General features: G+C 39.2%; 45 protein-coding genes (2 of these 45 cut by a window edge). 17 read left to right on the top strand and 28 right to left on the bottom strand.

Annotated features, from left to right (window positions below; all coding sequences use genetic code 11):
• The 6 genes in view from SKC38_RS05765 to SKC38_RS05740 are tightly spaced (at most 3 nt apart) and all read right to left on the bottom strand, a layout consistent with a single transcriptional unit that may run on beyond the window.
• A protein-coding gene (locus SKC38_RS05765; RefSeq protein ID WP_377975917.1) for an IlvD/Edd family dehydratase crosses the window boundary here: on the bottom strand, window positions 1–1,436 show its 5' portion. 277 nt of this gene lie to the left of the window's left edge; 1,436 of the gene's 1,713 nt are visible here — the first part of the coding sequence; it begins with the start codon at window positions 1,434–1,436; its stop codon lies off the left edge, out of view.
• A gap of 2 nt (window positions 1,437–1,438) precedes the next feature.
• A complete protein-coding gene (locus SKC38_RS05760; protein ID WP_377975915.1) occupies window positions 1,439–2,065 on the bottom strand; it encodes a hypothetical protein in 627 nt (208 codons plus the stop codon).
• Window positions 2,052–3,182 (bottom strand): MalY/PatB family protein, encoded by a 1,131-nt coding sequence (locus SKC38_RS05755; RefSeq protein WP_377975913.1) that lies wholly within the window; start codon window positions 3,180–3,182, stop codon window positions 2,052–2,054. The genes SKC38_RS05760 and SKC38_RS05755 overlap by 14 nt, the downstream gene beginning before the upstream one ends.
• On the bottom strand, window positions 3,179–3,922 hold the full coding sequence (locus SKC38_RS05750) for an N-acetylmuramoyl-L-alanine amidase-like domain-containing protein (RefSeq protein ID WP_377975912.1): 744 nt from the start codon (window positions 3,920–3,922) through the stop codon (window positions 3,179–3,181). The genes SKC38_RS05755 and SKC38_RS05750 overlap by 4 nt, the downstream gene beginning before the upstream one ends.
• On the bottom strand, window positions 3,904–5,226 hold the full coding sequence (locus tag SKC38_RS05745; RefSeq protein ID WP_377975910.1) for an MFS transporter: 1,323 nt from the start codon (window positions 5,224–5,226) through the stop codon (window positions 3,904–3,906). Before SKC38_RS05745 ends, SKC38_RS05750 begins: the two co-directional genes overlap by 19 nt.
• Window positions 5,227–5,229: 3 nt before the next feature.
• Window positions 5,230–7,017 (bottom strand): alpha-amylase family glycosyl hydrolase, encoded by a 1,788-nt coding sequence (locus tag SKC38_RS05740; RefSeq protein ID WP_377975908.1) that lies wholly within the window; start codon window positions 7,015–7,017, stop codon window positions 5,230–5,232.
• A gap of 107 nt (window positions 7,018–7,124) precedes the next feature.
• Between SKC38_RS05740 and pgmB the strand changes: the two genes are divergently transcribed.
• On the top strand, window positions 7,125–7,772 hold the full coding sequence (gene pgmB, locus SKC38_RS05735) for a beta-phosphoglucomutase (RefSeq protein ID WP_377975906.1): 648 nt from the start codon (window positions 7,125–7,127) through the stop codon (window positions 7,770–7,772).
• A gap of 80 nt (window positions 7,773–7,852) precedes the next feature.
• Window positions 7,853–10,153, top strand: coding sequence for a family 65 glycosyl hydrolase domain-containing protein (locus tag SKC38_RS05730; protein ID WP_377975904.1), 2,301 nt, complete (start codon window positions 7,853–7,855; stop codon window positions 10,151–10,153).
• Between the two features lie 34 nt (window positions 10,154–10,187).
• On the opposite strand, the gene SKC38_RS05725 is transcribed toward SKC38_RS05730, so the two are convergent.
• Complete coding sequence (locus SKC38_RS05725) at window positions 10,188–11,183, bottom strand: fatty acid desaturase (RefSeq protein WP_377975902.1); 996 nt, start codon at window positions 11,181–11,183, stop codon at window positions 10,188–10,190.
• A gap of 158 nt (window positions 11,184–11,341) precedes the next feature.
• On the opposite strand from SKC38_RS05725, the gene dnaK reads away from it, so the two are divergent.
• Window positions 11,342–13,228, top strand: coding sequence for a molecular chaperone DnaK (gene dnaK, locus SKC38_RS05720; RefSeq protein ID WP_377975900.1), 1,887 nt, complete (start codon window positions 11,342–11,344; stop codon window positions 13,226–13,228).
• 166 nt (window positions 13,229–13,394) lie between these two features.
• Here dnaK and SKC38_RS05715 read toward each other — a convergent pair whose 3' ends face one another.
• From SKC38_RS05715 to SKC38_RS05660, 12 genes are all read right to left on the bottom strand, one after another.
• The gene (locus tag SKC38_RS05715; protein ID WP_377975898.1) at window positions 13,395–14,156 is read right to left on the bottom strand and encodes a DUF3050 domain-containing protein; all 762 of its coding nucleotides are present in this window, start codon (window positions 14,154–14,156) and stop codon (window positions 13,395–13,397) included.
• Between the two features lies 1 nt (window position 14,157).
• Window positions 14,158–15,120 (bottom strand): XdhC family protein, encoded by a 963-nt coding sequence (locus SKC38_RS05710; protein ID WP_377975897.1) that lies wholly within the window; start codon window positions 15,118–15,120, stop codon window positions 14,158–14,160.
• Window positions 15,117–16,232, bottom strand: coding sequence for a cysteine desulfurase family protein (locus tag SKC38_RS05705; RefSeq protein ID WP_377975895.1), 1,116 nt, complete (start codon window positions 16,230–16,232; stop codon window positions 15,117–15,119). Before SKC38_RS05705 ends, SKC38_RS05710 begins: the two co-directional genes overlap by 4 nt.
• A gap of 73 nt (window positions 16,233–16,305) precedes the next feature.
• Window positions 16,306–16,650 carry a 50S ribosomal protein L20 gene (rplT, locus tag SKC38_RS05700; RefSeq protein WP_377975893.1) on the bottom strand — a complete coding sequence of 115 codons (345 nt, stop codon included), beginning with the start codon at window positions 16,648–16,650 and terminating at the stop codon, window positions 16,306–16,308.
• Window positions 16,651–16,733: 83 nt separating this feature from the next.
• Complete coding sequence (gene rpmI / locus SKC38_RS05695; protein WP_315576202.1) at window positions 16,734–16,928, bottom strand: 50S ribosomal protein L35; 195 nt, start codon at window positions 16,926–16,928, stop codon at window positions 16,734–16,736.
• A gap of 76 nt (window positions 16,929–17,004) precedes the next feature.
• Window positions 17,005–17,565 carry a translation initiation factor IF-3 gene (gene infC / locus SKC38_RS05690; protein WP_315576203.1) on the bottom strand — a complete coding sequence of 187 codons (561 nt, stop codon included), beginning with the start codon at window positions 17,563–17,565 and terminating at the stop codon, window positions 17,005–17,007.
• A gap of 99 nt (window positions 17,566–17,664) precedes the next feature.
• Window positions 17,665–19,605, bottom strand: a complete 1,941-nt coding sequence (gene thrS, locus SKC38_RS05685; protein ID WP_377975890.1) for a threonine--tRNA ligase — start codon at window positions 19,603–19,605, stop codon at window positions 17,665–17,667.
• Between the two features lie 61 nt (window positions 19,606–19,666).
• Complete coding sequence (locus SKC38_RS05680) at window positions 19,667–20,737, bottom strand: tetratricopeptide repeat protein (RefSeq protein WP_377975888.1); 1,071 nt, start codon at window positions 20,735–20,737, stop codon at window positions 19,667–19,669.
• On the bottom strand, window positions 20,734–23,511 hold the full coding sequence (locus tag SKC38_RS05675) for a hypothetical protein (RefSeq protein ID WP_377975887.1): 2,778 nt from the start codon (window positions 23,509–23,511) through the stop codon (window positions 20,734–20,736). The genes SKC38_RS05680 and SKC38_RS05675 overlap by 4 nt, the downstream gene beginning before the upstream one ends.
• Window positions 23,478–24,893: an aldehyde dehydrogenase family protein gene (locus SKC38_RS05670; protein WP_377975885.1), complete on the bottom strand. Its 1,416-nt coding sequence runs from the start codon at window positions 24,891–24,893 to the stop codon at window positions 23,478–23,480. The genes SKC38_RS05675 and SKC38_RS05670 overlap by 34 nt, the downstream gene beginning before the upstream one ends.
• Before the next feature lie 11 nt (window positions 24,894–24,904).
• On the bottom strand, window positions 24,905–25,678 hold the full coding sequence (locus SKC38_RS05665) for a hypothetical protein (protein ID WP_377975883.1): 774 nt from the start codon (window positions 25,676–25,678) through the stop codon (window positions 24,905–24,907).
• A complete protein-coding gene (locus SKC38_RS05660) occupies window positions 25,679–26,719 on the bottom strand; it encodes an AMP-binding protein (protein WP_377975881.1) in 1,041 nt (346 codons plus the stop codon).
• Window positions 26,720–26,802: 83 nt separating this feature from the next.
• Here SKC38_RS05660 and SKC38_RS05655 point away from each other — a divergent pair, with 83 nt between their 5' ends.
• From SKC38_RS05655 to SKC38_RS05635, 5 genes are read left to right on the top strand one after another with little or no spacing between them, the layout of a single operon-like run.
• Complete coding sequence (locus SKC38_RS05655; RefSeq protein ID WP_377975879.1) at window positions 26,803–27,252, top strand: DUF2452 domain-containing protein; 450 nt, start codon at window positions 26,803–26,805, stop codon at window positions 27,250–27,252.
• Between the two features lie 6 nt (window positions 27,253–27,258).
• Complete coding sequence (gene menB / locus SKC38_RS05650) at window positions 27,259–28,083, top strand: 1,4-dihydroxy-2-naphthoyl-CoA synthase (RefSeq protein ID WP_377975877.1); 825 nt, start codon at window positions 27,259–27,261, stop codon at window positions 28,081–28,083.
• A 2-nt stretch (window positions 28,084–28,085) separates the two neighbouring features.
• Window positions 28,086–28,490, top strand: a complete 405-nt coding sequence (locus SKC38_RS05645; RefSeq protein WP_377975875.1) for an EVE domain-containing protein — start codon at window positions 28,086–28,088, stop codon at window positions 28,488–28,490.
• Between the two features lies 1 nt (window position 28,491).
• Window positions 28,492–30,111 carry a hypothetical protein gene (locus SKC38_RS05640; RefSeq protein WP_377975873.1) on the top strand — a complete coding sequence of 540 codons (1,620 nt, stop codon included), beginning with the start codon at window positions 28,492–28,494 and terminating at the stop codon, window positions 30,109–30,111.
• Window positions 30,111–31,019 carry a class I SAM-dependent methyltransferase gene (locus SKC38_RS05635; RefSeq protein ID WP_377975871.1) on the top strand — a complete coding sequence of 303 codons (909 nt, stop codon included), beginning with the start codon at window positions 30,111–30,113 and terminating at the stop codon, window positions 31,017–31,019. Before SKC38_RS05640 ends, SKC38_RS05635 begins: the two co-directional genes overlap by 1 nt.
• Here SKC38_RS05635 and SKC38_RS05630 read toward each other — a convergent pair.
• The 3 genes from SKC38_RS05630 to SKC38_RS05620 form a co-directional block, all read right to left on the bottom strand.
• Window positions 31,016–31,906, bottom strand: coding sequence for a bifunctional 5,10-methylenetetrahydrofolate dehydrogenase/5,10-methenyltetrahydrofolate cyclohydrolase (locus SKC38_RS05630; protein WP_377975870.1), 891 nt, complete (start codon window positions 31,904–31,906; stop codon window positions 31,016–31,018). The two genes, SKC38_RS05635 and SKC38_RS05630, sit on opposite strands and share 4 nt — an antisense overlap.
• 3 nt (window positions 31,907–31,909) lie before the next feature.
• The gene (topA, locus tag SKC38_RS05625; protein WP_377975868.1) at window positions 31,910–34,402 is read right to left on the bottom strand and encodes a type I DNA topoisomerase; all 2,493 of its coding nucleotides are present in this window, start codon (window positions 34,400–34,402) and stop codon (window positions 31,910–31,912) included.
• Between the two features lie 109 nt (window positions 34,403–34,511).
• The gene (locus SKC38_RS05620; protein ID WP_377975866.1) at window positions 34,512–36,800 is read right to left on the bottom strand and encodes a DUF5686 family protein; all 2,289 of its coding nucleotides are present in this window, start codon (window positions 36,798–36,800) and stop codon (window positions 34,512–34,514) included.
• A 171-nt stretch (window positions 36,801–36,971) separates the two neighbouring features.
• Here SKC38_RS05620 and SKC38_RS05615 point away from each other — a divergent pair, with 171 nt between their 5' ends.
• The 3 genes from SKC38_RS05615 (at window position 36,972) to SKC38_RS05605 (ending at window position 40,875) form a co-directional block, all read left to right on the top strand.
• The gene (locus SKC38_RS05615) at window positions 36,972–39,236 is read left to right on the top strand and encodes an aconitate hydratase (RefSeq protein WP_377975864.1); all 2,265 of its coding nucleotides are present in this window, start codon (window positions 36,972–36,974) and stop codon (window positions 39,234–39,236) included.
• Window positions 39,237–39,305: 69 nt separating this feature from the next.
• Entirely contained in the window at window positions 39,306–40,247 is a 942-nt protein-coding gene (locus SKC38_RS05610) for a ribose-phosphate pyrophosphokinase (RefSeq protein ID WP_377975862.1), read from the top strand.
• Between the two features lie 61 nt (window positions 40,248–40,308).
• Window positions 40,309–40,875, top strand: a complete 567-nt coding sequence (locus SKC38_RS05605; RefSeq protein WP_377975860.1) for a 50S ribosomal protein L25/general stress protein Ctc — start codon at window positions 40,309–40,311, stop codon at window positions 40,873–40,875.
• A 103-nt stretch (window positions 40,876–40,978) separates the two neighbouring features.
• Here the strand turns inward: SKC38_RS05605 and SKC38_RS05600 are convergent, their stop codons facing one another.
• A complete protein-coding gene (locus SKC38_RS05600; RefSeq protein ID WP_377975859.1) occupies window positions 40,979–43,159 on the bottom strand; it encodes a sodium-translocating pyrophosphatase in 2,181 nt (726 codons plus the stop codon).
• Window positions 43,160–43,225: 66 nt separating this feature from the next.
• Window positions 43,226–45,805, bottom strand: coding sequence for a DUF5686 and carboxypeptidase regulatory-like domain-containing protein (locus SKC38_RS05595; protein ID WP_377975857.1), 2,580 nt, complete (start codon window positions 45,803–45,805; stop codon window positions 43,226–43,228).
• Between the two features lie 79 nt (window positions 45,806–45,884).
• On the opposite strand from SKC38_RS05595, the gene SKC38_RS05590 reads away from it, so the two are divergent.
• A complete protein-coding gene (locus SKC38_RS05590; protein ID WP_377975855.1) occupies window positions 45,885–47,084 on the top strand; it encodes an aspartate aminotransferase family protein in 1,200 nt (399 codons plus the stop codon).
• On the opposite strand, the gene trxA is transcribed toward SKC38_RS05590, so the two are convergent.
• From trxA to SKC38_RS05575, 3 genes are all read right to left on the bottom strand, one after another.
• On the bottom strand, window positions 47,085–47,408 hold the full coding sequence (trxA, locus tag SKC38_RS05585; RefSeq protein WP_315576240.1) for a thioredoxin: 324 nt from the start codon (window positions 47,406–47,408) through the stop codon (window positions 47,085–47,087).
• A gap of 68 nt (window positions 47,409–47,476) precedes the next feature.
• Complete coding sequence (gene dnaE / locus SKC38_RS05580) at window positions 47,477–51,037, bottom strand: DNA polymerase III subunit alpha (RefSeq protein WP_377975853.1); 3,561 nt, start codon at window positions 51,035–51,037, stop codon at window positions 47,477–47,479.
• Between the two features lie 13 nt (window positions 51,038–51,050).
• Complete coding sequence (locus SKC38_RS05575; protein WP_377975851.1) at window positions 51,051–51,725, bottom strand: DUF2461 domain-containing protein; 675 nt, start codon at window positions 51,723–51,725, stop codon at window positions 51,051–51,053.
• 142 nt (window positions 51,726–51,867) lie between these two features.
• Between SKC38_RS05575 and trpS the strand changes: the two genes are divergently transcribed.
• Together trpS and SKC38_RS05565 are read left to right on the top strand one after the other, a co-directional pair.
• Window positions 51,868–52,839, top strand: coding sequence for a tryptophan--tRNA ligase (gene trpS, locus SKC38_RS05570; protein ID WP_377975849.1), 972 nt, complete (start codon window positions 51,868–51,870; stop codon window positions 52,837–52,839).
• Window positions 52,840–52,842: 3 nt separating this feature from the next.
• A complete protein-coding gene (locus tag SKC38_RS05565) occupies window positions 52,843–53,391 on the top strand; it encodes a phosphatase PAP2 family protein (protein WP_377975847.1) in 549 nt (182 codons plus the stop codon).
• Here SKC38_RS05565 and SKC38_RS05560 read toward each other — a convergent pair.
• The gene (locus tag SKC38_RS05560) at window positions 53,364–54,362 is read right to left on the bottom strand and encodes an aldehyde dehydrogenase family protein (protein ID WP_377975845.1); all 999 of its coding nucleotides are present in this window, start codon (window positions 54,360–54,362) and stop codon (window positions 53,364–53,366) included. The genes SKC38_RS05565 and SKC38_RS05560 overlap by 28 nt on opposite strands.
• Window positions 54,363–54,485: 123 nt before the next feature.
• Here SKC38_RS05560 and SKC38_RS05555 point away from each other — a divergent pair, with 123 nt between their 5' ends.
• The 3 genes from SKC38_RS05555 to SKC38_RS05545 all read left to right on the top strand — a co-directional run.
• The gene (locus SKC38_RS05555) at window positions 54,486–54,836 is read left to right on the top strand and encodes a 4Fe-4S dicluster domain-containing protein (RefSeq protein WP_377975844.1); all 351 of its coding nucleotides are present in this window, start codon (window positions 54,486–54,488) and stop codon (window positions 54,834–54,836) included.
• A gap of 321 nt (window positions 54,837–55,157) precedes the next feature.
• Window positions 55,158–56,300, top strand: a complete 1,143-nt coding sequence (locus tag SKC38_RS05550) for an outer membrane beta-barrel protein (RefSeq protein ID WP_377975842.1) — start codon at window positions 55,158–55,160, stop codon at window positions 56,298–56,300.
• 35 nt (window positions 56,301–56,335) lie between these two features.
• Window positions 56,336–57,671: the 5' portion of an ammonium transporter gene (locus SKC38_RS05545; protein ID WP_377975840.1), read on the top strand. It continues 11 nt past the right edge of the window; the window shows 1,336 of its 1,347 coding nt (coding positions 1–1,336); the start codon lies at window positions 56,336–56,338; the stop codon falls past the right edge of the window.

The following is a 57,671-nucleotide window of genomic DNA, read 5'->3' as shown; positions in this document are numbered from 1 at the left end:
ATAACTGTACCAAAACCTGTTCCACTCATCCGTCCGTCCGAAATACGAACCATGTCCTTCACACCCTTTTCAAGGAGTTTCTTCGGTATTCCCATGTTTCCAACTTCCGCCATACCGGGATAACCTTTGGGGCCAACATTTTTTAAAACCATCACAGAAGTTTCATCTATTTCCAATTCTGGCGAATCAATGCGTGCATGGTAATCTTCAATATTTTCAAACACAACAGCTTTACCACGGTGCTTAAATAACTCCGGCGAAGCAGCCGAAGGCTTTAACACAGCACCCTGAGGGGCCAAATTTCCACGAACAACAGCAATTCCAGAATCCGGTTTGAAAGGTTCATCGAAACTTGAAATGATGCTCGGATCATAAATAGGTGTATCTGCAATATTTTCACCCACCGTTTTACCATTTACGGTAATACTCGACGTATGCAAATGCTCTTTCATTTGATTCATCAATGCTGGCAAACCTCCTGCATAATATAAATCCTCCATGAAATGAGCCCCAGAAGGCTGAATATTCGCTAATAAAGGAATATTCAAAGAGAACTTATCAAAATCATCTAAATGCAAATCAACACCAATCCGACCCGCAATCGCTAATAAGTGAATAACAAAATTGGTCGAACCTCCCGTGGCTGCATTCACACGAATCGCATTCTCAAAGGCTTGTCGGGTCAATACTTTAGACATTTTCAAATCCTCATTGACCATCTCGACAATACGTCGACCGGAATGTTGGGCCAAAACCTTTCTCCGAACATCTGCCGCTGGAATGGCTGCATTTTGAGGTAAACTCAAACCCAAAGCTTCTACCATGGTGGCCATCGTGGATGCAGTTCCCATCACGGCACAATGTCCAGGCGTACGCGCCATACAAGCTTCCGCCTCTATAAATTCCTTTTGAGATAGTTCCCCTAATTTATACGCTTCAGCAAAACGCCAAACATCCGAAGTCCCAATTTCTTTTCCTTTGAACTTTCCTTTCATCATGGGCCCTCCCGATATAACCAATGTTGGTAAATCCACACTGCAGGCGCCCATAACAAGGGAAGGTGTCGTTTTATCACAACCACACATCAATACCACACCATCAATTGGATTGGCACGAATGGATTCTTCAACATCCATACTTGCCAAATTTCGATATAACATCGCTGTGGGTTTAATCAAAGTTTCACCCAAGGACATCACAGGAAATTCTACCGGGAAACCACCGGCTTCAATAATTCCCTTTTTAACAAACTCAGCTAATTCACGAAAATGCGCATTACATGGGGTTAATTCTGACCACGTATTACAAATCCCAATGACAGGTTTTCCCTGAAAATAATCATCAGGAATACCCTGATTTTTCATCCAAGCACGGTAAATAAAGCCATCCTTGCCAGTTTTTCCAAACCATTGTTGGGAGCGTAAATTCGGTTTCATTGTTATTCTAGGTCTATTGTTTTCTTTAACACAAAACTTTGGTCTTTACCATATTGATAAAAACACACGCGCTTTCCACTTTCCACATCGGCATAGGGATCATGCGCAAAATTAAATTGTCGGGCGATCGTCGTTTTCTCCAAATACAAAGAATCTCCACCCACATATCCGAAGGCCTGACTTCCTTTCAAGGTAGGAAAATTTATTCGTTTGCCATGTCCCGACTTGAATTCTAAAGCAAAAATTTCTACTTGTTTACTTGGCTTATGGCCTAAAACCCAACATTCTGGCATATCATCACCATTCATATCAGCAAGCAATAATTGATCTACTTCAATTTTATTCAACTTATACTTATTTACTAATTGATTGCTTTTCGAAAACAAAAGCACGTGATTTTCAACATGTGCCTCATAATCTTCCAACAAAGCATTTATGGCTGTTGGTTGTTGAATTTGCAGGGTATCAACTTCCGAATGCGTAGCTAATGAGTCGGCAGAAGAAGAAAAATGTAATTGATCATCCAAACTAACAAGAACAGATTCATCCTCCGAATGTTGAACAAAATAGAAGAGCCCAACCATTGAAGTCAATAAAACGATAAAAAGAATGAACTTAACGAGCCGCATGAACAACGTTTTCAATGATTTCAATGGCTTTAAGCAATTGCGATTTAGGACAGGCGAAATTCAATCGAACAAAATCACTGCCCATAAATTGATCACCACGCAAAACATGTAATCCCGCTTCAAACAAGCGTTTCTGCAAATCACCATACAATTTAGAATCAAATCCAATCCATGCTAAATAAGTAGCTTCTAATGGAAGCATCTTTATTCCTGGCAATTGATTCATCCGAGACAATAATAAGTCATGATTTGACCGTAAATAGGGTAGAAGCGCATCAATCCAATCCGAAGGCATGGCATAGGTTGCAAGCATTACCTCAATGCTATGTCTTGAAAGCATTGGAAAAAACCCAAAAGTCTTCTTTTGAAATGCCAAACGAATGGCAGGATCTGGGATAATAGCTACAGCTCCACCCAAACCCGCTGTATTGTACGCTTTCGAAGTAGCAAAAAAGGAAATTTCGCTTTGAATACAAGTATGCTGTACAGACGAATCTATTTTCAAGTCGGCATGAATTTCATCCGATATGATCTTACAGTCATATTTTTGACATAAATCTTTAATTCGCTTTATCTCCGCTTTTGAAAAAACAGTCCCACCCGGATTATGCGGATTGCAAAACAAAAACACTTTGGGGCCTTTTTTCAAAGCCTCTTCTAAAGCAATAAAATCATACGTCCACCGACCGGCTTCCTCAATCATCGGAAAAGTAAATAGAGGATGACCTAACCAGCCCGCAACCAAATGAAAAGGATGATAAACGGGAACAGCTGTTAGAATACCATCTTGAGGAGAAGAAAATGCAGCACAAGCCGCAGTTATCCCAGGAACGATACCCGGAATCCAAACTTGCCATTCCAACTTTGTTTCCCAAGCATAATCTCTGGCAATCTTCTTTTGAGCTGCAATTTGTAGTGATTCAGGCACGATGGAATAACCTAAAATCTTGTGTTCGCTGATTTTATCAATCGCAGCTATAATTTCATCTGCGACTGGAAACTCCATATCAGCTACCGGCATAGGTAGGATATCCCGATCTCCGTAGCTTACATTGTCCCACTTAAAACTGAAGGTATTTTTTCGGTCGATGACCTGATCAAAGTCGTATTTTTTCATTCATTAAAAATAGGCCTAAAAACACAAATTCCAATGAATTTTGGGTGTGATTTCAAGTATTCTCCTAAATTCTGTGAACTTAACACGACCTGTTTCTTGTCTTGCGAGGCATGTAATAAATGAATAGAATTTCCTTCACGAACTAACATACCCGTATGCAAGAAGTCTAAATGTGGATTTTTCGTAACAAATGCGACCAAATCACCTGATTGAATGCGTGGTAATAAATGAGCTATATTGCCAACAGCTGTAAATTGAAAAGGACGTTTAGCTAATATTTTTTCACGATATTCAAGCAGTTCTATATTTATTGCAGGGAGCTTTTTCGAACGTAGATATGACGAAAGAAATGTAAAGTCCTTGGGCAAAACACTTACATGGGATTCGTCCAGAATTTGAGGATAATCTAAGGCTATCATGGCATCCGAAAAATAATGAAAGCGGTTTTCGTATTGTACAGAATCTCCCGCATAACGAACATGTTTCAGTGCTTTTGAATATAGCGAGTCAACACCTTTGGCGTTTCGAATGGCTAAACAATTTTCCAAAAAAGTCACACAATCAAAAGATTCTTTCGATGTATTCAATTGTTCCGGATTACCTACGGAAAGCGTATTCGCACGATACGGCTTGCCTAGAAAACGCTTACCTATATCGACTAATGAAGGTGATGTTTGTTGGCCCAATGCGCCCCAAAAACTAAACAACAAGCCAATAAGAACTACTTTTCTTTGATCCATAATACGCTGACAGCACCCATCAAGAAAAACACCCCAGCCATGACAATGGCGTAAATAGCCTCACCACCGTATAAATACTTCACAATCGAACCACCAATGATCCCATTAACAATTTGAGGAATCGTAATGAAGAAATTGAAAATCCCCATATAAACACCCATTTTAGCCAAAGGGATTGAACCCGCTAAAATAGCATAAGGCATCGCTAGAATACTGGCCCAAGCCATGCCTACACCCACCATGCTAAAAATCAGCATCGTAGGATCTGAGATAAAATAAATTGAAATCAATCCTAAACCACCCGCCACAAGGGAAACTGCATGGGTCGCTTTATTACCAATTCTGCGTGCAATCTGCGGTAAAAAAGCTGCATAGATAGCAGAAACACCGCTATATACTCCGAATATGATACCGACCCAATTAGCTGCATCTTGAAAAGCTGTTGAACTGTGGTCATCCGAAGCTACTCCATACACATGGTGAGCAATTGCAGGTGTTGAAAAAACCCACATGGAAAATAAACCAAACCAAGAGAAAAATTGCACCAATCCTAATTGGCGCATCGTATTCGGCATTTCTTTGATATAACGGAAAACCGAAAACAAGGTATCTTCCTGTCCTTCCTCTTGAAATCCCATGGATTCACGTTCAGATGGTGAATATTCCTTAGTCGTTAAAATAGTCCACAAAATCGCTAACATGAATACAGTACCACCCACATAAAAGGAATACACAACATTATCAGGAATTTGGCCAGGAGCTGCATCTTTCGCTATTCCAGCCCATTCTCCAAAAATGTAAGGCAACCATGAACCTACGACAGCACCTATACCAATTAAAAAAGTTTGAACCGAGAAACCCAAAGTACTTTGTTCATCAGGCAAATTATCCGCCACCAACGCACGGAAGGGTTCCATGGAAACATTAAATGAGGCATCCATCATCATCAAAATACCAGCACCAACAATCATAGGCGGCAGAAAACCAGCTAAAGCACCTGCATGTGGAAAAAAGAAAAGGGCAGAGGCCGCTAAAATAGCACCCGTTAAAAAGAAAGGCTTCCGACGACCTAAAAAATTCCAAGTGCGGTCAGAATAAAAACCAATGATGGGCTGAATGATCATACCAGTTAAAGGAGCAGCTAACCAGAACCATGACAATTGCTCGACATCCGCACCAAAACTCTGTAAGATTCTAGAGGCATTCCCATTTTGCAAGGCAAAACCAAATTGAATTCCTAAGAATCCAACACTCATGTTGATGATTTGGGTAATGGATAATTTAGGTTTTGTAAAGCTTTTCATGGTTTAGAGTTTAATGAATAATGCACTATTGGCTGGAATATAAATAGCATTTAATGAAACCTTAGCTGTTTCAGTACCATGCGGAGGTATATAGGCGTGTTCCAATTTGAAATTCACTTGCTTGACACCCATCATTTCTTTTGCCAATTCAGGAATAACAACATCAATGGAATGACCTTGCTTTGCATCAAAATTACAAATGATTAAAAGGCGTTCATTTGCTGTATAACGAAGGAACGAATAAACCTTTTTGTTTGGATAAGTTTCATTTTGCGCATATTGCAAATCAAAAAATGCGCCTTTACCAATGGCTTCAGATTTTTCAGCACGCTTAAACAAATCTTGATAAAAAGCATCAATTTCCTTTTCTTCAGTAGACAAAGCTCCTCCATCAAATTTACCCCCATTCATCCAGCGCTGATGCGTTTCCACTCGCCAAAAATCAAACATTGAGCTACGATCGTCGGCCTCGTTATAACCTTCAATCTCATTAGCCTTCTCCCCAAATTCCTGCCCCATATACAACATCGTAGGACCATCATGCAAACAAGTCGTAATGACCATGCCCGGAATCGTCGACCAAAAGTTATTCGAAGCAAAAGCTGGTGTATTCAAGCGATGTTCATCGTGGTTTTCCAAAAAACGTAACATGTGATTTGCAAAGTCGCCAGATTCTTGCTGCCAAACTCGTGTAATATCACTAACGTTTGCTTCAGGTTTTTGCTCCATCAGTCGGCGAACCGCATCATATAAACCTACTTTATCATATAAATAATCAAAGCCCCCTTTAAATATATAATCCCGGTATCTATCCGGTTGGTATATCTCAGCAATGAAAATAATCTTCGGATTTTGCTGTTTAATCTTTCCGATGGCATAGGTCCAAAATTCAACAGGAACCATTTCAGCCATATCACAACGAAAACCATCGACACCTAATGCTGTCCAATAGGCGAGTACCTCATGCATTTTCACCCACGTATTGGGAATGGGATCAAAATGAGTCTGATTTCCATGTTGGTAATCAATACCGTAATTTAATTTTACTGTTTCAAACCAATCATGAATCGAAGGCTGAGAAGAGAACACGTTATTTCCACTTACCTTGGCTGGAATTTCCGTGTATGGAATCGTTACGGGTACAGGGGGGTGCACACCTTCTGGTACGGAAAACTTCGTACCCGGTAAATAATAAAAATTGTTGTTAATATCGAAAGCTACATCTTGCTTATCATGTACGCCAAAATCAACGACACCTTTTGGTTTTTGATCGGAGGAGTATTGTCGGGCCAAATGATTCGGAACAAAGTCAATAATTAATTGAAGTCCATTTGCGTGAATACGCTTCAACATCGCTTTAAATTCATCCATTCGTTTGGCAGGATTCTCTGCCAAAAATGGATTCACATCGTAATAATCTTTAATCGCAAAAGGAGAACCCGCCCGACCTTTCACAACTGAGGGATGATCTAAAGGCGACCCGAAGGCTGTAAAATCCTCCATGGTTGCATGCTCAATTAATCCAGTTGCATATAAATGTGAAATTCCTTTATTCTTCAATGCCTTCAATGCAACATCAGAAACGTCCTTGAACTTAGTAACTCCGTTTTGTGTGTAGGAACCATTACGTACTAATTCGGTCTGTTTGTTTCCCCACAGGTGAAACATCATTTGGTACACGACAAATTTTTCTGAAGATTTTTTAGACGACATGGGTAATTGGGAATAGGAAGAAATCGTAACACTTAGTAGCGCTAAGACGAAAAACACAAAAGAGGATAATTTGCGCATATATTAAAATAAACACCCTAGCACAGCAAAAAAGGCTTTCTTCGCATGTGTAAATGTAATAATTTTGATAATTCAATTTATACAGAAAAAGCTAAATTTAAAAACAAATGATGTACAAGGCATGCCTCTTTGATCTGGATGGAGTTCTCGTTGATACGGCTATTTACCACTTTCAAGCTTGGAAAAATCTCGGTAAACAATTCGGTTATGAATTGACAGAAGAACAAAACGAACAATTAAAAGGAGTATCGCGTGTAGAATCATTAAATAAAATATTGGATTGGGCAAACTATTTAGCTACCCAAGAACAAAAAGCTGCCTGGTTGATTGAAAAAAATGAGGATTATTTGCGTTTGATCTCAAACATGAATCCGAGTGAAATTCTACCTGGTGTATTGGAATTCTTGCAGCAAATTAAAGATTTAGGTTACAAAATAGCTTTAGGGTCTGCGAGTAAAAATGCAGAAATCATCTTAGAAAAAACGGGGCTAATGCCATGGTTTGATTTAATTATTGATGGAAATAAAGTTTCCAAAAGCAAACCAGATCCTGAAGTATTCTTAAAAGGAGCAGAAGGTTTAGGCTTATCGCCTGAAACCTGTATTGTTTTTGAAGATGCGCAAGCAGGCGTAGAAGCCGCAAAAGCAGGCAAAATGAAAGCAATTGGAATAGGAGAGGCTGAGACCTTAGCATTAGCCGATAAAATTATCCCCAATTTCATAGGAGTTAAAGCAGCTGAATTATTACAATTTTAAGAAACAGCGTAGCACAGAAATTACAAAAAGAGACAAAATTCTATTTTTGTAATTGATTCAAATTATCACCTAATAGTCCCATGAAACAATACTTAAAATTAGATGAATGGAAAATCATCGAAGATCAATTCCATCCTGAATTTAACGAAATCACCGAATCCATCTTCTCCTTAGGAAATGGCCGAATGGGACAAAGAGGTTCATTTGAAGAAACTTATACAGGTAAAACTCTACAAGGAAACTACGTTGCAGGCGTTTATTATCCGGATAAAACTCGCGTAGGCTGGTGGAAAAATGGTTATCCAGAATATTTCGCTAAAGTATTGAATGCTGCCAATTGGAATGGTTTAGAAATCAAAATTGGCGATGAAATCGTTGATTTAAACCAAAGTACGATAAATGCATTTTACCGTGAATTGAATATGAAGGAGGGGTATATCCTTCGTACATGTTCTATTACCTTAAAATCTGGAAAGTCCATTGAAATCAAGTCAATCCGTTTAAATAGCATGGCGGATGATGAGTCAGGTGCTATTTCATTTAGCATCAAAGCCTTGAATTTTTCAGACACCGTTCAGGTTAAAGCTTTTGTGGATGGAGATATCAAAAACAAAGATTCCAACTACGATGAAAAATTCTGGGATGAAGTTCAAGTTGGTGCCCAAGAAAACACCTCTTACGTTTGGTCTAAAACAAAGAAAACAGGGTTTGAGGTAGTAACAGGCCAACAAGTTCAATTGCAGTTAAATGGAAATTTAATTCAAGCAAAGGCTCAAATAGGCACACGTGAAAAATACAGTGAATTAAACTACCAAGTACCTGTCAATGAAGGTGATACACTCACAATCTTCAAGTATGCAGTGAACTTAAGTTCAGAAAATCACCCAAGTGCTGAGTTATTGACAAGAGCTCAAAACTATTTAGCCAAAATAAGCCAAAAGGGATTTGATCAGATGTTAGCTGAGCAAGCTGCTGCATGGGCTGCCAAATGGGCAATTAATGACATTATTATTAAGGGGGATGTTTCGGCCCAACAAGGTATCCGGTTTAATATATTCCAATTGAATCAAACCTATACGGGTGCAGATGATCGCTTGAACATTGGTCCCAAAGGATTCACAGGTGAAAAATACGGCGGATCTACTTATTGGGATACGGAAGCATATTGTATTCCTTTTTACTTGTCAACTGCACCACAGGAGGTTTCTAAAAATCTATTGATTTACCGTTGGAAGCAACTTGATCGTGCCATTGAAAATGCAGGTAAACTTGGTTTCAACCAAGGAGCAGCCTTATATCCAATGGTTACGATGAACGGGGAAGAATGTCACAATGAGTGGGAAATCACTTTTGAAGAGATTCACCGGAATGGAGCCATCGCCTATGCGATTAAGGATTATGTAGATTATACAAATGACCGAAAACATTTAGTGGAATACGGTTGGGAAGTTTTAATTGGTATTTCTCGTTTCTGGGCACAGCGCGTCAACTGGTCGGAGAACCTACAAAAATACGTCATGCTAGGCGTAACAGGGCCTAACGAATACGAAAACAACGTCAATAACAATTTCTACACGAATTACTTTGCCGTTTGGTGTTTGAAATATACGCTTGAAGTATTAGCCGAAATTCAAGCTAATTATCCAGCAGAAGCCAAAGAAAAATTGGCGAAGACCAATTTTGTAACGAAAGAAATTGAACAATTTAATCACATCATTCAAAATATGTATTTCCCTCGCGATGAAAAACGTGGGATCTACTTACAGCAGGATGGATTTTTAGATAAAGTGATTGCCCCGGTGGATTCAATACCGGCAGGTCAAAGACCGATCAATCAAAATTGGTCTTGGGATCGCATTTTACGTTCTTGCTACATCAAGCAAGCCGATGTATTGCAAGGCATGTATTTCTTTGAAAATGATTTTACGAAAGAAGAAATTGAGCGTAACTATGATTTCTACGAGCCATTAACGGTTCACGAATCATCGTTGAGCCCATGTGTTCACAACATCTTAGCTGCCAAATTAGGTAAAGAAGATAAATCTTATGAGTTCTATACCCGTGCAGCTCGTTTAGATCTAGATGATTACAATAACGATACAGAAGATGGATGCCACATTACGAGTATGGCAGGAACGTGGATGTCGATCGTCAAAGGATTTGGTGGAATGACAATTCAAGACCACCAATTAAACTTTGAGCCATTCTTACCGAAGCAATGGGATGAATATGCGTTCAAAATTAATTTCCGGGATAATCAATTAGCCATCAAGATTCATAAGCAAGGCATTGAAATTGATAATTTATCAAATACGCCGATTACGCTAAAAGTAAAGGGAAATCCTTACACGATAGCAGCAAATAGTAAACAAGCCATCTAATAAAAAAGGTCAGCCTCACAGCTGACCTTTTCCTTTATACCATATCAATGTCCGGGGTAGACCGATCAGTTAACGGGACACCGGCTCTTTCTTTCCGAGCAATTCGGGAGTACAATCCAATTTCTTGCGAGAAGATAAATGTGAACAAAAGCTTCACAAAAGAAGTATGGTATTTTAAGTTCTCGTAAAACTCAGGCGCTGCCGATTTCAATTTGGGTAAATTATTCCAAGGAATAGAAGGCATATCATGGTGCTCATTGTGATAGCCCACATTCATGTTGACCCCATTCAATGGACCATAATAACTATAGGTCTCCTGATTTTTATCCAACACCAAATAATGTTCTTGAATCCAACGCGCTCCTAAAGGATGTAAACCAACTGAAAACAAGAAACTTAAGCCTAAATAGGCGAGAGCAGGCCATCCCCAGAAATAAACAATGGCAAAATCAAATGCCAACTGTGCAACAATATTCAAAATGACACCTCGATCGAAAACCGCTAATTCAATACAGCGAATAGTACGAAAACCTTGAAAGAAGGGATATAGCATCAACCAAAGTACTTTTCCAATGAAATAGTTATTGATCAATTTAGCTTCCCAATAATCAGGCAAATCCGCATCTAATTCATGAACACCTTGGAAAGCATGATGCTTTAAGTGATAATTTTTAAAAGATATGGCTGTAGGAGCCAAAGATGGAAAATTCGCAATTATACCCGCCGCAACATTCATCCAATTCTTTTTGAAGATTAAATTGTGCGCAGATTCATGAATGCAAACAAATAAAGTATGCGTAGGGAATGCACCTACTAACCAAGCAATTCCAATGATCCAAGCCCAAGATGCATCTTTTAAATAATAGGCGATCGCTATTTGCATACCAACACAAACGAGGATCCATAGAAAAGTCATTGGATTCTTTCCAATCAGTTTTTTAACCTCAGGATGCTTTTTGATAATTTCGCGCGTTCGCTGGCGATGTGGCTCCGAACCTTCCACCCAAGTAAAATCGTTTGCTGTTGACATTTTGTTCGCTTTTAGATTCGCAAAGATACATCAAAGCCGTATTTACTGACGAAATTAAACGAATTATATTTAAAAGTGACAATATGTCATAAACTGTCAGTTGGCCGTCCCATGGCATTATCCTTGTAGAAAAGGGAGAAAAAATAATTAAAAATATCATGGGAAAAATAATTGGAATTGACTTAGGTACCACCAACTCATGTGTGGCGGTAATGGAAGGAAATGAGGCAGTGGTTATCGCTAACTCAGAAGGAAGAAGAACGACTCCATCCATTGTAGCATTTTTGGAAAATGGCGAGCGTAAAGTGGGGGATCCTGCCAAAAGACAAGCCATTACAAATCCTCAAAACACGATTTCGTCTGTAAAGCGTTTTATGGGGAAAAAGTTTTCTGAAGTAAGTTCAGAATTAAAGACCATTTCATATCAAGTAGAACAAGGGAATAACGACACACCACGTGTTCGCATCGGTGATCGTTTATATACACCTCAAGAAATCTCTGCGCAGATTTTAACAAAAATGAAGCAGACGGCTGAAGATTATATCGGCCAAACAGTTACTGAAGCCGTTATTACAGTACCTGCTTACTTCAATGATGCAGAGCGTCAAGCTACTAAAGAAGCGGGACAAATCGCAGGTTTGGAAGTTAAGCGTATCATCAACGAACCTACCGCTGCAGCATTAGCCTATGGCGTAGACAAAGGTGGTAAGGACATGAAAATCGCGGTATTCGACTTAGGTGGTGGAACGTTTGACGTATCGATCCTTGAATTAGGCGATGGCGTGTTTGAAGTAAAATCAACAGATGGAGATACGCACTTAGGAGGTGATGACTTTGACCAAGTAATCATCAACTGGTTGGCAGAAGAATTCATCGCTGATGAAAACATCGATTTGCGTAAAGACCCAATGGCTTTACAACGTTTGAAGGAAGCTGCTGAGAAAGCAAAAATCGAATTGAGTTCTGGAGCATCTACTGAAATCAACTTGCCATACATCATGCCTGTTGACGGTATTCCAAAACACTTAGTTCGTTCATTAACACGTGCTAAATTCGAACAATTAGCAGACAGCTTGATCCAACGTACTTTGGAACCTTGTAAGCGTGCAATGAAAAATGCAGGTTATACGAATTCAGATATCGATGAAGTAATCTTGGTAGGTGGATCAACTCGTATCCCACGTATTCAAGAAGAAGTAGAGAAATTCTTTGGCAAAAAGCCTTCAAAAGGAGTTAATCCAGATGAGGTAGTTGCGATTGGTGCAGCGATTCAAGGTGGAGTATTAACAGGTGAGGTGAAAGACGTTTTGTTACTTGATGTAACACCACTTTCATTAGGTATCGAAACAATGGGTGGCGTATTTACCAAATTGATTGAAGCAAATACAACAATTCCTACCAAAAAGTCTGAGACATTCTCGACGGCGGCGGATAACCAACCATCTGTAGAACTTAACGTTTTACAAGGTGAGCGCCCAATGGCGAAAGATAACCGTTCATTAGGACGTTTCCACTTAGATGGCTTACCACCAGCACAACGCGGTGTACCTCAAATCGAAGTTACATTTGACATTGATGCAAATGGTATCTTGAACGTTTCTGCAAAAGATAAAGGAACAGGAAAAGAGCAAAAAATTCGTATCGAAGCTTCAAGTGGCTTAACAGATGAGGATATCGAAAAAATGCGTAATGAAGCGAAAGCAAATGAAGCATCTGATAAATTAGAAAAAGAACGCGTAGAGAAAATCAACCAAGCTGATGCTTTGATTTTCCAATCTGACAAGCAATTGAAAGAATATGGCGAGAAATTATCAGAAGGCAACAAAACAGCAATCGAGTCTGCATTAACAGAATTGAAAGCTGCACATGCTTCACAAGATGTAGCTGCGATCGATGCAGGATTAGAGAAATTAAACGCTGCATGGACAGCTGCTTCTCAAGAAATGTACGCGGCAGGAGCAACGGAAGGTGGCGATGGTGCTCAACCAACAGATGCTGCGGCAGATGGTGGAGCTGAAGATGTATCATTCGAAGAAGTAAAATAAACTGATTAACAAATCAAAAGCCCGATCCTCACAGATCGGGCTTTTTTTTGCTAAAACTAAAATTGAATATCAGAAACTAAAATAGCTTTGAGATGCTCAGAATAAAGTATGTGGCTACATAATCAATTAATACACTGTAAGCCCAATAACTCTTAACTCTTACTTCTTAACTCTCCCCAACTATCCCATCCCACAATACTTTACGAACCTTCAAGGACTCAATCGCCGCTTGCGTCGCCCTTTGCCATTTATCCGCATCATTTCCACACAATTCCTCCATCATGCGGTAAGCCAATTGGCTATGATGATCACCATCCACTTCGATGTGGCGCTCTAAATAATAGACAAGTGTTCCAACTTGCTCCGGAACATCTTGTTTTAGCTGATCGACGATCAACTGAAACATACCTGGTATTAAATCTTCCCGACCAAAAGTGAAAATAGCCGCTATCTCCTCAATAGGTCGATTTGCAATGGATTCAAACGTGAAACGCAAAAATTGCTTAATCGATGGAGCTAAATTTGCATTGGCCACTTTTTGAAGAATCTCAACCAACGATTTAGCCTGCAATAAATGAGTTAAAATAGGAGAGGGCTCGATCGAAAGTTCTTGCATCGCACGCAAATACAATTCAAAATGACTAATGACCACGCCATATTGATCCACATCCGATTCCTCACCTAAAACAATTTCGTTAATTAAAAATCGAGTCTCTGCTGAACCTTTAGGTACCCAAGGCTGTGAAACGCAAGTCAATTCAGCTTGAAGCTTTTTGACAAGTGACATAAAATCCCAAACCGCAAATACATGATGCTGCATAAATACAGCTAATTCTGCAGGAGATTGAATAAACGAATTAATGGGGTGATCGTAAAGTGCTTGTTGGTAGGGTTCTATTTGTTCTCTTAGGCTGTTGATTTGACTCATGTTAATGTATTGTTGTTGATCTAAATTTTAAACGTTGGCCATCCCGCTTGTTTTGATGGGCCAAAATTTCAGCTACGACAGCAATGGCTATCTCGTCTGGACCTTCAGCACCAATATCTAAACCAACCGGCGTGGATATATCCGAAACCAAATTGTGTTGTAATTGTTTTTTCAAACGATCAAACCGTTTGCTAGGACCAAGAATTCCGATGTACTGAAAAGATTGATCTGCGATATATTGATTCATGAAGGAAACATCACGATCAAAATCATGTGTCATCAAAACAAGGCAATCACTTGGCTGTAATCCATGCACTTGATCCCAATCATAACAAGCACGAACTCTTTGCTGTACATCCTTGCGCATTTTATTCGTATTACCAACCCAATGAACTTCCCAAGCCAAGGTCAAACATAGTTCAATCAAGCTACAGGCATCAAATTGATTACCCACAACCCAAATACGCGTTCTAGCAGGTAAATATTCAGTAAAAGTCTGTGAAGCTTCGTTCCAACCAGGGAAAGCATCTTCCAAAGCTTGAATCGAGAATTCCGTATCGTTCCATACCGTTTGAATGAATTGAGGTTTCCCTGATTCAACAATGGACTTAACTAAAGTAAACGTTCGTTCTATATTAGTTCGAATTGGATCAATAACAATTTCAATCAAACCCTGGCAACCTAAGCCAATTCCTAATTGAAATGGATCATCTTCACGTGTGTCGTACGTAATTCGTTTGATGGCTTGTTGGTGCATTGCCAATTGCGCCTTTTTTAGCAAATCACCTTCCAAACAACCGCCACTAATGCCACCCCACCAATTCCCGTTGGAATCTATCAACATACGCGCACCCGGTCTTCGGTAGGCTGATCCATCCACATGAACGACCGTTGCTAAGGCTATTGCCTCACCAGATGCCAAAAGAGATTCTAATTGCGCTAAAATGACTAATAATTCCTTCATCGATTAAACAATTGTTTGTTTAAATAATCAATTAAAAAATCCACATCAGATTCATGTGTTAAATAACTCAACGAAATCCGTAGCGTTGACAAAGCTAATGCATCTGAATGACCTATGGCCTTCATGACATGGGAAGGTAAATGCGATTTAGCATTGCAAGCTGATCCATTTGAAACCGCTATTGCAGGGATTCTGCGGTATAGTTCCTCCCAATCTATATTGGGAATTGATATACTTATAATATGAGGCACAGATTGATTATCTGAAGAATTGAGGACATACTCACCAATCAATCCTTTAAGTATTTTATGCTTAAATGTCAAAATCTTATGTACGCTTTCAATCAATAATGGCATTAAATCGAAACATGCAGCCAAAGCAACGATTTGTTGGACGGGTAAAGTCCCAGGCCTTAAACCGCGTTCTTGTCCACCTCCATACGTCAAGGGTTTTAACGCTACATTTGAATTGAATATAATTCCACCAATTCCCTTGGGCCCATAAATCTTATGTCCTGAAAAACTAAGTAAATCTGGCAAATGCACATATTGCGTAAAATCCAGTTTCCCTATTGCTTGTGTAGCATCCGAATGAAAAATAATGTTGGCTTGCTTACAAAGTTGAGATATACTTTGAAAATCCGTCACATTCCCCGTTTCGTTATTAACCATCATCAAAGAAATCAAGGTGGTATCTGAACGAATAGCCTGTTCTAAATCTGAAACCTCTATACAACCCAATGCATTTGGTTGGAGATAAGTAACAGACCAACCCTGATGCGATAATTCCTGAAATACCTGAAGAACTGCTTTGTGCTCGATCGACGAAGTAATCAGATGACCTTTGGGGCGATCCTTTAAATAGCCTAGAATACATAGATTATTGGACTCTGTCGCACCCGAAGTAAAAACAACTTGGCGAGCTTGAACCCCAAAATAGGAACTGATTTTTTTCCTTGACGTTTCGATGGCTTCTTCAGCAGCCCAACCATAATAATGTTGGCTAGAGCCTGCATTACCAAATTCCTCCGAAAAATAGGGCAACATCGCCTTTAACACATCCGCATGAACGGGTGTGGTGGCAGCGTAATCGAAATAAATTGGTTTTTTCAATGTTATACGAATTGATAACAAAGATAGGGGATAAAAAAAAAGTCCCGAATAAATCGGGACTTTCATTTGCTAACTAAGCAAGTTTTTTGATAACTGCTTTAAAAGCTTCTGGATGATTCATTGCTAAATCAGCTAAAACCTTACGGTTTAAAGCCATACCAGACTTGTTATATTTACCCATGAAAGCGGAATAAGACATACCTTCTTGGCGAGCTGCAGCATTAATACGTTGAATCCAAAGTCCACGAAAATCTCTTTTCTTAACTTTACGATCGCGGTATGCATATTGCAAACCTTTCTCTACTTTGTTTTTTGCTACAGTCCAAACGTTTTTTCCGCGACCGTAAAATCCTTTCGCTAACTTAAGGATTTTCTTTCTTCTAGCTCTTGAGGCTACGTGATTGACACTTCTTGGCATAATTTTTTGTTTTTTGAAATGAGGCGAATCTTTCGATTACTTTTTTTGCCTTTTTTCTGGTTTAACAATAACTAAACTGATAATTAAAGACCTAACATTAAGTTAACGCGATCCATATCAGCTGGTGAAACTAAAGTAGCGTGAACTAAATTACGCTTTTGTTTCGTTGTTTTTTTAGTAAGGATATGGCTGTGAAAAGCATGTTTACGCTTAATCTTACCAGTTCCCGTTACTTTGAAGCGTTTCTTAGCTCCAGAGTTGGTTTTAATTTTTGGCATTCTTAAAATTATTAAATGTAAAAATTGGAACGCAAAAGTAACAATATTACCTCAAAATTCCACTTAAAATGTAAAATTATTTCTTAGCCACTTTAGGGGAGAAGATAATGCTCATACGCTTGCCTTCTAATTTTGGCATATCGTCTGGTTTACCTACATCTTCTAAGCCTTTGGCAAAGTTGAGCAATAGCATTTCGCCACGCTCTTTGAATACAATGGTACGACCTACAAAGTGTACATAAGCTTTCACTTTTGCACCTTCTTTCAGGAAGTTGACAGCATGCTTTAATTTAAAGTTGAAATCGTGCTCATCCGTATTAGGACCGAAACGGATTTCCTTGATGACTGTCTTGGTCGCATTGGCTTTGATTTCCTTTTGCTTTTTCTTTTGATCATACTTAAACTTCGCATAATCAATTACCTTACAAACAGGAGGGACAGCTTTGGGGGAAATTTCCACCAAATCCAAGTTTTGAGACTCCGCAATTGCCAATGCCTTCGCGAAAGGATATACACCAATTTCAATGTTTTCTCCTACTAATCGAACTTCTTCGACACCACGAATCAATTGATTAATTCGATACGGTTCTTCTTCGCGCTTATTTCCTCGGTAATTGTTGTTGGGGCGTAAAGCCATAAATTATAATTTGGTTTAAATAAAAATCAATCGAAGCTAATTTAAAATGCGCGTATTTGCAAACAAATAATGCCTAAGCGCTTAAATTATCAGTATTTTCTAATTTGAATACGAATGTTGGTTAATTTCCTCACCAGCCAATGCCATAAAGGCATCCAAGCTCATCATCCCTAAGTCTCCTTCACCTTTCTTACGTATACTCACCATGCCTTCAGCTTGCTCTTTTTCACCTACAATGATCATAAAAGGCACTTTACCAACTTCCGCATCCCGAATCTTACGTCCCATTTTCTCATTCCGATGATCCACATATCCACGTAAATCACGTTCCTGCAAGCGTAAATAAACTTCATTAGCGTAATCTTCAAATTTCTCTGAAATAGGTAAAACAGCTAATTGATCCGGCGAAAGCCACAATGGGAAATTTCCAGCCGTGTTCTCAATCAAAATAGCCACAAAACGCTCCAATGAACCAAATGGCGCACGGTGAATCATCACCGGACGGTGTTTTTGATTATCAGAACCGGTATATTCCAACTCGAATCGTTGTGGTAATTGATAATCCACCTGAATCGTACCTAATTGCCATTTACGACCCAGCGCATCGCGCACCATGAAGTCTAATTTAGGACCATAAAATGCTGCCTCACCATATTCAACGACCGTAGGTAAACCCTTCAATTCAGCAGTTTTAATAATGGCTTGCTCTGCACGATCCCAATCTTCATCGTTACCGATGTATTTTTCATGGTTCTCACGATCACGCAAAGAAACTTGAGCGGAATATTCATTGAATCCCAATGCCTTAAAGACATAGAGAACCAAATCAATTACTTTCATGAATTCTTCTTCTACTTGATCCGGCCGACAGAATATATGGGCATCATCTTGTGTAAATCCACGAACACGTGTTAATCCATGTAATTCACCTGATTGCTCATAGCGATACACGGTACCAAACTCTGCCAAACGTAATGGCAAATCCTTGTAAGAACGTGGTTTTGTCTTATAAATCTCGCAGTGATGCGGGCAATTCATTGGTTTTAATAAATACTCTTCACCTTCATCTGGCGTATGAATTGGCTGAAATGAATCCTTACCATATTTGGCATAGTGACCTGAAGTCACATACAATTCTTTACTGGCAATATGAGGAGTCACAACAGGGGAGTAGCCTGCACGAACTTGAGCACGTTTCAAGAAATTCTCCAATCGCTCACGTAAAATTGTACCTTTCGGCAACCACAAAGGAAGCCCCATGCCCACTTTTTCAGAGAATGCAAAAAGCTCTAATTCCTTACCTAACTTTCGGTGATCACGACGTTTCGCTTCCTCCAATAAGAATAAATATTCTTCCAATTCCTTCGCTTTCGGGAAGGTAATGGCATAAATACGCGTCATTTGCTTGCGCTTCTCATCTCCACGCCAATACGCTCCTGCAACGCTTAACAACTTAACCGACTTAATAAATCCTGTGGATGGAATATGAGGTCCCCGACATAAATCTGTAAAGTTTCCTTGTGTATAAAAGGTAATCGAGCCATCAGACAATCCTTCTAACAACTCTAATTTATACTCATCATTCTTTTCCTGGAAGTAAGCGATTGCATCTGCTTTGGAAACAGATTTACGTAGATATTCGCTCTTTTGACGAGCCAATTCCACCATTTTATCTTCAATTTCTTTGAATTGATCCGAACCAAATTCCTTTCCTCCTAAATCAATATCATAATAAAATCCATGCTCAATCGCTGGTCCAATACCAAATTTAGTTCCTGGATATAAAGCCTCAATCGCTTCAGCCATTAAGTGAGCAGATGAATGCCAAAATGTCTTTTTCCCTTCCTCATCATTCCAAGTCAACAATTGCAAACTCGCATCTGAATCAATAGGTGTAGAAGCATCAACAACCGCATCGTTCAATTTAGCCGCCAACACATTACGCGCCAAACCCTCTGAAATTGACAAGGCAACATCCATCGGTGTTACACCTTTTTCAAACTCACGAACCTGACCGTCAGGAAAAGATATCTTAATCATATAAAAAATTTTTGCAAAGGTACGAATTTACCCGCATTTTAAACTTGATAAAACAGGAAATTTACGGAACAATTTGTTGGGTCGAATCTTGTGTCTTATTAACCGAATCAGGCTTTTTGCCAACCAATCGATCGTACAAAAGAGAAAATCGGCCATCGCCTACAAATACCTTCCTCGCCGAATCCAACAAGGCAACACTTTTAGATTTCTCACCCCGGTTTAACGCCACCAATACTTTTAAATAAAGTACGTCCCGAATTACACGTGGATTCGAAGCTAAAGGAGCTAGCGCTAATTCAACTTGATCAAATTGCTTACGATTCAAATAAAAATGAGCTAAAGCCATTCGCATCGCAGTATGTTGGGGCAACCAAGCGACACTTTGTTTTAACACTTTTTCCGCTTGCGAAAATTGACCCACATGAACTAAAAACTGCCCCCAACTAAACATCAAATAAGGATCAAGGGGATATTTCTTAATCTCGGCTAAGATTTGTTTTTGATAAGTAATATTGGGTATACGGCCAATCTGATAAGAAAAATAGGCGTGTGCCAAATCAGGATGATTTATGTCGGTCAACTGTACTGATTGTAAAGCACCTATACTGTCCAATCTAAATTGACGCTTTAGAAAATCGACATGCAATCGTTCGGAAGAAGGAATTCCTACTTGTTCTAGCTTACGTAAGTAAAAATAACCCAGTTTCTTTTCGTTATTTTCAAGATATAGATTTGATAAAATTTCATATAGTTTGGCAGATGCCAATCCACTTGACTCAACCAATTTCGCATCTTCGATAGCCTCTGAAATCAATCCTATATGACTTTTAATTTGCGCCGACAATAATAAATAGTCCAAATCTCCGGGAACCTGATTTAAGGCTTGTTCAATATCCAATTGTGCTTTTTGATAGGCACGCAAGTCAAAATAAGCCTTAGCTCTTAAATAATATAAGTTTGCTCCATCTTGATTTTCCAACAAATTGGTCAAATAAGCTACAACCAATTCAGGCTTTTGTGATTTCTGAAAAATAGCAATAGGGGGTATGGTTTCTCCTTTTGTATCCTGTGCTTTCTCGCAAGCAACAAATACAAATGAAACAATAACAAGAATCGCAAGCCTATTAATCAAAATCCTATATCAATAACCAATGGAACAATAGCCCAAGATTTACTTTCTGAAACATACATGGCTCGAACTCCTAATTCAAAAGACTGAGAGAACCTCAATGCATGAAATTGAGCCAACAAATCTACACCGAATGAATGAAACGATTGTGTTGTTTTAGACAAAATATCTTCCCCAATTCCTAAATCACCGAATAGATTCCCCTTCAAACGCGTAACGTAAAGAATACGACCCAAATTAAAATCCGTATTCTTAATCGGGAAACGATAATCGATACCCATTGTCGACAATCGATTAAATGATGTATATAAATAGCCCCGAGGAAAATTTACTGAACTAGAAAATCGGTAATTCCCTACGGATTCTTGTTGGTACGCATACCGCAACAAAACTCCGTCATGCTTAAACACACCTGGTAAATATACTTGAGCCTGAATATTCCATAATTCATCCTGAAGCGATTGCTTAAACGGTATCCCTTGCCAGTTGGCTTGCAAAACAATTCCCTTGCGAGCTTGAACATCCCATAAACTCCGACTCAATAGTTTACTATAATAAACTTGATGTTTAACGAAGCTATAATTCCCATTAAAGGGCTCCGTGTAATATCGCTTACTTAAATCATATCCACGAACTTGTAAGAAACCAAGATTCGAGCTGAATTGCAACAACTCTTGATAGGCACTATGCGTCAAATTGAGTGGAATTCGCAAACCTACATCCCAGGTTTGTTGTTTCCACTGATCCGTCCGTAAACTATCCAAAGGCTTTTTATTGTCAATATACAATTGCGTTTGGCGGTCTCCTGATTGATAATTAACATCAATGATTGGATACCAAGCTTGATAAGACATTCGGGCAAATTGATTCAACGACTTTTCACTCATCGAATAACGAACTCCGGCTGCGGCTTGCAAGGAATTGAAAACATCACGCGAAATAATGCTGTATTCCAATTGAGTTCCAGTGGAGCTAATAACAGGACCCCACGTAAACGGATTCAACAAATTCCATTTAGAAAAATACTTCGATGCATACTGAGTTTGAATAGTGTCTTTTTCCGAAGGATTATATTTTAATTCCAAATCAATTGCCTTAGCTTGTAAAGGCATTTTGACTATTTCGTTTCCGCTTGCTTTATAAACTGAATAAACCAAAGAATCTGCCTGCGGAGCAGCTTGATAGGCTCCCCAACGTTCATCAGTCAACAATTCAAAGCGATTATCCTTCCTATGAATACGCGCAATTTGATCCACATCTCCTGCAGGATAATTTAAATAAATCCAATCTCCCGAAACGCTAGGATGCGCAATATTATGTTGGCCAAAATCTTTGCGATAAATCACTTGCTGATTTAAATAATCCCAAACGCACAGCGATTTATTTCCTCCTTTTTTAGATACATAAACCAAGGTACCAGATTCGCTCAAGCGCGGCTGAAGGAATTGTTCGCCAGCTTTTGGTGCCAATGAAGCCAACGATTTTCGGTGTTCGCGATCATACACATGTAGAACGCTTTGACCATTTTCCTTCACATGAATAAAAGAAACCACCTTGGAATCACTCGAGATACTCGGACTTATCCATTTATCATTATTCTTCCAAAATGATGTCTTTCTTGACTTAAAATCATAAAACATGATTCGGGATTGCTGTTTTTGCCCCCATCGAGGATCATAATCCAGTTCAGACCAAACCACAAAATCATCTGAAGCACTCAACATTGACGCGTCAACAAGAGGACCCAAATATGTTAATCGGCGCTCATGACCGTTTTGAATTTCAACCAATTGCCTAATGTCAGAAAATCCACTTTTCATGGCAATGATACGACCATCACGCAAAACATTGGGATATAAATACTGTGTATAACCCTGCTTCTGATTCATAGATTTAGGGTTCTTCGTTATCGAATTTGAGAACAATTGGTGTGAATATTGATCTATCGACAGACCCGAACGCCTTTTAAACTGCCTTGAAAAAGCGAATAAAGTCGGATGGTTTAACGTTGACTGCCATAAGGATGGAATAAATTCATCTCCAAAATCTTTGGTCATTTGTTGGCTTAAATATTGCCCAAACACATAATGATTCGGAACCAACTGTTGATAGGATTTACCCATCATTTTGGCATAGCTAGGTATGCCATAGGTTTCCAAATAGGCTTTCAAAGGCAATTTAAATTGAGGTATATTCGAACGACCCATCGAATTAATCCTTGATTCCGTTTCCACCGCGTCACCTTCCCAGAGCCAATTGGGAATTAATAAATTACTGTAAACTGATTGCCCATACGCGCCAAATAAACCATGAACCCAATTGCCAAAACCCTGTCGGGAAGCTTTATTCTGATGAATATGACGCATTTCATGGCTAACCAAAAGTGCCAACCAATCATTGGTACCTAACAAAGAAGCGTCTTGTGTCGCAGTAGTAAAAAATTCAGCTCTAGGGGAAATTAGGCTTACAACGCCATTCGAATTCAGTCCTTGATTTTGTAAGATAACACGAAATCTATGCTTGCTTTGAGGGAAACCAGAACCAATGCTGAACCATTTTGAATCAATCTGATTCGCGGTTTCCTGCGCAACAGAATCATAACCCGCGGGATATAAAAGATCTATCGGCGCAGTATTCAAGGAAATTTGATAAAACTTCAACGAAAATGGATTTTGATCCAATGCACCATATTGTCCTAAAGACCAAAATGAACAAAGGCATAAAAAACCGATAAGCAGATTACTTAAAACCACTTCAAAACTTGCTCGATTAACCATTTAGTCCGTAAAGTGTAAGGAGGATAAAAGAAGCGTAAAGCATTTGTTTTCTGAACTAAAACTGCTTTTGCATGTGAAAATTCTTGAAATCCGAATTTACCACCAGATTTTCCGATGCCAGAATTGTTCACACCACCAAATGGAAGGGAAGAATGTCCAAATTGAATCAAACAATCATTGACGACACTAGACCCTGCAGATGTATTATTCAGAATATAATCGGTAAAGACTTTATCTTCAGAAAAGATATACAAGGCTAAAGGCTTTTCCTCCTGACTTAAATACTGTACAATTTCATCTTCAGAACGATAAGTTAATACAGGTAAAATAGGTCCAAAAATCTCTTCCTGCATGATGGCCATATCCATCGTGCACTGACTCAAGACAGTAGGACTAATGTAATTCGTTTCTGGATTTAGTTCTCCTCCAAAAATAACTTTGGCACCTTTCTCTTTGGCATCATCCAGTAATCGCACTATGCGATCGAAATGCCTCCGATTTACGATTCGAGCATAGTCCTTACTTTTTTCAATTCCTTTAGCATCTGCATTGTAAAATCCTTGAATGGCTTTTTCTAGTCCAGCTAAAAACTGAAAATGGACCTTTTCATGCACAAACACATAATCTGGTGCGATGCAAGTTTGTCCATTATTCAAAAATTTACCCCAAGCAATTTTTTGCACGCTACTGTCCATATCAACGGTAGAACCTACAATAGCCGGTGATTTCCCACCTAATTCCAAGGTAACTGAAGTCAGGTGTTTCGCCGCAGCTGCCATCACCAATTTTCCTATTGCCGGACTTCCCGTGAAAAAAATATGATCGAATTTTTGAGCTAATAAAAATGTAGACACTTGGGCATCTCCCTCTACACAAAAAACATCCGATGAATCATATAAAGCCGTTATCATCTTTTTGATAAATGCAGATGTATGTTCACTCATTTCTGATGGCTTCAAAATAATTGCATTACCAGCCGCAATGGCATGAACTAAGGGATTGATGGCCAAATTAAACGGATAATTCCATGGTGCAATAATCAAACACAAACCTTTAGGTTCATATTGAATATGCCCCTGAGTACCTAACAGTAGGAGTGGAGTCGATACTTTCTGAGGCTTAAGCCATGAATGTATGTGCTTGATCATGTGATCAATCTCACGTTTTACACCCAAAAGTTCGGCAATGATTACCTCTGAACTAGGTTTACGAAAGTCCTGATAAAGTGCATCGAAGAGTTCTTGTTGGTGCGCCAACATATAATGCTGCAATTTCCGTAGTTTCTCAATTCGCTCATCGGCACTCGAATTTTTCAACCGAAGTAATGAGGATTTTTGCAAAAACAGAACCTCTTGGATTCTTTCTTCAATAGACTGATTCATGAGCTTACTGCTTAAATGGTAAACAAATCACGTAATTTATCTTCAATTAAATCAAAATAACCCTTATTACCAGAAGGCCTAAACCAAGTGTCTCCAGCCACATACCATTTTCCATCTCCTGGGTAAACTGCGAATTGTGTTTTGGCTTTCAGATCCTCAACTCCTTTCTCAAATATAAACTCCCCAATAAACAAAACTTGCAATAATTCTTGCAATTCAATCCATTGATCTGTAAACCGAACAGGGCCTTCTGAACCACCTGATCGATAAGTAAATTTTAAATCAAAAAAGGACATTTCCCCCTCAATTCGCACCCACTCTTCATCTGCATCCATAAATTGAAAACCTAGATACAAGGGCATTTCATTACCCGCAACTTCTAGAATCGCTTGCATGAATTCTTGCAACAAGTTATCTTCAATTTCTAGACTAACCGGAACTGCTGTTGTCGTATCTGCCGCTTCTAAGGTAATAAAAGGTTCTTCATCACGTGGATTACAAGATCCTGATTGGTATAATAAAATAGCAGTTTCTAGCCGATTTCGCCATGCAAAAGACAAATCACCCGACCAAACAAAATGATCTTCTACGTTAAGTCCTTCTGCTAAAAGCTCCTCACGCGAGAAATCGTCCCGATCAATGTATTGAATTGAAACTTCAACACGTGGTTTGTCTGACAAAAAATCCTCAAAAATAAATGCCGCCTCCAAATGATAAGGGGCAGGTACATTGTTGGGACTTTCGTAAAACAATTGAAATTTCTTTTCTAAACGCGCTGGTTTCATTTATTTGGATTTAAGATACAAAGCTACGGATTTCAATCTATCTATTTTACCCGAGGATGTAAATTGAAAACTACTTAATTGGATATATTGTTTGGGTAATTGCCACGATTCAAACTGTGAACGCAAAATATCCTGCATCGCAGATTGTCTTGCTAAACTCCAATCACCTGAATAAAATAAAGTTACTTGTTGGCCATAAACCTCATCCGGAATCGCTTCAATAAAAAACGATGAGGGTTGGTTTTCATTCGCACTAATAAATTTTTCCAATTCCTCTGGATGTATTTTCCTACCCGCGGAATTGATCACACGATCAAAACGCCCTTTTATTTCAAAACTTGAATCATCCTCGATTGACACGATATCATTGGTTTGAACCCATGTATTATCTGTCATCAAACCCTTTATTTTCAAACATGCCCGTTCATCTACACCGATTTCCACGGAACCTAACGTTTGAAAATAGGAATCTTTTAACGAGCGATAAGCAATGTGAGAAACCGTCTCGGTCATTCCATAGGTTTCAAAGATGGGAAAGGGCAATGTCTTGGAACGGGATTTCAAAGCATCGGATATGGCCGACCCACCCAATAAAATCCCTTTGGAACCAGCAAAAAATAGAGACAAATCAATACCGGATTCCAAAATGGCATGCCACTGATTAGGTACAAATGATGCCAATTGAATTGAAATAGGAGCAAGCCTTTCAAGCGGATTAATGGAAGGGGATACCAAACATACTTTTAAATTCAGCACGAGTGCTCTTACTAAGAGCATTGCTCCAGCAATGTAATGTACAGGTAAACTTGCTAAAACGACATCATTCGGCTTTAATTGCAACCAATCACCTGTAGAAAGTGCTGACGCTTCCATAGCATCCCGACTTACCCAAATAGGCTTAGGCGTACCCGTAGAACCCGAGGTATGAAACAAAAAAGAGGGTTGACCACTTTTCCATAATTCGCAAAATGCGAGCACCTCACGCTCGAAATCCGAGGAGGGTACAAACAATTGATCAGAAAGAGGGGAAAATACCTGCATAAATCAACAAATCATTCCAAAATTAACCAAACATTCTCTAATTTCGTGAGTTAATAGAAGGTTAATCAAATAACCTTGCTTAGATGAAAGAAGATCCATTTTTAAATCCGATCAATCCTGACAAAGTAGCCCAAAATCCGGGTTTACTTCCTTATGCCCATACGGCAGGAGGAGCTGTCATTAAACCGGAAGATACGGGTAAAACAAAGGGGAGAAGTATTTTAGCGATGCGCCAACAAACGGACCGCCAAATGAACCAACTCTATGAACAAATGGAAGTTCTAGCAAAGCAAGCTAAGCTTTTAGCCGACCGAAAGGAGATTTCAGAACGTATTTACGATGCTGCCATGGGATTTGAGCCCATTATTTCTGAAACCTATTACATGTATGAAAAAGAAGATGGAACCGACTTGCTTTCGCTAGTTGCACCGCACGAATGGGGCCGTTCATTTAAATATAGCCGCTATTTGGCTAAAGTAATTTTACTAGCAGACCATACCTGGGATGTTACCTATAACGAAGAATCAAATTAACCAATTATGACGTCAAATTTGCCTTGGAAAACCATAAAGGAATACAAAGACATTTTATTCCAACAATACAAAGGGATTGCTAAAATCTCCATTAATCGACCGCATAAACACAATGCATTTACGCCATTGACCGTTCAGGAAATGTCGGAGGCCATGGAATTAGCACGCCAAGACACTTCTGTGGGTGTAATCATTTTAACCGGTGAGGGTGGAAAAGCATTCTGTTCTGGTGGTGATCAAAGCGTACGTGGAGACGGGGGATATGTTGGAGATGATTTTGTACCTCGGTTGAATGTGTTGGATTTACAACGTCAAATTAGAACCATTCCTAAACCTGTTGTTGCCATGGTCGCTGGTTGGGCTATCGGAGGAGGACACGTTTTACATGTGATTTGCGATTTATCCATTGCGGCAGAAAATGCACGCTTTGGCCAAACCGGACCTAATGTAGGATCTTTTGATGGAGGTTTTGGTGCCTCTTATTTAGCTCGTGTAGTCGGACAAAAGAAAGCGCGTGAGATTTGGTTACTTTGTGATCAATATGACGCACAAGAAGCCTTGCAAATGGGATTAGTCAATAAAGTAGTTCCATTGGAAGAGTTAGAAGCTACAACCGTGGCTTGGTGTGAAAAAATCTTGGAAAAAAGTCCTTTGGCATTGCGCATGTTGAAATCAGCATTCAATGCTGAACTTGACGGCCAAGCCGGCATTCAAGAATTAGCAGGGAACGCGACCCTTTTATACTACTTATCCGATGAAGCGAAAGAAGGTAAAAATGCTTTCTTAGAAAAGCGTAAACCTGACTTCTCTAAATTCCCTAAATTCCCATAAGTATGAATTATTGGCTCGTAAAATCAGAACCATTCAAATATTCTTGGGATGATTTCGTTAAAGAGGGAAAATCTGTTTGGGATGGCGTACGCAATTACCAAGCGCGGAATAACATGAAAGCCATGCAAAAAGGCGATTGGGTGTTTTTCTACCACTCAAACGAAGGTATGGAAGTTGTTGGCCTAGCCGAAGTAAGCAAAGAATTTTACCAAGATCCAACCACCGAAGATCCTAGATGGGTTGTCGTGGAATTGATTCCGGTAAAGAAATTCAATAAGACGGTCACATTGAAATCGATGAAGGCCGACGAAAGACTTAGTTCACTAGCGTTAATTAAACAATCGCGCTTATCTGTAACACCCGTTCAAAAAGCAGAATTTGACATCATTCTAAGTTTAACTGAATAATATGAATAAGGCTCTTTTGATTCTGATAGTTATTTCATTGTCCATTTTCAAAGGAAATGCACAAACGAATAAACGTGTTGAATTTCCGCAAGAATCAAATCAAGTGGAGACTTTTACGATTCCCATTGGGAATAAAGGTGTCATCCTACTCAGCCAATTAAACAAACAAGCATTCAACCTTAGTAAGTTTTCAACCCATTTAGAACAAGAATGGTCTACAAATGCTAACATCGATTCCAATCAAGATTATGTGACGCATAGTTACGATGGGGATGATTTATATCTTTTATTTAGTCGATTCAAGAGTAACTCTTATGTCATTTTTCGCGTGAATACCGAAAAAGGGAAGGTTGATAAATATCAAATCATCTCCGTTGACCGAATTGAAATATCTAATTTCAAAGCGTTAAATGCTTCGCTTTTCATTGCCGGAATGGTTAATTCACAACCCGTCATTCTTTATACGAATCTGAACGAAAAAAAGACCCGCATTTTACCTGCCATCGTAAAAGGACAAGCTGAAATTCAGTCGATGGATTTAGATACGGCATACCAACAAATCAATGTCACCTATTCAGTTGGGAAAAAGGCTAAAGATTACCAATTAATCCTCAAATCATTTGATGAAGATGGAAATCAAGTCAGCCAAGTTTTAATGAAACCAAATGATGAATATGCGATGATGAATGCCAAATCGGCACAAATCAATGATTCTCTACAAGTTGTGGTAGGTACCTATGGGCACAAAAACACGATTGGTTCATCTAAGGGGCCAAGTTCACAAGGACTTTATTTTCAATCATTTCTAGATGGTGAATTAACCAATTCAAGCTATACGAGCTTTACCAAATTCAGTAATTTTTTCAATTTCTTAAGCCCGAAACAAATTGAAAGACAAGCTAAAAAAATTAAAGATAAAGAGGAAAAAGGGGAGGATTTACGCTTGGATTACCGACTACTAATGCATGATATTATCCGCAAAGGAGATCATTACATAATTGTGGCAGAAGCATTTTATCCTGATTATAAATATGCCAACTTTGGCCCTTACGGGGGAGGTTATTTTCCAGGGATGACAACGATGAGTGGCTTTTATTCTCCTTGGAGTATGATGTATAATCCTTATCGATGGGGATATGGAAATTACGGTTTGTATTCACCTTTTTCAAGCTATTACAGCCCATGGGGATATCGAGGTTATAATTATTATGGAAACCAGCAACAATTTGACGGATGGGTTTATACGCATGCTGTGATTGCCGAATTAGATGCACAGGGTAATTTATTGTGGGATCATTGTATTTCGCTGCAAGATTTAAAAGAACCGAAGCTTATTCAAAAATTAAAAACATCCGTTCAGGATGATCAGATCATTTTAAGTTACAGCAAGGATAACCAAATAATCTCCAAAATCATTCGCGATCATGGAGCTACTGAAACGGAAAATACCTTGGACATCGAAACCAATTTAGAAGGTGATCGAGTTAAAAAATCAGCTGATTCCGATTTAACCTATTGGTATAACACCTATTTTTTAGCTTACGGAACACAAAATATTGTTAACCAAACAGAAGGGAAACGTCAAGTTTTCTATTTAAACAAAATTCAATTTAAGCCTTAATGTCAAACAATCACCAATCTATCGCCATTGAAACACCTCAAAACTGGGGAAAAAGCTATGAATTAATCGATTCAGGCGGATTTGAAAAATTAGAGCAGTTTGGTGAATTTGTCGTTCGCAGACCTGAACCTCAGGCACTATGGTCAAAATCATTATCGGAAGAGTTTTGGTCAATCAAGGCAAATGCGCATTTCAAAAAAGAGAAAGGCAGTACAGAACGTGGTGTATGGGATATCAAAAAAGGAGTACCCGATAAATGGTTCATCCCGTATCAGTCGGAGCATTTAGATTTAAAATTAAAGATTAGTCTATCTTCATTCAAACATGTAGGCTTATTTCCAGAACAAGCGTCTAATTGGGAGTTTTTAGCCAAAAACATACCCTTATTAAGTAACTCAAAACCTAAGATATTAAACCTATTTGCTTACACGGGTGGGGCAAGTTTAGTATGCCGACAAATGGGTGCCGATGTCACGCACGTAGACTCGGTAAAACCAGTTTTATCTTGGGCGCGCGAAAACATGGAAGTATCGCAATTGGATTCAATCCGCTGGATGGCAGAAGATGCTCTAAAATTCGTTAAACGCGAGGCTAGAAGAGGTAATTTCTACCAAGGTGTGTTGCTAGACCCTCCGGCTTATGGTCGTGGACCAGATGGAGAAAAATGGGTTTTGGAAGAACAGATAGACGATATGTTGCGCTCAGTAAAAGAAATTCTCGATCCTAAGGAACACATTTTATTGACTAACGTCTATTCATTAGGCTTTTCTACCTTGGTCGTAGAGAATTTAGTTAATGGCATTTTCAATGTGCCAGAAACGGCAGAATCCGGTGAATTATACCTAAATGACCAATACGACAAAAAACTCCCATTGGGAGTTTTCCATCGCTATTTGTATAAGGCTTAGTTCTTTGGATAAATCACTCCTTTGGCAGCCAAAAGGGTGTTTTTCATCAAGGAAACAATCGTCATTGGACCTACGCCCTTAGGTACAGGTGTGATGTAAGAACAGATTGGGAATACGGAATCAAAATCAACATCACCTTTTAAAGCGAAACCAGATTTTTTGCTAGCGTCTTCCACACGTGTCAAACCTACGTCAATAACCACTGCGCCAGGTTTAACGTGTGCTGCAGTGATAAACTCAGGCTTACCTAATGCCGCAATAATAATATCGGCTTGTTGGCACATCTCCTCCAAATTTGCTGTACGCGAATGTGTCAATGTAACCGTACAGTTTCCTTGTGGATGATTGCGTTGCATTAAAATAGACATGGGCAAACCTACAATTTGACTACGACCTACAACTACGCAATGCTTTCCTGCCGTTTCAATCTTGTAGTAAGCTAATAAATCCAAAACACCTTGAGGGGTAGCGGAAATATAAGCGGGCAATCCTTTCGCCATCCGACCAATATTAATCGGGTGGAAACCGTCTACATCTTTGGAAGGATGAATCGTTTCCATCACACGGTCAGGATTGATGTGATTAGGAAGAGGTAATTGAACAATTAATCCATCCATTTCGGGATTGTTATTCACTTCTATTACAGCTTGCAATAATTCTGCTTCGCTAATCGATGGATCAAAACGCAAAAGGGTAGAGGCAAAACCTAATTCTTCACAAGATTTCACTTTATTCGCCACATAAGTTTCAGATGCGCCATTGTTACCTACAAGAATGGCAACTAAATGGGGGGCACGCTTACCTGAAGCAACTAATTCTTGAACCTCTTTCGCAATGGATGCTTTCATGGATTCAGCAACCATTTTTCCATCAATAATCTGACTCATATCTTATTTTTTTCTTGTTGTCTTTTTAGGAGCTGGAGCTGCATCACCTAATGCGATACAATCTTCCAATGTTAAACTAGCTGGATCTTGATCCTTCGGAATCTTTACATTTCGTTTACCGATTTGAATGTAAGGACCATACATGCCATTCACGACCTTAATGGCTGCATTCTCAGGGAATTCCTTAATGATCTTATTGGCTTCTGAATTTCGTTTCGCTAAAATCAATTCAATAGCTCGCTCTTGTGTCAGAGAAGCTAAATTATCCGTTTTACTCAAGGAAATATATTTACCATTATGCTTGACATAAGGGCCAAAACGGCCTTTACCCGTTTCAATTAATTGATCTTCAAAATAACCCAACCCCGCTGATTCAGCTGCTTTTTGAGCTGCTTGCATTACTAAAACGGCTTGATCTAATTCAATCGTAAAAGGATCATTCGGTTCAGGCAAACTGGTGAATTTACCATCGTATTTTATGTATGGCCCTAATTTACCAGCACCAATCACCACAGGCTTATCATCTAAAATACCAATCTCACGAGGTAATTTTGGTCGAGCAAGTAAAGCGATCGCCTCATCCAAACTTAGCGTAGCAATCGATTGATTTTTACCCAAATTGGCAAATACCGGTTTATCCTCTTCTCCCGACTCACCCAATTGTACAAATGGGCCAAATTTCCCTAAACGAACAGAAATCTTTTTACCCGTTTCAGGATCTAAACCTAATTCACGGCCACCACCTACAGAACTGCGAGCTATGCCTTTACTATCTTCAATCGTTTTGTGGAAAGAACCATAAAAGTCCTTCATCAACTTAACCCAAGGCAATTTTCCTTGCGCAATGTGGTCAAATTCATTTTCCATTTCAGCGGTAAATGTATAATCGACCACATCTTGAAAATTCTCCACAAGGAAATCTGTAACCAAAGTTCCAATGTGGGTTGGGAATAATTTCGATTTCTCAGCACCAACCATTTCAGTTGCCTTTACTCCCGCAATTTCATCATCTTTCAACGTCCATGTTTGGTAAGTTCTTTCCTTACCAGCACGATCTTCTTTCTCCACATAAGCACGCTTAATAATCGTGGATATGGTAGGCGCATATGTAGATGGCCGACCGATGCCCTTTTCTTCCAAAGCCTTAACCAAACTGGCCTCTGTATAACGCGGAGCTGGACGTGAAAAACGCTCCTGAGCTTTTAATTCATCTAATTGTAAGATTTGTCCAACCGCTAATGGAGGCAACATATCTTTGTTCTCATCCTCTTCCTCCTCGTCTTTTCCTTCTAAATAAGCTTTTAAAAATCCTTCAAAAGCAATAACCTCACCTTGAGCAACTAAAACTTCAGTCGTCGTTGATATTTCAATTTGAGCCGTTGTTCTTTCGAGTAAAGCATCCGACATCTGTGAAGCAATCGAACGCTTCCAGATCAACTCATATAATTTACGTTCACGCGAATCCCCAGATAGGGTAGATAGGCCAAAATCCGTTGGACGGATGGCTTCGTGAGCCTCTTGTGCGCTATCAGACTTGGTTTTAAACTGACGGGCATGATGAAATTTCTCACCATAATTCGATTCGATTGCTGCTTTTGCCTTGTCACGTGCTTCTTGTGAAAGCATTGTTGAATCGGTACGCATATAGGAAATACGACCTGATTCATACAATTTTTGTGCAATCGACATAGTCGTAGCAACCGCATAACCTAGTTTACGCGACGCTTCTTGTTGGAGCGTAGATGTCGTAAACGGCGGCGCCGGTGTCTTTTTAGCCGGCTTCGTTTCTAGACTTTTAATTGAAAATGTTGCACCCACACATTTCTTCAAAAATTCCAAGGCATCACCTTCTTTGGCAAAATTCTTAGCTAATTCAGCTTTCAAGACTTTTTTACCTGGAAGATCAAATAGTGCACTAACTTTGAAAGTAGCGATACTAGCATGATGTTCAATTTCTCGCTCACGTTCTACGATTAACCGAACCGCAACGGATTGCACACGTCCGGCAGATAAACCTTTTTGAACTTTAGACCAAAGAACTGGAGATAGCTCAAAACCGATTAAACGATCCATGATTCGGCGGGCTTGTTGCGCATTCACCAAATCCATATCAATCGCACGAGGTTGCTCAATCGCCTTTAATATGGCTGATTTCGTAATCTCACGAAATACGATTCGCTTCGTATTATCTTTTAAATTTAAGGCCTCTTTTAAGTGCCAAGAAATCGCTTCTCCCTCACGGTCGTCGTCAGTCGCTAACCAAACTTCCTCACATGATTTAGCTAATTTCTTTAATTCCGAAATGACTTGTGTCTTATCCGAAGAAACGACATAAGTAGGCGTGAAATCATTTTCTACATCAATGACCTTATCACCTTTGGTAGGTAAATCCCGCACATGACCGAAAGAAGATTTTACAATAAAATCCTTGCCCAAATAACCTTCTATCGTTTTTGCTTTTGCGGGGGACTCAACTATGACCAAATTTTTTGCCATCAGATAAATGTTTCAGGTTAAATTTTCGAAATGACCTCAAATATAGGTGCTTAAAATGTATTTGTTTACAATTACAGCGAAAGCACCAAAAAAAATCTAAAAAATCATATTATTCAGGAATATTACCAATTCGAATTCGCGAATTAATGTTGACACGGAATCCAATGTAATTAAAAGACCCATTTGAAAAATTGGCAATCGCCTCCAAACGCAAGACCTTAATGACACCATCCAAACCATATCCTAACTCCTGATAAAACAAATTTTGCTTAGGCAGATATACTGCATTCGCAATTAATAATTCTTTGACATAAGCCTTCTTGGTCCCCAACAAAGGTTTCAACCACAAGTTTGAGAACTGAAATTGCGATAAGGCCTCAACAAAATTTCCAGACGTGCTATAAGCGTAATGATTCACATTAAAACGCTGATTGGCACCGGTTGTAAAATTCTGATAGTATCCTATAAGCCGCTGGGAGGCCAACATATCACCCGTTTGAATAAGATTGAGTCCACCATTAAAGTGTTTATAATCCAAAAAATATTCGGGAGAATGACCAAAAAATGTTCCTGCATTTAATACAAAACCTGATTTCGCCCAAGGTGATAGCGCTAAGTTTTGAACATAAGATAATTCAAGCATTTGAAAATCAACTTTTGAACCAAAGACCTCAGGCCAACCGGCACGATATTTTACTTGAATCAAGGGCGAAGATCCCCAATCACTTTGACGGGTCGAATTCAAATATGATTGTGTCAAAAATGGCCTAAAACCCACTGAAAACTGGGTAATAAAGGCTTGATTACTTTCAAAACCTTCTTTTAGGTTTTCCACGTTCGTTGGGTTATTACTGCTAAATGCACGATTTAAATAATTAACCCAATAATAACCCGTCGTATTATCCATTTGCGATCTCAATGCAGATTCCGCATAGGCCTTAATGAAAAGGCGTGAAGAAAAACGCTTGATTAAGGAAATATTCCAATATTGCTTGCGGTAAATCTTCATTTGATTGTTTTTCAACAACAAAGTTGAAAGCGAATTCATTTCGGGTGAAATCGTATTATCAGGATTGTATTGTGCTACAAAATCCCCTTGAGTGGCGGAGATATCAAAATTTTCTGTTTTGTATCTTAATTTGACATATCCTGTATTTCGATTTAAGCCAAATGATCGTCTGCCTAAAACCTCTGCCTCCATCATCCGATAACGCGCCCATCGTTTCCGAAAGACCAAAGCAGAGTTTGCAACAAAACCTTCGACGGTGTTAAAATTGGAATCAAAAACAGGGGATTTATAATAAATTTCAAATGGATAAAAATCGCCCTTTCGTTTCCCGAAATAAAACGACTTACTAAAAATCAATTGGTCGATGCGAAAAGGACTCCTCCGTAAGGTATCAAAATAGGCAATACTTGAAGAGTCTATAGGGGCAGGAAAAAATGCATTGTTCGTTGGCAGAACATCCTTTATCGGCACAATTTTCACTGAATCAACAGTCACAAGCGCCGATTGGGGCCGTTGTTTCCACTTACGGATTAAGCCTTGATGGAAATTAGCCAACAATTGGCTCGCAAATGTTTCATCAAAAGCGCGTTCAGAAATATTAAGGATTTCTTTGATGTCTTTCGGTTTTTCAAAATCATGTACACTGGGTTGCCAAAATTGAATATCGCCTTTTACATTCTCTTGAATCTCGTATTCTCCTGTAATGCCCAAAACCCCACCTTTTACATTAAAATTAGCTTCTTGGGGCAACCAACTCTCATACTTATATTGATTTTGAATATGAATGCGATAATCAATCGCATCTGACTCCACCGTACCATCAAACCCTACAAACATACCTTCTTGGCTCAGTGTGATAATCCCTGAGAACAATCGATCAGCTTTCATTTTAGGACTTACCGTAAATTGGTAAACCGCCTGGCCCTGTAAAAGAAAAGTTTGTTTAAATGTAAATTGATAATAACTCCTAGCTTGATAGTTTAATGGAGAAACACATTGGGTACCTACAAAATCTTGGTAAAAATCAGACCAGAAAAATAGGGTAGGCCGTGGGAACTTAATCTGATTCCCACGCACAGAATGAACTTCATGAATCATTTGATTCATTGCTCCCATATAAACATGAGAATTTGTTTGCTTCCCGTACCACTGGCCAATCTTAATACCCTCTAATTTTTGAAGCCTTTGCTTTCCTAGATTTGGGAAATGTTCAAATCGGCCCTTTTCTGAAATTTCTACATCAAATTGCAGATGCCGTATTTGAGCCGCATGGTTAGGTGCTTTCGCAATTGCTAGATCAACAACCGCCTGAAAATCATTCATTTGTGCCCACATCCATTGCGGTGTACAAATCAGTAAAATGAAAAACAAACGATAGATAACTTTCAAACTGAATAGGCTTAATCGGCTATCAAAGCAGCCAAAAACATTATTTAACAGGGAAACGATTGCCAAATTTCAATAAAATAAAATTGAAAGGAAATCATAGCCTTCAAAATTGGCAATTTTCAAGCGAATCTATTAATTTTGCGAGCAATTTCTTATATAAAAATTATTAACATGGCCTTTGACATTGAAATGATCAAAGCTGTTTACGAAAGAATGCCGGCTCGCATCGCAGCAGCACGTGCATTAACTGGTAAGCCGCTTACGTTAACTGAAAAAATCCTTTATAGCCATTTATGGGAAGGAACACCGTCTACTGCTTACGCACGTGGAAACTCATATGTAGATTTCGCACCAGATCGCGTAGCTATGCAAGATGCAACGGCTCAAATGGCCTTATTGCAATTTATGCAAGCGGGTCGCCCTCAAGTAGCTGTACCTTCTACGGTACACTGTGATCACTTAATTGAGGCTAAAGTTGCTTCAACGACAGATTTAGCGGTTGCAGTAGATAAAAATAAAGAGGTTTACGATTTCTTGTCATCGGTTTCTGATAAATACGGTATCGGTTTCTGGAAACCAGGCGCTGGTATTATTCACCAAGTAGTTTTGGAAAATTATGCCTTCCCAGGTGGAATGATGATTGGTACTGACTCACACACGGTTAATGCAGGTGGATTAGGTATGATCGCAATCGGAGTGGGTGGTGCTGATGCTTGTGATGTCATGGCAGGTCTTGCTTGGGAATTGAAATTCCCTAAGTTGATCGGTGTTAAATTAACAGGTAAACTAAATGGTTGGACTGCTCCTAAAGATGTTATCTTAAAGGTAGCTGGTATTTTAACAGTAAAAGGTGGTACAGGATGTGTGGTTGAATACTTCGGTGAAGGAGCAACTTCAATGTCATGTACGGGTAAAGGAACCATTTGTAACATGGGGGCGGAAATTGGTGCAACGACATCAACATTCGGTTACGATGATTCAATGGCGCGTTACTTACAATCTACAGGTCGTGCAGATGTTGCAGCGATGGCAGATCAAGTACGTGAGCACCTAACTGCAGATCCTGAGGTTTACGCAAACCCTGAGCAATATTTTGATCAAGTAATCGAAATCGATTTAGATACATTAGAACCACACTTAAATGGTCCTTTCACACCGGATTTGGCAACGCCAATTTCAAAAATGAAAGAATTAGCCGAGAAAAACGGTTGGCCTACAAAAGTAGAGGTTGGTTTGATCGGTTCATGTACCAATTCATCATATGAAGATATTGCGCGCGCGGCATCGTTAGCAAAACAAGTAGCTGCCAAAGGATTAAAAACCAAAGCGCAGTTTACAATCACACCAGGTTCTGAATTAGTTCGTTATACAATTGAGCGTGACGGTTTTATTGATACGTTCAATACAATCGGCGCAACTGTATTCTCGAATGCATGTGGACCATGTATCGGTCAATGGGCACGTCCAGGAGCTGAAAAAGGAGAGAAGAACACCATCGTTCACTCATTCAATAGAAACTTTGCGAAACGCGCGGATGGCAATCCAAACACATTTGCATTTGTTGCTTCACCAGAAATGGTCACAGCTTTAGCGATTGCGGGAGATTTAACATTTAATCCGTTAACTGATACGTTAACCAACGAAAAAGGGGAACAAGTTAAATTGGATGCTCCTACAGGAGATGAATTGCCACAAAAAGGTTTTGCTGCAGAAGATGCAGGATACCAAGCTCCCGCAGCGGATGGTTCAGGTGTTCAAGTTAAAGTTTCAGCAACATCTGACCGTTTACAATTATTAGATCCATTTGCAGCTTGGGAAGGCACTGACTTAACAGGCTTGAAATTATTGATCAAAGCAAAAGGAAAGTGTACAACAGATCATATCTCGATGGCAGGTCCATGGTTGAAATACCGTGGTCACTTAGATAACATCTCGAACAACATGTTGATCGGTGCTGTTAACTTCTTCAATGAGAAAACAGACAACGTTAAAAATCAATTAACAGGTGAATATGGTCCTGTACCTGCCACGCAACGTGCTTACAAAGCAGCGGGAATTGGGACAATTGTGGTAGGGGATACCAACTACGGTGAAGGCTCATCACGTGAGCATGCGGCAATGGAACCACGTCACTTAGGTGTTCGTGCGGTATTGGTTAAATCATTTGCACGTATTCACGAAACCAACTTGAAAAAACAAGGTATGCTTGCGTTAACATTCGCTAATGAAGCAGACTATGATAAGATTCAAGAAAACGACAGCATTAATATTGTTGGCCTAGGTTCATTCGCACCCGAGAAATCATTAACGATTGAATTGGTTCATGCAGATGGTTCGAAAGATAGTTTTGCTGTGAATCATACCTACAATGCACAACAAATTGAATGGTTCAAAGCAGGTGGTGCATTGAACATTATTCGTGCATCAGTAAAATAGATTTGATTTAAGGCGTAAAATGTCTAATTTTGCGCCTTAATTTTTATAATTAAGCCCTTAACAAATAACATGGCAGCGATTAACGCAGTTAAAATTTTCTCCGGTTCGGCTTCTAATTATTTGGCAAAAGAAATCGCCAAATATTACGGGAAGGATTTAGGAGCTGTTACCACTTTACGATTCTCAGATGGTGAAATGTCACCTAGTTTTGATGAATCTGTTCGCGGCTGTGATGTATTTATTATTCAATCAACATTTCCTACGGCTGATAACTTGATGGAATTGTTATTGATGATTGATGCGGCAAGAAGAGCTTCAGCCCACTATGTGACTGCAGTTATTCCTTATTTTGGTTATTCACGTCAAGATCGTAAAGATCGTCCACGTGTAGGAATTGGAGCAAAATTAATTGGCAATTTATTGACAGCTGCTGGAGCGGATCGTTTAATGACGATTGACCTACATGCAGGTCAGATTCAAGGATTCATGGATTTTCCAGTAGATCACTTGGAGGGAAACGCCATTTTTGTTCCATATTTGAAATCATTGAATTTACAAAACATCGTATTCGCTTCTCCAGATGTGGGAGGTGTAGTACGTACGCGTAACATGGCCAAATTCTTCAATGCGGAGATGGTTATTTGCGATAAGCACCGGAAACGTGCTAATGAAATTGCATCGATGCAATTAATTGGTGATGTGAAAGGAGCAGATGTAGTCTTAGTCGATGACTTAATTGATACAGGTGGTACTTTGTGCAAAGCCGCTCAATTATTAATGGATAAGGGTGCAAATTCCGTTCGCGCGGTGGTAACTCACCCTGTTTTATCTGGAAAAGCGTATGAGAACATTTCTAATTCAGTTTTAACTGAATTATTAGTTACAGATACGATTCCTCAAAAACAAGCATGCGACAAAATTAAGGTATTATCAGTTGCTGAGTTATTTGCGAAGGCAATCGGTCGTATCCGTGATCACGAGTCTATCAGTTCTTTATTTATTAAATATTAATTTCAATCGTTTTCAGGGGATAGCCTTCGAGCGAAAGACTGGAAACACTAACAAAAACAAAATGAAAAAGTTAGAAATCGTAGGGTATAAGCGCGCTACATTAGGTACAAAAGGTTCAAAAGATTTACGTGCAGAGGCACTAGCTCCATGTGTATTATACGGTGGAAAAGAGCAATTGCATTTCGCTGTTCCAATGATCTTGTTCCGTGAGTTATTATATTCTGCAGATGTTTACGAAGTAGAATTGAACATCGAAGGTGATATTCACCGTGCTATCTTGCAAGATGCTCAGTTTCACCCAGTGAATGAAATGATTCTTCACGTTGATTTCTTAGAAATCACTGCTGATAAGCCTATCAAAATTGACGTTCCGGTTAAAATCATTGGTAACTCTCCTGGCGTTATCAAAGGGGGTAAAATGGTACAAAAATTACGTAAAGTTTCTTTGCGTGGTTTAGTAGCTAACATTCCTGATTTTGTTACTGCTGATATCTCTGGCCTTGATTTAGGTCAAACTGTAAAAGTTAACAAGTTGAAAGTTGAAGGTTGCGAAATCTTAAACCCAGCTTCTAACCCAGTTGCAACAATCGATATCCCAAGAGCTTTAAGAGGTAAATTAACCGCTTAATCCACTTCGGAATTTCTGATAGAACTAAAAAAGCCCTTCGTCAATCGACGAAGGGCTTTTTTTATGGCAAGCGATTCCCGATATCGAGAATCGCTTAAATTATCTAACGCTTTGCTACCATCTTAATGATAGGAGCAGGTGATTTTACACTCGAATGTGCAGGACTCTTTCCTACGTGAATGTAAGGTGCGATAACCAAGGATACAATGGACATCAATTTAATCAAGATGTTCATCGATGGGCCTGAGGTATCTTTGAATGGATCACCAACCGTGTCACCCGTTACAGCAGCTTTGTGAGGCTCAGAACCCTTCTTGAATGTTTGACCATCAATCAATACACCTTTCTCAAACGACTTCTTCGCATTATCCCAAGCACCACCAGCATTTGATTGGAAAATTCCCATTAAAACACCTGATACCGTTACACCGGCTAATAAACCACCTAATACTTCAGGTCCCATGGTAAAGCCAACAATCACTGGCACCGACAAAGCAATTGCACCAGGAAGAATCATTTGACGAATAGACGCCTCTGTCGAGATGGCCACACATTTTTCATATTCTGGTTTTGCCTTGTATTCCATAATTCCAGGAATCTCACGGAATTGACGACGAACCTCATTCACCATTTCCATTGCAGCTTTACCAACTGCAGAAATACATAAAGCTGAGAAAATAAATGGAATCATTCCTCCCACGAATAAGCCAGCTAAAACATCTGCCTTATAAATATCGATTGCATCAATACCAGCAATGCCAACAAACGCTGCAAATAAAGCTAAAGATGTTAACGCCGCCGAAGCAATCGCAAATCCTTTACCAGTTGCAGCCGTCGTATTACCTACCGCATCCAAATTATCTGTACGGTCACGAACCTCAGAAGGTAATTGTGACATTTCAGCAATACCACCCGCATTATCCGCAATTGGACCAAATGCATCAATCGCTAATTGCATGGCAGTCGTTGCCATCATACCCGCAGCAGCGATAGAAACACCATAGATACCAGCAAAGTGATAGGATGCAATGATACCTGCCGCCAATACCAAAATTGGTAATACCGTTGATTCCATTCCTACCGCAAGGCCACCAATGATATTTGTCGCATGACCTGTACCTGATTTTTGTACGATCGAATCTACAGGACGTTTACCCATGGCAGTGTAATATTCTGTGATGATCGACATCAAAGTACCTACAACTAAGCCTACAATAATCGCATAAAACACATCCATGGCAGAAAATGTAGTACCACGAAGTGTTAGGCTTTCTGGTAAAATATTCGTCACTAAGAAATAGGATGTTACAAAAGTGATTGCAATCGATGTATAGTTACCCAAATTCAACGCATTCTGCACTGAATCCGTTTCTTTCGAAATACGAACAAAGAAAGTAGATACTAATGATGCGATTAATCCTACACCCGCAATCAACATGGGCAATAGGACAGGGGAGAATCCACCGTAATTATCAGACACTTCAATTTCCTGACCTAATACCATTGTCGCAAGGATCGTTGCCACATAAGAACCGAATAAATCGGCACCCATGCCTGCCACGTCACCCACGTTATCTCCTACGTTATCTGCAATCGTTGCAGGGTTACGAACATCATCTTCTGGAATTCCTGCTTCAACTTTACCTACCAAATCAGCTCCCACATCCGCAGCTTTTGTGTAGATACCACCACCCACACGAGCGAACAAAGCAATCGATTCAGCTCCTAAAGAAAAACCCGCCAATACTTCGATAGCCGTTTTCATCTCAACAGAAGTCAATGCTTGTCCTTCAGCGAAAATCTGATAAAACGCAATAAATAAACCACCTAGGCCTAAAATTGCTAAACCTGCAACTCCCATACCCATCACAGAACCACCTGTAAAAGATACATTTAAGGCCTTAGCTAATGAAGTTCGAGCTGCTTCAGCCGTACGAACATTGGCTTTCGTCGCAACAATCATTCCAATATAGCCAGCTGTCGCTGAAAATATCGCGCCAATTAAAAAAGCAACGGCGATTAAAGGGGATGAGTGGATGGGATTTTCCACAGTTCCCGTTTGCGTCCCCAACCAAGCTAATAGAATTGCTGTGGGAATAGCGAAATAGGTTAATATTTTCCATTCTGCTTTTAAAAATGCAATAGCTCCATCGGCGATATAACCCGATAACTCTTGCATCTTGTCATTTCCTGCATCTTGTTTAGATACCCAACTAAATTTCCATGCTGTATACAGCAATCCTACTATACCAAAAGCAGGCACTAAGTAAACAATTTGATTCATAAATAAAGATTTAGATTATTTCAAAAAAATTTAGCACAATTAATAGAATTTGGAGCATATTTCCAACTAGAAAGGCAAGGTTAATGAAACTTTCCATTGCGAGGGTACCCAATTTCCGATAGGTTTCGCAACTTCTAAACCAAAAGCTTTTAATATACCTTGCAAGGAATATGCTGCCTCATAATACCCCTCACGTAAATCAAGATCTCCTTTATTTAATGCGCTAAAGCGAATATGCTCCCGCAATCCATATAAATAGAACCATTGACTTTGTGTATAAAGCAATTTTCTTGGGCTCCATTTGGCATGAAACACAAGTGAGCGATTACCTGTACTAAACTGGTACATCGGCAAAGCACTAAATCCAAATGGTACACTAGAAATTAGATTTAACTCATTTCCATTAAAGTGCGTATAATCCAAATAGATTTGAGGCTTGACTAAGAATTCATCATATCGAAGCTGATAGGCTAATTTACCCAAACGATTCAAGTTGATGGTTTGATCTAACTGAAATCCTATTTTGGCAAAGCCATAATTGCCCACAACCCATTGGGATTCGAATTGTACCTTAGGAGCATTCTCAGGATTTGATAATCGTCGAATCGAATTATAAAGTCGCCAAGTAGATCCAGGCTGCCAAGTAACACGCATACCTAAACTCAATTGCTCATGTTGAACAAATCGCGTATCTTGAATTTCAGAAGAAATTGGATAATTAGGTCGAAAACGATTTTCCTGCTTATACCAACCATAATCAACCACGTTCGATAAAGGGCTTCGTTGACGATATTCCAATTCCCCTGAAATTAGCCAGGGCGCTCGAATCTGATATCGAAAACCTAATTGAACAAATTGTTTTTCATACCATGACAAATAGCTCACCGAATTAAATAAGGATGTACTACTATTCAAATTCATAGGCAGCGTTTTAGCAGAACTAAAATTCATAAGCTCTGAACCCGCACGTAAATTCCACCAATGCAATCCACCAGCGGCTTGATTTTCGAATGAAATCGACCCATTTATCGCCTCTCTAATAAATGCATAACGAACTTGCCCTCCAATTCTCCAATAATCCGTCTTATTTAGTTGATGATTTAGCGTCAAGCTACGATTCACATAAAATCCATCTACAGGAGTAAAACCTCCACCAAACATATCCAAGGTTATGGAATTACCCTTTCCATCTTTTTCATAATTATAGCGCTTGCCGAAAAACAATTGTGCCACATGAAACTTAGGCAAGGTATTTAACGAATCCTTCTTCATTTTGGCGCGCTCAAAAACATATAAACTATCAGCTTCCTTGAATCCCTTTACTTCGGCCTCAGACAATGGTACCTCTCGAGCTTCGTTCCAATAGGCCTCTGATTGCTTAGATGCTGAAGAATCAACTTGCATTTCATACATACTACTCACATCAGCTTTTGCAAGTGAATCCGTTTTGCTTTCTTCCTTCGTTACCTTCTTCAATACACGTTTTAATTTTTTACGCGTAATTTCTCCATTAAAAGCCGTTTGAACATCTTTAATCTTAGAACGATCTATTTCCTTCGCCAACGATTTATCCAAGCGCTCCTCAATAATCTGAGGTTTAACCACAAAGCCTGGATTAACCTGAATTTGGTAGGATTTAACTTGTGTCACATAATTGATAGTAAATCCCAAGCCCAAGGCCTGCATATTGGCCCGCATTTCATAATTTATGGGCATCCAAACACCTTGAAATTCAGCATTTTGTTGGCTTAACTGATAATTGCCATTCCCGTTCTTAAAATTTAATCGCAAAGAATATATGCTCCAAGTATCCTCTACAACAAGCAATTCTCCTTCAAACAAATCAATGGAAAATGATTTAGGTCTGACTTGTATCTTACTAATTGTCTTTCCTCCTTGGGAAAAGCTGCCTAAATAACTAAAGCTATAAAATTGAAATGCTGAAGGCGATACAGGCGATATCAATGCTCCCCAAACTTTAGGCATATAAAAATTAGTTTGCGTTGCACGCAAATTAGGTGCATCAGCCGTTTTCATCGCTAAGGGTAAATTATTCCGATTTGAAATAACACGCTCTTTAATCTGATTAGGCCGTTTATAATCTACCTGATTAATCGCTTCTAAGACATAAGTTCGACCTACTTTAATTCCAGCATCTTTTTCCAATTGCTTTCCAAAAGCAAAATCGGCCAACTTCGAAATGGAGGTAATCTTCCCGTTACCTTTGATATAGGCTTTTGCCTGATAAGCATTAAGTTCTTTTAAGTGGAATGGCGCCATCGAAATCATCCTACGCATAATACCAATTGCCGGATCTTCCTTTAATGCACGAATATTAACTTCTTCAAGAGACACAGTCTGTTCTTGCATCTGAACAATATAGTCTCGTTTTACTTCTTGCCCAGATAATTCAACATCAATCGTCCTAGGCGCAAAGCCTACATGCCGAAAAACCAAACGATTTTTGCCCGACTTCAAATGAATTTCAAATTGACCATCTTCGTTCGCCAATGTTCCTTGATTGGTATTTTCCACCCAAATGGATGTAAATGCAAGGGCTTCTTTTTGCGCATCAATCACTTTTCCTTGAATGGATTGAGCAAATAAAGAAACAGGAAAAATAAACAAGAGTAACAGTAGCTTCATGACGCAAGATTCGAAGATTATAGGAATAGACCATGTTAAAAACTGATAATTTGATAAAAGGCTGTAAATTTGAATTGATATGGGATTTACACACCGACAACTCTTTCAGAAACACATGGCGCCTACCTCTGATGCCCCTTTGGCATTAGAAATTAAATCGGCAGAACACATCTATTTAACAGATACAGCAGGAAAAAAATACATCGATTTAATATCAGGTATCGCCGTTTCGAACGTTGGACATCGCAATCCTGAAGTTGTACAAGCAATCAAAGACCAATTGGATCAATACATGCATCTCATGGTTTATGGCGAATACATTCAAAGTCCTCAAGTGCTGCTTGCTGAAGCCTTGGCTAAATCAACGAATACAGATAGTCTAAATCAGGTTTACTTCACCAATTCAGGAACTGAAGCGGTAGAAGGAGCCATGAAATTGGCCAAAAGATATACCAAAAGGCGTGAAATTATTTCATGCCACAATGCCTACCATGGGGCAACTCAAGGTGCATTATCCTTAGCGGGTGACGAACATTTCAAAAATAGTTTCCGACCGCTTCTACCTGATATTCGGCACATCCAACATGGAAATCTTGATGATCTAAATCAAATTACCACAAAAACCGCAGCCATATTCATTGAAATCGTAGGAGGGGAGGCTGGCATAAAAACAGCATCTAAAGCCTATTTTAAAGCTCTAAGAGCAAGATGTACAGAAGTTGGCTGCCTACTAATACTCGATGAAATTCAAACAGGTTTTGGAAGAACGGGTACTTTCTGGGCATTTCAAGCCATGGACATCGTACCGGATGTTCTATTAAGTGCGAAAGGGATGGGAGGGGGCATGCCGATTGGCGCTTTTATTGCTAATGAATCCTTGATGCAAACCTTATCTTATGCACCCGTTTTAGGCCATATTACTACATTTGGTGGACATCCTGTTTCCTGCGCAGCATCCCTTGCAACTTTAAACTTCATTCAAAAAAATCAACTACTTGATAAAATTGAAGAAAAGCATCAATTGTTTAAGGAATTATTGAGACACCCCATCATCAAAGAATTTAGAGGGGTAGGATTGATGATTGCTGTAGAAATGCAAGATTTCAAAACGGTGAAAGCGGTAATCGATGAATGCATTTTAAATGGCCTAATCACCGACTGGTTTCTATTTTGTGACAACTCCTTACGCATTGCACCGCCTTTGGTCATCACAAATGAGGAAATAAAAATGGCTTGCAACATCTTGTTACAAGCCATGGATAAAGTCTATAAAAGCTAATTAAGCGTGCTTTAACAAGGTTTCAGCCAAAACTGATTTTGGAATATTTCCACCAACTAAACGCTCAACCATTTCGCCATTTTTGAATACCATCAAAGTAGGAATTGAACGAATTCCCAAAGATGCAGGTACTGCTGAATTCGCATCTACATTCATTTTAGCTACAACCGCTTGTCCTTCTACATCTCCCGCTAACTCTTCTACGATTGGTCCAATCATTTTACAAGGTCCACACCATTCAGCCCAAAAATCGACTAATACGGGTGTCGGTCCACTAATTAATTCTTGAAAGTTGGCATCTGTTGCCTCTACGTATTTTCCCATTTTCTAGTTTATTTTAAAATTCAAAATTATAACATTTCAGGTATAAGAATTAGTTCCCGACAAATTATTTATGAAATTAATCGAAAACCAACTTTTTCTAAACCTACTAAATCCGCGATTAAAGATTTACCGATCCGAATCTGCATTTTTCTTGATAAAAAATCCATTTGAATCTGTTCATCTTCATCGAATACCTCAATAACCAATTTCTTATTGCCTTTGTTTCGCTCTAACACATCAAATAGATTATCCATTAAGGCAGAATTCAAATGCTTTAAATGCAAGGAAAGCTTCATTTCTTTGGTTCGTTCCTCTAAAACCTCAGATAATAACTCAATGGATTGAATCTTAAAGACCATTTGTTCCATGTAGCGATTCTTTTGTTGATAAGAACCCTGAATAAATAACATTCGATCTTGGCCAATAAAACGCTCAAATTCAATATAATCTTTACCAAACAAAGCAAATTCATAATTCCCTGAATAATCTTCTAAGGTGAAAATCATGAATTGATTTCCATTCGCAGAAGTACGAACATTCATCTTAGATACAATCCCAGCCACTGATTGAACAGCACCTGGCTTCGAATCTAACTGAACAACCGTTGAATTAGTAAAATTTTGAATCTCAACTTTATATTCATCCAAAGGATGCCCTGAAATGTAAACGCCAACAACCTCTTTCTCATTCTTTAATTGCTCCATCACAGACCAAGTTTCAGAAACAGGTAATTTAGGCTTCGCAATGTCATTTCCCGTTCCGGCGCCTAAATCTCCAAACAAAGATTGCGTTGCCTCAGCTTTTAACTCAGCCATACGAGAAGCATATCGAACTATTTTGTCAATAAACGAAGTACCATCCTCCATCGCAAAATAATGCGAACGCTGAACTTCCTCGAAACAATCAAATGCGCCAGCTAGAGCCAAAGACTCCATACTGCGCTTATTTACTTGGCGAACATTGACCCTAGAAACAAAATCATAAATATCCTTGTATTCTCCATTTTGCGTCCTTTCCTCCACAATAGCGTCTACGGCAGCTTCTCCAACACCTTTAATCGCACCTAAACCAAAACGAATATGCCCTTTCTTATTCACGGCAAAAGAACGCGATGATTCGTTCACATCAGGGACCAACAAAGGAATTCCCATACGTTTACACTCATCCATGAAGAAGGTAATCTTTTCAATATTTCCCAAAGAATTGGAAAGTACCGCCGCCATGAACTCAGACGGGTAATTAGCTTTTAAATATCCTGTTTGATAAGCTACTAACCCATAACAAGTTGAGTGAGATTTATTGAAGGCATATTGCGCAAAAGCTTCCCAGTCGGTCCATATCTTCTCCAACTTAGGCGCTGGGTGATTATTAGCTTGTCCACCTTCCATGAACTTGCCTTTCATCTTATCGATTGTCGCTTTGTCTTTCTTTCCCATCGCTTTACGCAATACATCGGCATCTCCTTTGGAGAAATTGGCCAATTTCTGCGAAAGCAACATCACTTGCTCTTGATAAACCGTAATCCCATACGTATCATTCAGATACTCTTCCATCTCAGGCAGATCGTATTCAATCGCTTCCCGACCGTGCTTTCGGGCAATGTAATTCGGGATATAGACCATTGGACCTGGACGGAACAAGGCATTCATTGCAATTAAATCCGAAAATTGATCGGGCTTTAAGTCGCGTAAATGTTTTTGCATACCCGGAGATTCAAATTGGAACGTTCCATTCGTTTCTGCTCGTTGGTATAATTCAAAAGTAGCTTTATCATCCAAAGGCAAATCATCCAACACAATCGTCACGCCATGATTTTGCTTAATTAAGCGAACAGCCTCCTTTAATATAGATAGGGTTTTAAGCCCCAAAAAGTCCATCTTAATTACACCCGCATTCTCAATCACTGAACCGTCGTATTGCGTAATCAACAAGGCAACGTCCTTAGAAGCCGCTACAGGCAAAATATCTGTTAAATCTGAAGGTGCAATGATAATACCTGCCGCATGAATCCCCGTTCCTCGAACAGAACCCTCCAATACCAAAGCATTTTCAATGACTGTGGCAGGTAATCCGCCTGATTCTTTGATTTGACGCAATTGCTTCACCTGCTCAATCTCCTCTGGATTCAAACCTTCCTTATCAGCTAAACTTTTATCCCCATTCAAAGGCGCATTAAAAATTCGCTCCAAAGTGATTTTCGGTTTTTCTGGAACTAATTTGGCTAATGCATTTGATTCCGATAATGGTAAATCCAATACACGTGCAACGTCTTTAATGGACATTTTAGCAGCCATCGTGCCATACGTCGCAATATGAGCCACCTGATTCTTGCCGTATTTGTCTACGACGTAATCAATGACTTTTTGTCGGCCTTCATCATCAAAGTCCGTATCAATATCGGGCAATGACTTCCGATCTGGATTTAAAAAACGCTCAAAAAGGAGATTGTATTTAATGGGATCAATATTGGTAATTCCTAAACAATAGGCTACCACAGAACCTGCGGCAGATCCCCGACCAGGCCCGACGTAGACACCAAGATCGCGACCCGCTTGAATAAAATCGGCTACAATCAAAAAGTAACCCGCAAATCCCATGGTCCGGATTGTATATAATTCAAAGCGAAGACGTTCCTCAACCACCTGATCGATATCCACATAGCGCTTTTTCGCACCTTCCATGGTCAAATGCTCCAAATAATCATCCTGCGATTGGAAATTCGTAGGAATCTGGAAATTTGGCAACATGACATCCTTGGTTAATTTCAAGGTTTCTACTTTGCCAACAATCTCATTGGTATTATCAATGGCCTCAGGAACATGTGACCACAATTTGGTCATTTCTTCCGTTGTCTTAAAATAGAACTGGTCATTGTAAAAAGCAAAACGCTTGCCTTTCATCTCGGATCCATCATCGATATCCTTGTAAGTAGGAGTGGCCTGCTTTTCGCCTGTGTTGATACACAACAGGATATCGTGGGCATTTGCATCTTTCTGATCCAAATAATGACTGTCATTGGAGGCAATCACTTTTACATTATACTTCTTTGCAAACTTTAACAACACCTCGTTAACCGTCTGTTGCTCAGGGATATGATGATTTTGAACCTCGATGTAATAATCCTCGCCAAAGAGATCCAACCACCATTTAAATTCCTTTTCAGCCTCTTCTTCGCCAGATCGAAGAATTGCTTGTGGGACAGATGCACCCAAGCAACAAGTGGTAGCAATCAGGCCTTTATGGTATTTTAAAACAAGCTCTTTATCAATTCGAGGGTATTTAGAATACATCCCCTCCATAAAACCCAATGAACAAAGCTTGACTAAGTTCTGATACCCTTCGGGATCCTTGGCAAGAAATAATTGGTGGTAACGCTTATCCTTTTGCTCCTTCGTAAAGCTCTGCTTGTGTCGATCGGCAACTAAATAAAATTCACAACCCACAATAGGTTTAACTCCTTGTTTGCCTGCTTCAGCAACAAATTGAAATACACCAAACATATTACCGTGATCGGTAATCGCTACCGCCGGCATATTATCTGCTTTGGCCTTTTTAAACATCGAAGATATCTTCGATGCGCCATCCAATAATGAAAACTGCGAGTGATTGTGTAAATGCGAGAATTGCATGTATTAAATGGTATTAAAAAGGTTCTTTATCAAAAAATGTTGCATTCAAAAAATCAAGAAAAGGCTTCATCACCACCGAGTCCTTCATTAACTGAGAAATAAAATCAGCTGATTGTAATTCATTGTCGGTATAATGCTTCCAATAAAACAATTGCTTTCTACGTAAATAAGGTGCATCCTCCGAAGTAGGATCAAATCCCTTGGGAACTTTTTGAAGCATTTCCCCCTCAGCAGTTCCAAATGTAGAAACGAATTGGGGAGACTCGACAATTTTTCGAAGGGCCGCGCCATTATAATCAACTTCCTGACGGTATTTAGCCATTTGTTCAGGCGTAGGGCTATACATTCCGCCTCCTAAAAAAGACTTACCTCCGGGTTCAATATGAAGGTAATAATCCATCAATCCTGAACGTCGCCCACCTTCTGAAAAACTCGCAGAAAACCAGGTCTTGTAAGGTTCTTTATTTTTAGAAAATCGAACATCCCGATAAATTCGATAGGAGCAATGCTTCCTTTCAACCCCAACCATGTTTTCAAATTCACTGTACGATAAGATGAGCGAATCGATTAGTTTATCAAAATTCCCTTTTTCAACGTCATATAAAGCTTTATTTGCAGCAAACCATTCGCGTGAATTGTTCGCTTTTAAATCAGACAAAAAGCTTAAAAGACCAGGGGATATGGACATGAGAAACCGCTAAAATTTAGGTAAACGAAATTAGCGAAAAATTAGCAGAAAGCACAGGGGAGAAGTTCACATTTTGGTGACAAAAAATATATTGGGAGAATTGAATGAATTTCCTGATTTTTGTAAAATTTTTATCTCGTATATGCGCATTTTAACTGGTATTCAATCATCTGGAAAACCCCATTTAGGCAATATTTTAGGAGCAATCATGCCTGCTATAGAACTTTCCAAACAAGCGGGAAATGAATCTTTTTTATTTATTGCCGATTTACATACATTAACAAGCCTACGTGATGGGGAACAAATTCGCACAAACACCTTATCCATTGCAGCCGCTTGGCTAGCATTTGGTTTTGATACAGATAAAAATTATTTCTATCGTCAATCGAAATTAGCCAGCTACCATACCGAAATCATGTGGTATTTGAACTGCGTAACACCTTATCCGATGTTGGCAAACGCCCACAGCTTCAAGGATAAATCCACACAAATGGCAAATGTCAACGCCGGTCTATTCACATATCCTGTTTTACAAGCGGCTGACATTGTATTGTATGATGCAGAGTTGATTCCGGTGGGTAAAGACCAGCGCCAGCACATCGAAATGACGCGCGATATTGCAGGATCATTTAATCGGATGGCCGAAAACGATATTTTTGTTATCCCGGAAGCATACATCAATGAATCCGTGATGACGATTCCGGGCATTGATGGGAATAAAATGAGTAAATCGCTCAATAATTACATTGATATCTTTTTACCTGAAAAGGATTTATTAAAGCAAATCAAAAAAATCGAATCGGATTCAACGCCGTTGGAAGATCCGAAAGATCCAGATAATGATATTACGTTCAAATTATACCAACTCATTGCGACGCCTGAACAAACGGCAGAAATGCGTCAAAATTATTTAGCAGGAGGATATGGTTATGGACATGCCAAACAAGCATTGCACAGTTTGATGCTCGAATATTTCAAAGAGGCGCGTGAAAAATTTGATTATTACATGAATAATCCCGCTTTGATTGAAGAAAAATTAGAAATAGGAGAACGTAAAGTGGAACCCATTGCAGCCGCAACACTTTCACGTGTTCGTGAGGTATTTAAATTTTAAATCATGTTTCCAGCTTGGGATGAAAGCTTATTTAAATTGATCAATGAATGGCACAGCGATTCACGTGATACATTTATGATTTTTCTGTCCGACAAATATGTCTGGATTCCTCTGTATGCGGTTTTGATTTGGAAAATATACAAAAACAATCAAAAAGCGATCAAAGCTGCATTACTCTATATTGTCTTTTCGATACTTTGGGCGGACCAAATTTCATCTAGCGTATTAAAACCTTGGATTAAACGCCTCAGGCCTAGCCATGTTGAAGCTTTTCAATCCTGGATTCACACACCGAATGGGGCAGGGGGACTTTACGGTTTTTGTTCTTCACATGCGGCCAATGCCTTTGCCGTGGCGATGTGTTTTTATTTATTAACTCAGAACAAACGGATCAGTATTCCATTATTTATTTGGGCCGCACTTGTATCATTCAGCCGCATCTATTTAGGCGTTCATTATCCCATCGATGTACTTACAGGGGCTATTGTAGGATTATCAGGGGCTTTTTTCTTGAAAAAACTTGTTTACGACAAATTAACTAGAAACTCATAAGTATTGATTCCATCCGCCCAATCATCCAACGCAGGCATCTGCGCCTGACCGAACGGAATTGCCTTTTGGCTCACTACACATTGAATCTTTTCTGAATGTTGATTAAGCCAAGATTCCAAAGCTTCCAGTGAATCATAACGATGAACATGCAAAATACCCACAGGTGAAACGAGTTCTTCACTTTCTGTTACAATTATATTTCCTAAATCAAAGTGAGGTATTTGATTCAACAGCATCAATGTCTTGTGATATTGATAGTTATTCGAATACTTGGTATGATCCAACACCCAACCTACCTGCGTTAATACATCAAATAAAGGAATTAAATCGAAGGATTCTGGCACGGCGATTGTAGACACATTCCGACAACCCAAACCATAATAAGTAAAGATATCAGTAGCAAGACCTTCATAATCAGATTTCGTTTCTTTTCCTGTCAAAACAGCAACGGAGCTACGATTCTTACGTATGATATGGGGAATCTTAGCAAAGTAATTAGAAAAATAGGAAGAAGAGAAGTCGGAACCCGTCGCAATCACAGCATCCACAGAAGGTAATCGATCTACAACTTCTATAACAATACTTGCGTCAATGGAACGAATTGCATCTATATACAACATCATCAGTGCCTTATCTTGAGAACTAAGTTTAAGCACTGGTTGGTGACCTGCCGCAATAAGCATTAATAAATCATGCATTCCTACGGCAGGAAGATTGCCTGAAAGTATCAAGCCTACACGTTTGGGTGATTGAGAGGGAGCAGGCTGCTTTTCAAAAAACGATTTCCAACTAGAAGCATCAAAAAATTGCTGATTGATTGCGTCCATGGCATTTCGAATTAAATAATCCGAAAACCAAGCGTTCTCATTTTTCGCCCTTTCTATAAATAGTTCAATTTTTTCTTTGTTGGATGAATCCTCAAAAAAAGCTTGCAAACCTAGAATCAAGGATATAAAACGATTATTCAACATATTAAAGGGCTTAATTATTATAAAATAGCATTACAAAGTTCTTAAAATTTTAGAATACTCTGCATATATTATATACTATTCAAAACTTCTTGTGTAAATTGCACAAAATTTTTAATACTTGTTATGGCAATTATCATTACAGACGAATGTATTAACTGTGGGGCTTGCGAACCAGAATGCCCAAATACAGCTATTTATGAAGGTGGTGTAGAATGGACTTGGGCCGGAGGAACTGCATTAACTGAAGTAGAATTAGAGGATGGATCCAGCATGGATGCTAAAGCTCCTATTGAACCTATTTCAGAAGAGTTCTATTACATTGTACCTGATAAGTGTACAGAATGTACAGGTTTCCATGAAGAACCACAATGTGCAGCGGTTTGTCCAGTAGATTGCTGTGTTCCAGATCCAGACCACGTAGAGGACAAAGAAACACTTGAAGCAAAAAAAGCTTGGTTGCACGCAGAAGCGTAATAACCATTAAATAATATTACGATAGAGAGCTCATCAAATGATGGGCTCTTTTTTTTGTCCTAAATACTCAACTCATCATTAATTTGAAAACATTGCACTTTTCCAATTCGACAATTTTGCTCGTTTAATTTTACATTCATTTTTAAAACATTTTTGCAAAATCACAAAAAATAGGTTTATTTTTTATCCATATTTTGAACAATTTTTGAATTATTTCAAAAAATAGGTTTAAAAATATACCAGAACACTTGCATCATAATATAATTTCCTCAATCTTTGAATTGTAATCAAGCATTTATAAACTTTTAAACAATTCCGCACATGAAGAAATCTATCCTAACAGCTATTTTCGCAGCTACAGCATTTTGTGGATTTTCCCAAGAAAAAGAATCCGAGGCACCCAAGTTTAGCTTTACCGGCTACATTGATTCGTACTATATGTTGAATTTCAACAGCCCTACAAATCGGAGCAATTTAGGAGCATCAGGATATGAGCGAGCATTTGATCAAAAATCAAATCAGTTCTCATTAGGACTTGTTCAAACGAAATTTGGCTACGCAACAAAGAATTCAGATGTTGTCGTTGATTTAACTTTCGGACCCAACGCAGATTTAGGACAATACGGAAACGTAATCGGGCCTTTAGGTGCTGGCAAGGCAACAACCGCACTAGCAATCAAACAAGCATATTTTAATTGGAAAGCATCCGACAAATTAACGTTGACAGCTGGACAATTTGGTACACACATTGGCTATGAAGTAATTGACGCCCCAGTTAACTACAACTACTCACTTTCTAATTTATTCAACAATGGTCCATTCTATCACATCGGTGCTAAAGCAAATTATGCATTCAGCGACAAATTTTCTGCCATGGTTGGATTGGTCAACAATGTGGATAATCTAAACGACAACAATGCGTCAAAAGGATTAATCTACCAAGTGTTTTCTTCCCCAATCGCAGGTTGGAATGTTTATGTAAACGGAATTTCATCAAATGAATCAGCACCATTAGCATCTGGCAAAGATGATTCTGGTAGCTACAATTTGTTAGACTTAACAACTTCATACCAAGTTACACCTAAATACTTATTAGGTTTAAATGCAGCTTACGGATCACAAACTGGTGATTTTCAAGGTGGAGGTAGCGTTGGAGACAGCAAAACTTGGGGAGGAGTTGCCCTTTACTCTAACTATGCATTCACTGATAAATTTAGTGTAGGTGGACGTTATGAGGTTTTCGACAACACATCTGGCGCTCGTGCATTACGTGCAGCAGATGGATCAGGAACAGATGTTAGCTCTTTAACACTAACTGCAACTTTTACAGCTGCTGATGGACATTTGTTAATCAAACCAGAATTGCGCTCTGATGCTTACAAGACAGCACAATTTGTTGATGGCGACGGAAAGGCTCAAAAATCTCAAACTACATTAGGATTACACTTCATCTATAAATATTAATTTTTTCCATTATTCACCCTTTAATCAGTACGAACATGACTTCACAAAAACCAACATGGATCCCGCTACTCGTACTCGTAGCAATTGCAGTACTTGCATTATTTACTACTTCTGTTCCAGGTGCGATGCCAACAGAAGGTTTAGACACAGGTGATACAGCCTGGATGATTGTAGCCTCAGGTTTAGTATTATTAATGACACCAGGATTAGCTTATTTCTACGGTGGTATGGTGAATCACAAAAACGTGATTTCAACGATGTTACAATCATTTATTGCCATGGGTGTAATTTCTGTAATTTGGATTGTATTCGGATTCTCTTTGGCATTCGGAGATTCGTTAGGCGGCTGGATTGGTGACCCTAGAACATTTTTTATGTTCAACGGGGTATTTGACCACAAACTATCATTGGGTTCATCTGACCAATTAAAGTTTACCATTCCATTTGCACTTTTTGCATTCTTTCAAATGAAATTTGCGGTAATTACACCAGCACTTATTTCAGGTGCACTAGCTGAACGTATCAACTTCCGTGCATTTGTATTGTTTATGGTATTATTCTGTGTGGTTGTTTATGCACCATTAGCTCACTGGACATGGCACCCAGACGGATTCCTTTTCAACTTAGGTGTATTGGATTTCGCAGGAGGAACAGTTGTACACATGTCGGCAGGATGGGCAGCCTTAGCAGGAGCGCTTTACTTACGTCGTCGTAAGTCGCACATCGAGTCTAACATTTTGCCTCCAGCAAACATTCCCTATGTATTATTAGGAACAGGTTTATTATGGTTCGGATGGTTTGGTTTTAACGCGGGTTCTGCCGTGGGAGCAAACGGATTAGCCGTAACAGCTTTCGCAACAACGCACGTAGCAGCAGCTGCTGCTGGTTTATCATGGATCTTATTTGATGTAACTCGTGGCAAAAAAGTTTCTGCATTAGGATTCTGTATCGGAGCTGTAGTCGGTCTAGTAGCTATCACACCTGCTTCAGGATTTGTTACAGTGCCAGTTGCAATCTTTATTGGTGTAATTGCGGCGATTGTTTCTAACATAGCAGCACACTGGAGAGCTAGTTCAAATTTAGATGATACGTTAGATGTATTTCCTTGCCACGGTTTAGGCGGTATGGTAGGTATGTTGATGACTGGTATTTTCGCAACGACAGCAGTAAACTCGGCAGTAGCAGAACAAGGTTTATTCTACGGAGAAACTGCATTATTCTTTAAGCACTTATTAGCCTTAGCAATCGTTTCAGCATTTGCTTTCGGTTTATCTTACTTATTGTTAATCATCACGGATAAAATTATCCCATTGCGTGTTAACGAAGAAGAAGAAAGATTAGGATTGGACATCTCGCAACACGACGAATCGA

This window comes from Aquirufa echingensis (genome assembly GCF_042714525.1).
Lineage (GTDB): Bacteria > Bacteroidota > Bacteroidia > Cytophagales > Spirosomataceae > Aquirufa > Aquirufa echingensis.
The sequence above is the reverse complement of the archived record's forward strand: the minus strand, read 5'-3'. Positions and strand labels throughout refer to the sequence as shown.

Bases quoted from the DNA above. Each gene is read 5' to 3' on its own strand.
- SKC38_RS05550 (WP_377975842.1), top strand. From the start codon at position 55,158: ATGAAGAAATCTATCCTAACAGCTATTTTCGCAGCTACAGCATTTTGT.
- SKC38_RS05645 (WP_377975875.1), top strand. From the start codon at position 28,086: ATGAATTATTGGCTCGTAAAATCAGAACCATTCAAATATTCTTGGGAT.
- SKC38_RS05555 (WP_377975844.1), top strand. From the start codon at position 54,486: ATGGCAATTATCATTACAGACGAATGTATTAACTGTGGGGCTTGCGAA.
- SKC38_RS05600 (WP_377975859.1), bottom strand. From the start codon at position 43,159: ATGAATCAAATTGTTTACTTAGTGCCTGCTTTTGGTATAGTAGGATTG.
- SKC38_RS05755 (WP_377975913.1), bottom strand. From the start codon at position 3,182: ATGAAAAAATACGACTTTGATCAGGTCATCGACCGAAAAAATACCTTC.
- SKC38_RS05675 (WP_377975887.1), bottom strand. From the start codon at position 23,511: ATGGTTAATCGAGCAAGTTTTGAAGTGGTTTTAAGTAATCTGCTTATC.
- pgmB (WP_377975906.1), top strand. From the start codon at position 7,125: ATGATGTACAAGGCATGCCTCTTTGATCTGGATGGAGTTCTCGTTGAT.
- infC (WP_315576203.1), bottom strand. From the start codon at position 17,565: ATGGCTTTACGCCCCAACAACAATTACCGAGGAAATAAGCGCGAAGAA.
- SKC38_RS05655 (WP_377975879.1), top strand. From the start codon at position 26,803: ATGAAAGAAGATCCATTTTTAAATCCGATCAATCCTGACAAAGTAGCC.
- dnaE (WP_377975853.1), bottom strand. From the start codon at position 51,037: ATGCAATTCTCGCATTTACACAATCACTCGCAGTTTTCATTATTGGAT.
- SKC38_RS05615 (WP_377975864.1), top strand. From the start codon at position 36,972: ATGGCCTTTGACATTGAAATGATCAAAGCTGTTTACGAAAGAATGCCG.
- SKC38_RS05730 (WP_377975904.1), top strand. From the start codon at position 7,853: ATGAAACAATACTTAAAATTAGATGAATGGAAAATCATCGAAGATCAA.
- SKC38_RS05750 (WP_377975912.1), bottom strand. From the start codon at position 3,922: ATGGATCAAAGAAAAGTAGTTCTTATTGGCTTGTTGTTTAGTTTTTGG.
- SKC38_RS05610 (WP_377975862.1), top strand. From the start codon at position 39,306: ATGGCAGCGATTAACGCAGTTAAAATTTTCTCCGGTTCGGCTTCTAAT.
- SKC38_RS05710 (WP_377975897.1), bottom strand. From the start codon at position 15,120: ATGAAGGAATTATTAGTCATTTTAGCGCAATTAGAATCTCTTTTGGCA.
- SKC38_RS05670 (WP_377975885.1), bottom strand. From the start codon at position 24,893: ATGAATCAGTCTATTGAAGAAAGAATCCAAGAGGTTCTGTTTTTGCAA.
- thrS (WP_377975890.1), bottom strand. From the start codon at position 19,605: ATGATTAAGATATCTTTTCCTGACGGTCAGGTTCGTGAGTTTGAAAAA.
- topA (WP_377975868.1), bottom strand. From the start codon at position 34,402: ATGGCAAAAAATTTGGTCATAGTTGAGTCCCCCGCAAAAGCAAAAACG.
- SKC38_RS05740 (WP_377975908.1), bottom strand. From the start codon at position 7,017: ATGCGCAAATTATCCTCTTTTGTGTTTTTCGTCTTAGCGCTACTAAGT.
- SKC38_RS05745 (WP_377975910.1), bottom strand. From the start codon at position 5,226: ATGAAAAGCTTTACAAAACCTAAATTATCCATTACCCAAATCATCAAC.
- SKC38_RS05660 (WP_377975881.1), bottom strand. From the start codon at position 26,719: ATGCAGGTATTTTCCCCTCTTTCTGATCAATTGTTTGTACCCTCCTCG.
- SKC38_RS05640 (WP_377975873.1), top strand. From the start codon at position 28,492: ATGAATAAGGCTCTTTTGATTCTGATAGTTATTTCATTGTCCATTTTC.
- SKC38_RS05595 (WP_377975857.1), bottom strand. From the start codon at position 45,805: ATGAAGCTACTGTTACTCTTGTTTATTTTTCCTGTTTCTTTATTTGCT.
- dnaK (WP_377975900.1), top strand. From the start codon at position 11,342: ATGGGAAAAATAATTGGAATTGACTTAGGTACCACCAACTCATGTGTG.
- SKC38_RS05630 (WP_377975870.1), bottom strand. From the start codon at position 31,906: ATGAGTCAGATTATTGATGGAAAAATGGTTGCTGAATCCATGAAAGCA.
- trpS (WP_377975849.1), top strand. From the start codon at position 51,868: ATGCGCATTTTAACTGGTATTCAATCATCTGGAAAACCCCATTTAGGC.
- SKC38_RS05575 (WP_377975851.1), bottom strand. From the start codon at position 51,725: ATGTCCATATCCCCTGGTCTTTTAAGCTTTTTGTCTGATTTAAAAGCG.
- trxA (WP_315576240.1), bottom strand. From the start codon at position 47,408: ATGGGAAAATACGTAGAGGCAACAGATGCCAACTTTCAAGAATTAATT.
- SKC38_RS05725 (WP_377975902.1), bottom strand. From the start codon at position 11,183: ATGTCAACAGCAAACGATTTTACTTGGGTGGAAGGTTCGGAGCCACAT.
- rpmI (WP_315576202.1), bottom strand. From the start codon at position 16,928: ATGCCAAAAATTAAAACCAACTCTGGAGCTAAGAAACGCTTCAAAGTA.
- SKC38_RS05715 (WP_377975898.1), bottom strand. From the start codon at position 14,156: ATGAGTCAAATCAACAGCCTAAGAGAACAAATAGAACCCTACCAACAA.
- SKC38_RS05760 (WP_377975915.1), bottom strand. From the start codon at position 2,065: ATGCGGCTCGTTAAGTTCATTCTTTTTATCGTTTTATTGACTTCAATG.
- SKC38_RS05605 (WP_377975860.1), top strand. From the start codon at position 40,309: ATGAAAAAGTTAGAAATCGTAGGGTATAAGCGCGCTACATTAGGTACA.
- SKC38_RS05590 (WP_377975855.1), top strand. From the start codon at position 45,885: ATGGGATTTACACACCGACAACTCTTTCAGAAACACATGGCGCCTACC.
- SKC38_RS05565 (WP_377975847.1), top strand. From the start codon at position 52,843: ATGTTTCCAGCTTGGGATGAAAGCTTATTTAAATTGATCAATGAATGG.
- SKC38_RS05665 (WP_377975883.1), bottom strand. From the start codon at position 25,678: ATGAAACCAGCGCGTTTAGAAAAGAAATTTCAATTGTTTTACGAAAGT.
- SKC38_RS05560 (WP_377975845.1), bottom strand. From the start codon at position 54,362: ATGTTGAATAATCGTTTTATATCCTTGATTCTAGGTTTGCAAGCTTTT.
- SKC38_RS05635 (WP_377975871.1), top strand. From the start codon at position 30,111: ATGTCAAACAATCACCAATCTATCGCCATTGAAACACCTCAAAACTGG.
- rplT (WP_377975893.1), bottom strand. From the start codon at position 16,650: ATGCCAAGAAGTGTCAATCACGTAGCCTCAAGAGCTAGAAGAAAGAAA.
- menB (WP_377975877.1), top strand. From the start codon at position 27,259: ATGACGTCAAATTTGCCTTGGAAAACCATAAAGGAATACAAAGACATT.